This is a genomic window from Bradyrhizobium sp. UFLA03-84 (assembly GCF_002289535.1).
Taxonomy (GTDB): Bacteria; Pseudomonadota; Alphaproteobacteria; order Rhizobiales; family Xanthobacteraceae; genus Bradyrhizobium; species Bradyrhizobium viridifuturi.
The window spans coordinates 498316-543448 of the sequence record NZ_NSJY01000016.1 but is presented as its reverse complement, the minus strand read 5'-3'; the positions used below and the strand labels follow the sequence as shown (position 1 = coordinate 543448).

General features: G+C 60.2%; 35 protein-coding genes. 19 read left to right on the top strand and 16 right to left on the bottom strand.

The genetic code is table 11. The features are described 5' to 3' along the window. Window positions 1–960: LysR family transcriptional regulator (locus tag CK489_RS32555; RefSeq protein WP_210203132.1), on the top strand; the 960-nt coding region annotated here is incomplete at its 5' end. A 125-nt stretch (window positions 961–1085) separates the two neighbouring features. Here the strand turns inward: CK489_RS32555 and CK489_RS32550 are convergent. From CK489_RS32550 to CK489_RS32540, 3 genes are all read right to left on the bottom strand, one after another. Then, a complete protein-coding gene (locus CK489_RS32550; protein WP_095735183.1) occupies window positions 1086–1571 on the bottom strand; it encodes a lipocalin-like domain-containing protein in 486 nt (161 codons plus the stop codon). A gap of 222 nt (window positions 1572–1793) precedes the next feature. Beyond that, window positions 1794–3278, bottom strand: a complete 1485-nt coding sequence (locus tag CK489_RS32545; RefSeq protein WP_095735216.1) for an amidase — start codon at window positions 3276–3278, stop codon at window positions 1794–1796. A 93-nt stretch (window positions 3279–3371) separates the two neighbouring features. Beyond that, window positions 3372–4139: a helix-turn-helix domain-containing protein gene (locus CK489_RS32540; RefSeq protein WP_158226527.1), complete on the bottom strand. Its 768-nt coding sequence runs from the start codon at window positions 4137–4139 to the stop codon at window positions 3372–3374. Between the two features lie 652 nt (window positions 4140–4791). On the opposite strand from CK489_RS32540, the gene CK489_RS41535 reads away from it, so the two are divergent. Beyond that, window positions 4792–4965, top strand: a complete 174-nt coding sequence (locus CK489_RS41535; protein WP_157863303.1) for a hypothetical protein — start codon at window positions 4792–4794, stop codon at window positions 4963–4965. Window positions 4966–5572: 607 nt separating this feature from the next. Here the strand turns inward: CK489_RS41535 and CK489_RS32535 are convergent. From CK489_RS32535 to CK489_RS32525, 3 genes are read right to left on the bottom strand one after another with little or no spacing between them, the layout of a single operon-like run. After that, on the bottom strand, window positions 5573–8461 hold the full coding sequence (locus tag CK489_RS32535) for an NHLP bacteriocin export ABC transporter permease/ATPase subunit (RefSeq protein ID WP_095735181.1): 2889 nt from the start codon (window positions 8459–8461) through the stop codon (window positions 5573–5575). Next, the gene (locus CK489_RS32530; RefSeq protein ID WP_095735180.1) at window positions 8458–10659 is read right to left on the bottom strand and encodes an NHLP family bacteriocin export ABC transporter peptidase/permease/ATPase subunit; all 2202 of its coding nucleotides are present in this window, start codon (window positions 10657–10659) and stop codon (window positions 8458–8460) included. Before CK489_RS32530 ends, CK489_RS32535 begins: the two co-directional genes overlap by 4 nt. After that, window positions 10652–11962, bottom strand: coding sequence for an NHLP bacteriocin system secretion protein (locus tag CK489_RS32525; RefSeq protein ID WP_095735179.1), 1311 nt, complete (start codon window positions 11960–11962; stop codon window positions 10652–10654). The genes CK489_RS32530 and CK489_RS32525 overlap by 8 nt, the downstream gene beginning before the upstream one ends. 106 nt (window positions 11963–12068) lie before the next feature. Here CK489_RS32525 and CK489_RS32520 point away from each other — a divergent pair, with 106 nt between their 5' ends. The 3 genes from CK489_RS32520 (at window position 12069) to CK489_RS32510 (ending at window position 14463) form a co-directional block, all read left to right on the top strand. Beyond that, window positions 12069–12596 carry a hypothetical protein gene (locus CK489_RS32520; RefSeq protein WP_245350571.1) on the top strand — a complete coding sequence of 176 codons (528 nt, stop codon included), beginning with the start codon at window positions 12069–12071 and terminating at the stop codon, window positions 12594–12596. Window positions 12597–12802: 206 nt separating this feature from the next. Further along, window positions 12803–13033 (top strand): Blp family class II bacteriocin, encoded by a 231-nt coding sequence (locus CK489_RS32515; protein ID WP_143278281.1) that lies wholly within the window; start codon window positions 12803–12805, stop codon window positions 13031–13033. 953 nt (window positions 13034–13986) lie between these two features. Beyond that, a complete protein-coding gene (locus CK489_RS32510; RefSeq protein ID WP_095735177.1) occupies window positions 13987–14463 on the top strand; it encodes a Crp/Fnr family transcriptional regulator in 477 nt (158 codons plus the stop codon). 255 nt (window positions 14464–14718) lie between these two features. Here CK489_RS32510 and CK489_RS41085 read toward each other — a convergent pair whose 3' ends face one another. Then, window positions 14719–14916 (bottom strand): hypothetical protein, encoded by a 198-nt coding sequence (locus tag CK489_RS41085; protein ID WP_050421441.1) that lies wholly within the window; start codon window positions 14914–14916, stop codon window positions 14719–14721. Window positions 14917–15106: 190 nt separating this feature from the next. On the opposite strand from CK489_RS41085, the gene CK489_RS32500 reads away from it, so the two are divergent. The 12 genes from CK489_RS32500 (at window position 15107) to CK489_RS41935 (ending at window position 31563) form a co-directional block, all read left to right on the top strand. After that, complete coding sequence (locus CK489_RS32500) at window positions 15107–15466, top strand: hypothetical protein (RefSeq protein ID WP_095735175.1); 360 nt, start codon at window positions 15107–15109, stop codon at window positions 15464–15466. Between the two features lie 753 nt (window positions 15467–16219). Beyond that, window positions 16220–18286 (top strand): PQQ-dependent sugar dehydrogenase, encoded by a 2067-nt coding sequence (locus CK489_RS32495; RefSeq protein ID WP_198961072.1) that lies wholly within the window; start codon window positions 16220–16222, stop codon window positions 18284–18286. Continuing rightward, a complete protein-coding gene (locus CK489_RS32490) occupies window positions 18243–19181 on the top strand; it encodes an SMP-30/gluconolactonase/LRE family protein (RefSeq protein WP_198961071.1) in 939 nt (312 codons plus the stop codon). The genes CK489_RS32495 and CK489_RS32490 overlap by 44 nt, the downstream gene beginning before the upstream one ends. Window positions 19182–19452: 271 nt before the next feature. Next, window positions 19453–20439, top strand: a complete 987-nt coding sequence (locus CK489_RS32485) for an ABC transporter permease (RefSeq protein ID WP_095735172.1) — start codon at window positions 19453–19455, stop codon at window positions 20437–20439. A 58-nt stretch (window positions 20440–20497) separates the two neighbouring features. Beyond that, window positions 20498–21520 carry a sugar ABC transporter substrate-binding protein gene (locus CK489_RS32480; protein WP_095735171.1) on the top strand — a complete coding sequence of 341 codons (1023 nt, stop codon included), beginning with the start codon at window positions 20498–20500 and terminating at the stop codon, window positions 21518–21520. Window positions 21521–21635: 115 nt separating this feature from the next. Then, window positions 21636–23747: an ABC transporter permease gene (locus tag CK489_RS32475; protein WP_095735170.1), complete on the top strand. Its 2112-nt coding sequence runs from the start codon at window positions 21636–21638 to the stop codon at window positions 23745–23747. A gap of 3 nt (window positions 23748–23750) precedes the next feature. Continuing rightward, complete coding sequence (locus CK489_RS32470; protein WP_095735169.1) at window positions 23751–24869, top strand: SMP-30/gluconolactonase/LRE family protein; 1119 nt, start codon at window positions 23751–23753, stop codon at window positions 24867–24869. After that, window positions 24866–26407, top strand: coding sequence for a sugar ABC transporter ATP-binding protein (locus tag CK489_RS32465; protein WP_095735168.1), 1542 nt, complete (start codon window positions 24866–24868; stop codon window positions 26405–26407). The genes CK489_RS32470 and CK489_RS32465 overlap by 4 nt, the downstream gene beginning before the upstream one ends. 147 nt (window positions 26408–26554) lie before the next feature. After that, on the top strand, window positions 26555–27214 hold the full coding sequence (locus CK489_RS32460; RefSeq protein ID WP_245350570.1) for a GntR family transcriptional regulator: 660 nt from the start codon (window positions 26555–26557) through the stop codon (window positions 27212–27214). Window positions 27215–27322: 108 nt separating this feature from the next. Further along, window positions 27323–29002 (top strand): AMP-binding protein, encoded by a 1680-nt coding sequence (locus tag CK489_RS32455; RefSeq protein ID WP_095735166.1) that lies wholly within the window; start codon window positions 27323–27325, stop codon window positions 29000–29002. An 11-nt stretch (window positions 29003–29013) separates the two neighbouring features. Continuing rightward, a complete protein-coding gene (locus tag CK489_RS32450; RefSeq protein ID WP_095735165.1) occupies window positions 29014–30318 on the top strand; it encodes an acyl-CoA dehydrogenase family protein in 1305 nt (434 codons plus the stop codon). A 987-nt stretch (window positions 30319–31305) separates the two neighbouring features. Continuing rightward, window positions 31306–31563, top strand: coding sequence for a hypothetical protein (locus CK489_RS41935; protein WP_198961080.1), 258 nt, complete (start codon window positions 31306–31308; stop codon window positions 31561–31563). A gap of 1958 nt (window positions 31564–33521) precedes the next feature. On the opposite strand, the gene CK489_RS32435 is transcribed toward CK489_RS41935, so the two are convergent. From CK489_RS32435 to CK489_RS32420, 4 genes are all read right to left on the bottom strand, one after another. Continuing rightward, window positions 33522–33737, bottom strand: a complete 216-nt coding sequence (locus CK489_RS32435; RefSeq protein ID WP_143278278.1) for a hypothetical protein — start codon at window positions 33735–33737, stop codon at window positions 33522–33524. 1483 nt (window positions 33738–35220) lie between these two features. Further along, window positions 35221–35511 carry a hypothetical protein gene (locus CK489_RS32430; protein WP_095735162.1) on the bottom strand — a complete coding sequence of 97 codons (291 nt, stop codon included), beginning with the start codon at window positions 35509–35511 and terminating at the stop codon, window positions 35221–35223. A 155-nt stretch (window positions 35512–35666) separates the two neighbouring features. Then, window positions 35667–36356, bottom strand: a complete 690-nt coding sequence (locus tag CK489_RS32425; RefSeq protein WP_095735161.1) for a glutathione S-transferase family protein — start codon at window positions 36354–36356, stop codon at window positions 35667–35669. Window positions 36357–36381: 25 nt separating this feature from the next. Then, complete coding sequence (locus CK489_RS32420) at window positions 36382–36642, bottom strand: DUF1127 domain-containing protein (protein WP_095735160.1); 261 nt, start codon at window positions 36640–36642, stop codon at window positions 36382–36384. A 118-nt stretch (window positions 36643–36760) separates the two neighbouring features. On the opposite strand from CK489_RS32420, the gene CK489_RS32415 reads away from it, so the two are divergent. After that, window positions 36761–37687 (top strand): transcriptional regulator GcvA, encoded by a 927-nt coding sequence (locus CK489_RS32415; RefSeq protein WP_095735159.1) that lies wholly within the window; start codon window positions 36761–36763, stop codon window positions 37685–37687. Between the two features lie 84 nt (window positions 37688–37771). On the opposite strand, the gene CK489_RS32410 is transcribed toward CK489_RS32415, so the two are convergent. The 5 genes from CK489_RS32410 to CK489_RS32390 form a co-directional block, all read right to left on the bottom strand. Next, window positions 37772–38719, bottom strand: a complete 948-nt coding sequence (locus CK489_RS32410) for a 3-hydroxyacyl-CoA dehydrogenase (RefSeq protein WP_095735158.1) — start codon at window positions 38717–38719, stop codon at window positions 37772–37774. Between the two features lie 30 nt (window positions 38720–38749). Beyond that, on the bottom strand, window positions 38750–39658 hold the full coding sequence (locus CK489_RS32405) for an SMP-30/gluconolactonase/LRE family protein (protein ID WP_095735157.1): 909 nt from the start codon (window positions 39656–39658) through the stop codon (window positions 38750–38752). A 14-nt stretch (window positions 39659–39672) separates the two neighbouring features. After that, the gene (locus tag CK489_RS32400; protein WP_095735156.1) at window positions 39673–40725 is read right to left on the bottom strand and encodes an ABC transporter permease; all 1053 of its coding nucleotides are present in this window, start codon (window positions 40723–40725) and stop codon (window positions 39673–39675) included. Next, window positions 40725–42242, bottom strand: coding sequence for a sugar ABC transporter ATP-binding protein (locus CK489_RS32395; protein ID WP_095735155.1), 1518 nt, complete (start codon window positions 42240–42242; stop codon window positions 40725–40727). Before CK489_RS32395 ends, CK489_RS32400 begins: the two co-directional genes overlap by 1 nt. A gap of 77 nt (window positions 42243–42319) precedes the next feature. Further along, the gene (locus CK489_RS32390) at window positions 42320–43519 is read right to left on the bottom strand and encodes a substrate-binding domain-containing protein (protein WP_095735154.1); all 1200 of its coding nucleotides are present in this window, start codon (window positions 43517–43519) and stop codon (window positions 42320–42322) included. 452 nt (window positions 43520–43971) lie between these two features. On the opposite strand from CK489_RS32390, the gene CK489_RS32385 reads away from it, so the two are divergent. Beyond that, a complete protein-coding gene (locus CK489_RS32385; protein ID WP_095735153.1) occupies window positions 43972–44730 on the top strand; it encodes a FadR/GntR family transcriptional regulator in 759 nt (252 codons plus the stop codon). Window positions 44731–45133 lie beyond the last annotated feature (403 nt).

Below are 45133 nucleotides of genomic sequence, written 5' to 3'. Positions count from 1 at the left end.
AGAACGGAAATGGGTGATTTCATGCAGATGAGCGATCGCATCGGAAAACGAATGAAGCTGCACGACCTGCATGTGCTCATGGCGGTGGTGCAGGCCGGCAGCATGGGCAAGGCGGCGCTCATGCTCGGTACGACCCAGCCCAATATCTCGAGATCGATCGCGGAGCTTGAACATGCGTTCGGCGTCCGCTTGCTGGATCGCCATCGGCGCGGAATCGAGCCGACCGAGTGCGGGCGCGCGCTGCTCGATTGTGGCGCTGCCGTTTTCGACGAACTACGCCGCGGCGTGAATAGCATCGAATTTCTGGCCGATCCTACCGCTGGCGAGGTGCGGATTGGAAGCACGGCCTTTCTGGCGGCAAGTTTCGTTTCCGCTCTCATCGATCAGCTCTCCCGGCATCATCCGCGGATCAGATTCGAGCTCGTGACAGGCTACATTGAGGCACTGCACCGCGACCTGAGCGAGCGCAAAGTCGATCTGCTAATCGTGCGGAGCAGCGGCCAGCTCACCAACGAGCGGCTGCATTTCGAACCTCTTTTTGAAGATAGCTATGTCGTCACGGTGGGCGCAAAAAATGCATGGGCGCAGCGGCGAAATATCCGGCTCTCCGATCTCGCGGGCGAGCGATGGGTCCTACCACCCCGGGAGAGCGTGATCGGATCGATCATCACGCAGGCCTTTCGCGGCAGCGGTTTCGAGTATCCGCGCGCGACGGTGGTCACTGATTCCCCTCATATGCGGGTAAGTCTGCTTGAGACGGGGCGATTCATCACGGTCTTCCCGGCTTCCGCACTGACATTTCTCGCCAAGGATTCGGCGCTCAAGATCCTGTCCGTCGAACTGCCGGCGGCACGTCGACCAAACGGGATGATCACCGTAAAGGATCGCGCCCTCACTCCAGTTGCGCAGCTCGTCATCGACAGCGCCCGTGAGCTCGCGAAGCGAATGGCGGAACGGTGAAAACTAATGGCCCGTAGCAGACATTGAGCGACGTGCGGCGAAGGCCAATATGTGACCCAGAGCGGACATTCGATGTTGGTGGCTCGTAGAAATGGGCAGGGATTGACCTAAGTGCTCCATCGCTGTCATCGTTCGCGATCCCAAGTCAGGGTGCCGACGACTTTCTTGCCGACAATAACAGAGCTGACTTGTTCGGCCGTTCGGATGCTTAATCGGTCGCCATCCAGCTTGAAAAATCGCACCTGATCCTTCCCGGTGAGGAGCTCGTTGCCAGAGATGTCGACCTTGGTCGTTAATTTATCTCCGTCGATGGTGATTTTGCCAGTGTACAGAAGCAATGACTTGAGCAGCGCCGCACTCTCGTCGTTGTTCGTTGCGGGCTTGCGGTTTGCTCCGACAATAATGAAGACCGCGTATCCGTCCGACGTAAAAAGCGCCCTGCCTTTCGGGTTGGGACCAAATGGTTCGGTTGCGTCGCCACCGACAATTTGAATGGTCCATGAGGTCAGTTTCCAACTTCCGACCAGCAGCTTCGATGCGTCGTCCGCGTACACAAATTCAGATTGAAAATAGCAATGGAAGGCAACCAATAAGGCAATGAGACGCGCCATGCTGTTCTCCCATGAATAGCAAATAGGGCTGCGACGATAACCAAGGATAGCTTGAGCAATCAAAACTTACGAGCCTTCGGACGGTAGGCTCCTCGCCAGCCCGTCGAAGACGCCACGTCCGGTAATGGCTCTTAGCTGACCATCGCTCGGTGCCTTCCAACGTCCGCTTTCGGGAGGTGAGCCGACCTGGATCAGGCGGGCCGCCATGGTCGGCTTGTGACCCTAGCGGACATCACGCCATTTAACTGGTGGCACACAAAAGCCGCCAAATTCCCGCTCTATAAGGCCAGCAAATGCAATGCTGGTTTTGTCCTCCATTTGAGGGCCGATGATTTGCACGCCGATCGGAAGGCCTGATGCCGAATATCCAATGGGCGCGACTGTCGAAGGCAAGCCCGACAGGCTCGCGATCGTCAGCCAGGGATCCTGATCTTCGTAATGAATTTCCGTTCCGTCGACCTGAATGCGGCGCCCGCTTGGATCGGGCAGGTGATCGTGCGCGAACGCCGGTGTCGGCATGGTCGGGCACAGCACCAGGTCGAATGTCCGAAACAGCTCATGCCATCGCTTGCGCATGCCGGCGCGAATTTGGTCAGTAAGGACCCAGTCGCGGTGGCTTAGCACGGCGGCCCTTGCCCTGCGTATGCCAGGCTCGTCGATCTCGGGAGGCACGTGCGCAACCGTCATCTTGCACCGATTGTAGACCTCGGCAGGCCATTGCGCCGCTGCAAAGGAAAGGAAGAGTTTTGTGTAAGTCAGTGCTGTTTGCGTGAGGTCCGGTAGCCGCGCGGTTTCGATGGAAACGCTTGCGCCGACGCGCCGCAATCGATCGGCAATTCTATGCACGGCATCGGTGGTCTCACTGGAGGTGCGCACCAGAGGATGTTCGGTGACAACGAGGATCCTGAAATCCCTCAAGTTTTCATGCCGCGCGGCGGGCAACACTAGGCTGTACCCGGCGCTCTCATCCTCATCCGGCCCAGCCAAGATATCCATTGCGAGAGCGAGATCCGCCGGGCAACGCGCCATCGGACCGGCGACGGCGAGGTCTGGCTTCATCGCTACGGCTTCGGCGCCCGGCGGCACGTGACCGCGCAGCGGGATGATGCCGTGGGTCGGCTTGTGTCCATAGACCCCGCAGTAGTGCGCGGGTACCCGCAGCGATCCCCTAAGGTCGCTGCCGACCTCCAGCGGCACAAAGCCGGCGGCCAGGGCGGCCGCGGATCCGCCTGACGAACCACCGGGCGTGCGCGATAAATCCCAGGGATTGTTGGTAGTGCCGTATGCGGCATTGAAGCTCTGCCAATCCGATAGTGCCGTTGCAACGTTAGTCTTGCCGATCACGATCGCACCTGCGGCCTTGAGCCGCTGGACCGGGAGAGAGTCCTCAGCCGCGACACAATTCCGCGCCGGCGCAAATCCCCAGGTCGTCGGCAGGCCCGCGACATTGAAGGATTCCTTGACCGTCATCGGGATACCGAGCAACGGATGGTGATTACCCAATTTCAGCAGTTCGTCTGCGGCGTGTGCGGCTAGGCGCGCCCGTTCGAAGTCGCGCACCACGACGGCGTTGATGTACACATCGTCACGCTCAATCCGCTGGACCGCGTGATCGAGCAATTCGACTGCCGAAAGTTCGCGCCGCCTGAGCGCGTCAATCTGGAGAGTGGCGCTCCAGTAAGATGGGTCGCTATCAACGCGTTCCATGGATTGCCCTTCGCCCAGAGCCACGCTCCTACGCCGCGAATTCGTGCATTGCCGAAATCGATACGGGGATTCTGTCAGCCGCGATTGTAATTTTTAGTCATTGCCTGGAAGAAAGACGTTCTCCCAGTCGCCGCGCAAGCCGGTCGGCGAGATACCGGCGAACGTGTGAAATTCGCGGATGAAATGCGCCTGATCAAAATAGCCAAGGTCGTGAAGGATATCTGTCCACGATCGCTCTGGCGCGTTGCGCCGCGCGACGAGGACTTTGTCGAAGCGGATCAGCCGGCCGTACGCCTTCGGCGTGATCCCGACTTGATTGGCGAAACGCCGCTGGAACTGGCTTGCGCTCAAGCCCGAGCGCCGGACCAGATCGTCAATTCTGACCTGTCCACCCCTCGCTATCAGCAGGCTCGACGCGCGGCTGATCACCTCATCCGACCTAGAGCGACTGCTCAGTTTTGTGTCCAGCCAGCGTTCCGCCGCACGTACTCGGCCCGGAAAGTCTTTTGCGGCGCGGACGTTGTCAGCGAGGCCAACAGCTGAGCTGCCGAAAACATCTGCCGTTACCGGCGCTTCATTCACCAGGGATCGCATATCGATGCCAGTCAGCTGATTGAGGCCTGCTGGCTGGAACAGGATGGTAAAAACGTGAACTTGACCTGAAAGCGAGATATGCGCACGCGAACTGGTTTGCGGCCCAACCAGGAAGGCCTCTGGCAGGATCTTCGAGAGATTGCCGTTGACGCGTACCGAATACGGTTGGCCCAGATGAATATCGAGGATCTGATGCGGCCTGGCAGGCACCGGCCAGCTCAGGACCATGCTGCCGAGATTGAGGCGCCGTTCTTCAAACAGACGCACAGCACCTTGAAGGACGGAATGTGGGACTGCTCGTCTAATCTGCATTCGCAGCCTTCCTCCACGGGCAGGCTACGACTAGCTCATGAACTTGGCAATGCGTCTGCTTCCGGCGCATTGCGGACAACCCAGGTCCGAAAAACAGTTTCGGAGATTGAACCCTCAGCGGACACGGCACCTGCTACGAGGGAGCTCACAGCCGTGGAAGTGGAGTGCGAACCGCCGCCACGAACGAAAAGTGGACTATCTGGTGCGGTCGTCGCGCTACGGGGAACGAGGCGCCAGTAACATATTGATCCCGTTGGTGGGCCCGGCAGGACTTGAACCTGCAATCAGACCGTTCTGAGCGACGGACTAAACTGCCGGTTTCGTTGATTTTGCGGTGTTGGGATGATGTCCTAGCGCCTCAATCAGCTCATTTCTGGTACGAAATTGGTGCGGTTCTTCGGTCGGGTAGGGATAGCAGTGGGCGAGAAACGCGGCGACCCAATCCCGTATGGTTGTTCATAACGTCGGCCACTTGATTGCTGATGTTCGGAGCGGCAACCGCGCGCTTCCAAAGGGTGATGCGGATCACAGCGACCACTCCGATGACCTTGTATGCCTGTGATCACGGCTTGAGGGGGTGGCCCCTCCCGGAAACAGGAGAATGGCTATGAACAAATTCGACCATGAAATGTCGATGGAAGCCCTCGATCGTGTCGTCGGCGGTGCGGATGGTGATGGCAACGGTACCGGTACGGGTAACGGTGGTCACGGTCTCGTTCGCGGAATCAAGCAGGTCATCGGCGCGGTGGAGGGCATCGTCAAATCAATTTGGCCCTTCTGATCTTCGCTTGGAATCCGCGTTGTCACGCGATCGCCGATGGACAACGCGGCATATTAATCAAAGCTTGTTGCGCACCGATTGCGCAGCAAGCTGCCGCGGATCACGCTTTCCCGAATCCAGTCTGCCCGGTTTCGCTGCCCACTATGAATGCGAGCCCACGTCATAGGGAAGGTGATAGTAGGCTCGCAGGCCAGCTTCAGATCGAACAAACACTAGAACAGTGACGGGTATGCCCGAAGGATAGCTTCGAGGATGGCCATTTGCGAACCTCCAGACCGTTCGGCCACTCGGCCTCATCTGTGCAGTGAGGCAGCGTCCGCCCGTGGGGTGGAGACCCCTTTAGAGCAAAGGAGGGCTTAAGGAGCTGCCCACAGGCCGCGGCTGGTAGCTTGCGCTTGCCTTGGGCCTCGGCGTTGCTGGTTATCGAGGTATTTTGCGATCTCAGAGCTAGGTAATAGGCCATGTCGGCCTCGCCTGCTGCGACCATAGCGCCGGGGTCGGGACCACGTGAAGACATATCCGACATTCTCTGGGCTCGCAGCCGTCAGGGGATCGCACTGAATGCAGAGGCTGCGCTAAAGGAGAAGAGAAATAGATCGGCCCGCCGTTAGGCGACAAGCTGTCTCCGCGCGAACTCCGCGAATGGGCCAGTTCCGCTTGTCAGCTCGTCATAGCTGCCCGACTGCACAATCTTGCCACCGACCAACATCACGATTCGATCCGCGTGACGGATTGTGCTCAGCCGATGTGCAATAACAATCCGCGTGACGTTCAGCCGTTCCAGCGACGCGCCGACGATCGCCTGCGTCTGGTTGTCGAGCGCGCTCGTTGCCTCGTCAAAAAGCAGGATGCGCGGCGAACGTGCCAGCGCACGGGCAATGAGGACCCTCTGGCGCTGTCCGCCCGAGAGCGTATTGATGCCTTCCGCAACGAGCGTGTGCATACCCATCGGCATCTGCCGAATGTCGGCGTCGAGCGCCGCCAGCCGCGCAGCCTCCCAGGCCTTGTCCAGCGTCAGGTCGACGCCGCCGCAAATGTTTTCGTACAGAGTGCCTGTTGCCAGCTTTGTGTCTTGCAGCACAACCCCGAGCTGGCGTCGCACGTCATTGGTCTCCATCGTGTTCAGAGCCTTGCCGTCATAGAAGATCGTCCCGGCCTCCGGTCGTTCGAAGTCCAGCAGCAAGCGCAACAGCGATGATTTTCCGCTCCCTGAAGGACCGACAATCGCCACATACTCCCCCCTCGAAACGTGTAGGGTGATGCCGTCAAGGATGATCGGTCCACCCTCAATATAGCGAAAGGTGACGCCAGAGAACTCGATCTCACCTGTGAGCTCGCCCGCCGGCCGTCGATCTTCCGCGATCTCGGCAGCAGCGGAGAGAATCGGCTGCATCCTGGTGAGATGGGGGATGACTACCAGCGATTCGCTCATGCTCGAGGCAAAGTTGCCGATCGCCGCCGTGGTCTGGCCGAACGCGGCGAGGAAACCGAGAAAGGCGCCGAGATTGGTCAGGAGCTGACTATTGGTGCGCGAGGCGATCGCAAAAATGATCAATGTGGCCAGAAGAGGGAAGGTCGTCTCGAAGACGGTCAGAACGTTAGCCGCTCGCTGCGAGGCGATGAAGTACCGCTTCTGAGCGGCGAATTGTCCCGACCATCGCGCCAGCGCGCGACTTGCGGCGTTCGATACGCGAAGCTTGCTGACGCCAGCGATCAATTGTAGCACAAAGCCGCTGACCTTGCCTTGCAGATTGAAGTGCTTGCTTTCGTAGTAAGTTCGCACGGCGCTGGTTGCGACGATCCCGGCCGCCCGGAGCGCGATTAGCAGGAGCGCGATGCTGCCGAGCCGGAGGTCATAATAGAACATCAACCCAACGCTGAAAATCCCGAATAGGGCCGATGTAAAGCCTCGCAAGGTTCGTCCGGTCACGATCTGGCGCGTCGCTTCTATGCCCATCGAACGGTCGACCAAATCTCCCGTCGTGTAGTCGCGAAACAGCGACGCCGGTAACCTGAGCAGACGATCGATGAGGGCGGCCTGAAGCTTGTAGTCGAGCAGGCCTTCGAGTCGTATGGTGGCCAGTCCCTGCATGCCTTGCAGTCCCGCCATCGCAATCGCGGTGACGGAGAGCGCCGCCGCACAAACGACGAGCTGGTCGATCTCCGTGCGTGGGATTACGGAATTGACCAGCAGATTTGTTACCAGTGGCGGTATCAGCGAAAGCAACCCGATGGCGATGATCGCGAGGAACATGCGAACCACGCTGGCCGAGAGGCCTCCGCTCGCGAAGGACAGCAGATCACGATAGCGAAGCGGGTTAGCGGGCAGAGTTTTGTAGAAGCTGACCGCTTCCGGCGTGAGCGCGCTTGCAACCGAGCTATTGACCGGTCGCCGCCATCCCCGCTTCGGATCGATCATCGTGTAGCCACCGCGCCGGTCACGGATCAGGGCAACCGGGTCGCCTTCGGGTCCATGCCACCCTAGCAGGGGACCGGCATCGGACTTCCACCAGCGATCGCGCAACTGGACGCGACGAATTCGTAACCGCGATGCACGCGCGATTTGTAGAATGTCGGTGAAACTCTGGCCCACGGGATGCGCTCGGCTTGCGTGAGTGATGGAGCTCCCCAATGCGTCGGCGACGAGGCGGCAACTGTCGAGCAGGAGGTCGCCGGAATCCAGCTCGACCTGCGCGCGACCGGTTGGGGCCGTGACAACTTCGGACAGGCGCTCGAGGGCATCCAGCGCCCGAGCGCGGGTCAGCTCGGCTCGCCGGGCGAGTTGCTGCCGCTCGGACGACCTTTCATTTTGGAGCCAGCGCTCCAGACTGGCGACAATCACGACATGGAAGCGGTCGAGGGCTGGCCAGACCAGAGATAGATCAGGTGCAGTCGGCTCTGTGATGATCCTGGCGCCGCTCTCGCCGGCTTCCAGCGCAGTCTCCGCTATGAGCGGAATGAAGGGACTTCCGGCCTCAAGCTCGGGGACGATATCCAGTACCTTCACGCTTCCTGCTTCAATCCGGGCCCAGACGATGCTTCGCTTCGGGCCGCGGCAACGTTCGCCCGCACGCAGTTGTCTCGTTTCGCCACCGATCAATTCGGATGCGCCGTCCGATTGGGCCGAGCTGGCAACGAGCGAGGACAGCCGGGCGATCCAGCCGGACATGCGATCCATGGCGATCTCGTTTCGGGCGACTGTGGTGACTTCCGCGTCAGGGCCCCCGACTGCGACGATCTGCAGCCGTATCGCTGACCGTTCACAAGCCGTGTGCAGGTCCAATATCACTTCGCCAATTTCACACCTCAGCAGATGATGTCGGACGCCATCTGCCTCCACCGCGAAGATATCGATATGACCGGCACTCACCTCCAGCGCGCGATCGCGTTCGTTGAGGAGAACGGGATGCCGCGGGTCGATCGCCGTGCGGCGAGCGGGGGAGGCTGCAATTGGCCTCTCGTTCACAGGCTCATCTTTGGTGATGGGGTTACTCATTCGCTTGTCACGAGCCTTGCGTAGGCGCCCTGGAGCGTGACAAGTTGTTCGTGGGTGCCGCGTTCCACGATCCGGCCATGCTCCAGTACGATGATTTCGTCGCAATCGCGCACTGTGCTCAGGCGGTGCGCGATAATGATGCAAGTGCAGCCTCGTCGTCGCAGGTTGTCGTCGATGGCTTTTTCCGTGATCGGATCGAGGGCCGCCATTGCTTCGTCCAGGACGAGAATCGACGGATTGCAGACGAGCGCCCGGGCGATCTCGATACGTTGGCGTTGCCCTCCGCTGAAGTTGCCACCGCCCTCATTGATGTGGCAGTCGTAGTTTCCCGGACGCGTTGCCAAGTCGTGATGAATTAATGCATCCCTCGCGGCGGTGATCAAGTCGCGCTCATCCACCGTCGAATCCCAAAGGGTCAGATTGTCGCGCGCGGTCCCCTCGAACAGAAATATGTCCTGATCTACATAGGAGACGGAGTTTGCGAATTCCTGGGGTGGAAGGTCCGCCAGCCTCCATTGATCGAAGAGGATTTCTCCCGCCCACGGCTCGTACAGCCCGCAGATCAATTTGCCGAGCGTTGATTTTCCGCTACCGGAGACGCCCACAAGCGCCACGCGCGATCCCGCGGGGATCGCCAACGACAGGTCGGCCAGCAATGGCGGTTCCAGAACCGAATAACCGAAGCTGATGTTGCGAAGCTCGACCCTGCCAGCAAGCTTTGGTGGAATGCTATCGACGACGTTGCTGCGCGGCGCGGGCCGAAGTGGGTACTTGCGAATATCCTCGAGCCGTTCGAGCGCCCCCTTGATCGTCTGCAGGCCGCCGAAATAGTTAACAAGATTCTCGAATGGTTCCGAGAAGTTCGCCGCCAGGGATTGGAATGCAACCAGGCTGCCAAGTGTCAGCGAGCCTTCGATCACCCTCAAACCACCGAGCCCTAGGATCGCAGCGGTCATCAACCCGGAGAGCAGTGTCGGCATCGTGTCGAGGATGATGGCCGATGCACCGAGCTTCTGTTCAGCGTTCAGACTGTTGGCCTGAAGGCCCGCCCATTTGCCAAACGCGTCATCTTCCAGGCCGCTTGCCTTGATGGTTTCAATGGTGCGCACCAGGCCCACCGTGGCGCCCAGGAGCTTGCCCCGTTCGACCGCGAGCCGGTAGCTGAGCTCTTGCCGTCGCGCCCCAATCAGGCGAAGCAGCAGAAGGTTCAGGAAGGCGATCGCGATGCACAGCACCGTCAGGCTGACGTCATAGGCTGCCATCGCGCCGGCAAAGAGAAGCACCGACGTTAAGCTGAGTGCGTTCATCGCAATGCCGCCGGACAAGAGGCGCGCGATTTGATCGTTTGACGCGACGCGGCTAGCGACGTCCCCGGCGTGACGCTGGGTAAAGAATTCCAACGGCAGCGCCATCACACGCCAGAGGAAGCGGCTGGTCATGACAACAGAGAGCTTTGCCTGCAGCCGTAACGCCACCGACTGGCGAACAGCGACCATCACCCCGCGACAAGTCGCCGTTAACGCCATTCCGATCAGGAGTGGCATGAGCCAGCTATTGCTGTGCTGAATCAAGATGTTGTCGACAAAAATCTTGGAAAAGCCTGCGGCAAGGATGTTGGGAATGACAAGCACGATACTCACGATCACCAGCAGGACAACCGCTGCCCTTGAGTGACGCAACTCCCCCAGCAGCAGCCCGATCCCGTTGGGCTTGCTGCCGACCGTCTTGAACTCTTCGCCGCGCTCGAAGACCAGCACCACCCCGGTGAAGGCAAGATCGAGCTCGGCCATGCTGATGCGTCTGCGGCCGCTCGCGGGATCGTTGATATAGGCGTTCCTGCCCTTGATACCCTCCAGGACTACAAAATGATTGAAGTTCCAGTGGATGATACAGGGAGTCGGGAGCTGGACCAGCGCGGACGGCTCGACACTATATCCTCTTGCAACAAGGCCATAGCGCCGCGCCGCCCTGACAATATTGCTTGCCTTGCTGCCGTCGCGCGATACGCCGCAAGCGAGGCGGAGCTGCTCCAGGGGAATCCAGGCGCCGTGAGAGGCGAGAATGATCGCGAGCGCCGCGGCACCGCATTCGGCCGCTTCCATCTGCAGGACGACGGGGGTCCGCTTCACCTTCTTGCGCAGCAGCCCTGACAGGCGACTGTGCCGCGCGTTTGCCGACGCAGGAGAGGGCTTATCCATCAATTCCCGTGAGGTGCCTGATCAAGGGGATCACCAGGTCGAGCGGCCGTTGTCGCCGAGTTGTGATTTCGGCGCGCGCCAGCGTCCCGCTCGTCAAATGAGTGGCGGGCCCCTTCCCCACGGCCCAGCGATAACCCGTCGCGGTAGACTCATCTTCCTGAAGGGTCACCTCAGCGGCATATGGCGCGCCATTGTGAGAGAAGCGGGACACCAGGCTTTCATTGTGCAGTGCTGCGCTGATGCCTTGAGGAGTCATCGGGAAGTCAGAGACGCTCAAGACCGTACCCATCATCATGCCGAACTCTTCGCGCTTGACGGTGCTCGGTTCGAGATGAACCGCCATTCCCGGCTTGATCTGCTTGCCATGTTCAGCCGGGATATACACGACGGCCTGCAGCTTGCTGCCTTCGCTTTCGATTTGGACCACGGGCATCCCGACCGTGAGCACGGAGCCCGGAGAGATCTTCACTTCGAGGACGCGGCCTTCCATCGGACTGAGGACCTGCGTATTCTGGCTTAACTGCTCCGCGGCTGCATTCACTTGCCGGCGCGCTTCGTTCAGGGTGAATTCGGATTGCTGAACGTCGCGTTCGCGCTGTGTCTCCAGGTCTGTCTTCTGCGCCCTGAGTTTGAGAATCTCGTTCTGCGCGTCGAGGCGGCGTTGCTGCGCATCGCTCAGTTCCTGCCGCCGGTCCTCCAGAGCTCGTCGCGTTGTGTAACCCTTCGCGAGCAGCCCCTCGAGGTTCTTGACGTCGACCGACAGATAATCGACGCGCTGGCCGGTCGCCTTGATGACTTGTTCGAGTGCGGCTTCGAGTTTCTCGAAATTCTGGCTCTTGGCCGCGAGCTCGGCTGCGACCTTCGATTTGAGGTCGGTATATTCGCGCCGGCGCTCCCTGAATACTTCGACCGCCGCCTTGTGCTTCTGCTCAATGTCAGTCTGAACGATCTGGGCGATCGGCTGACCAAGATCGACGTGGTCGCCGACCGTGACGGCAACGGACTGCAGGCGGCCGGCCGCGGCCGAGACCGCGTCGACCACCTTGCCACCATTGCTGATCAGGATTCCTTCGCCAGAGACGCGGGTGGGCACGCGCCCGAAAATGCCCCACACGACCGCGGCCACCACCACAACGAGGAAAACGACCGTGATAATCCAGTCGGCGGGCCTAGTGATGACGACGAGTTGGTCAAGCTGTTCAGGAGAGGCCGCGCGGTCGAGTGCCGTCGCCCGAAATGCCCGTTGCGGCTCGGAGGTCGCACTCTTATTCTCCGGTTGTCCGAGCGTTTCCGAGGTCGACATATCAGCACGCAAAGGACTGAATTGATTGAATGAATATGTCGGCATCTTCGCATAGATCGGACGTGGTCACAACAATGGCCGGCGCGAAATCGGTGGCAAGTCTCGAATGCACACGCTGAGCGGCAGGGCAACGCGGTTTTTTGCAGCGCACGCGCGGCAGGCCGTGCTCGTGACGAGTGTGGCGCTGGCTCTGCTATGGTCCCCTGTGTCACGGGCCGGGGTCCTTTCCGAGAGCGATCGCAAGCAGGCGGAAAGCTTGAAGCCGTTGTTTGCGAGTCTGATGGCTGATCTCGTCGAGACCGCCAAGCGCCCGGACGTACCGAACGGGGACGTCGTCTGCGTCAACTCCACGATCCGCGAGCTGCTGCAGATTTCCGACGAACTCGCCAGTTACGAATATCTGATCACGATGGAGAAGGATTTGACCGACGTCGGTGACGACAGTTCGTTGCGGGGTGTCGTCAAGTTTGCGGTCGATAAGACTAACGTCATTCTGACCGGCGAGAGAAAGCGGCTGGTTCAGTTGTCCGAGCAATGCAATAAAAATCCGGTGGGGTCCGGAAAAGTTCAGGGGGCATTGAGGGTCATCGATACAACGACCGGCATCCTGAACTCCATTCGGGATCGCCTGTAAGGCGCCACGGGTTTGCTGACGCCGAATGCGGGATCTGCTGCAACGTTCGCCTCGCCCTTGAAACTCGCGCGGCTCAAATCAGCCGGCTTGATCGCAGTATGGTGCAGCTCAGTGACAATTCTCACGGAGACCTCCGGACAGCTGAGACATGCTGCACTCTGGTTGCGGGGTGGTCCCGCACCAAGAACACAGCAAGGAGGACTGAGATGACGCGTAGCACCAACGACAGTGCAGCGACTCGTGAGCTTTCCATCGACGAACTCGACGCGGTGGCCGGCGGCAAGTGGAGCTGGGGAGATTTCGCCAAGTCGCTGTTGGGCGGAGGAGTGACGGGCGGCATGGGTGGCGCCGCAGTTGGCGGCATCGGCGCCGTACCTGGTGCCATTGGCGGCGGTCTCCTCGGCGGGATCGGGTACTGCATCAGCCAGCTGTTTTGAGCATACCGTCCGACCAAAGCGAGACCCAGCGCGAGTCCACATCATGGGTTTCGCTTTGGCGGCGAGCATGATCGCAAGCGGCACAACAGATGAGAGAGCGTACCATGCAGAAGCCTCGGGAGTTGACGGTTGACGAACTCGATTCCGCCTGCGGTGGAAGCCGCGGCAATGGCGGAGCCGGTGGTTCGGCTGTTTCCGATTTCATAAATTGGCTTTTGAGCCAACTTCACATTCCCACCTCGCCGGGTGGACCCGTTCGGAGCTAGCTTCGACCTGGTTCGTGCCTTGGGCTACCGGAAAGGGTCAATAGATGCGAGGTCTCGGAAACGAGAACCTCGCATTACCTTTAGTGGCAGTGCGGCGTGCTGATCTGCTCCCTTCAGCGCCGTGCCTCAATCGGCAAGATCGTCGACGATTTCCCGTGGAAAGTGTGGATCTGCATCGCTTGTATGAACTGTGTGATCAAGATCACGGCGCAGTGCACGTTGACGCGGCAAGCTGCACCCGGATGACAGCGATCATCCGTTCACCTTAGACAGATGGAGACTTTGATGAGTGCATACCAGAATGAGCATCAGACGGTCCGTCCGCTGTCGGACGAGGAATTTGAATCCGTGACCGGCGGTTGCTTCGGAATCCCGGTTTCCGACGGTCATGGAGGGGTCATTTATGTTTCTCCGACGATCGGGCGTGGTCCATGGCTTCCGACTGGCACCGGACCTACCTTTCCTACGGGTGGTCCGTTCGGACCGTTTCCGGCGTGATCGGCCAGTAGTGCGCGTCAGAGCCGGCACTCTGAACGATGCCGGCTCCGATCGCGCACGAACCGACACAGCGAAGCTCCGCGATCGCGTCGGCTAGACGCGGGGCGCCAGGTCACCTGAACGAGCGGACCCTGTATTCACTCGGACCACCGGGCTTGCTGCCGCTGGGAGCGGCAGTATAGTGGCGCGATGGCTGTCAGCTCTCCCGAATTGAAAGCTTTCCTGCTCGCCACACCTTTCTTCGGAGGGCTGTCAGATACAAGCCTCGATCTGCTGATCTCAATGCTCGTCGAGCGCCGCTTTGACGTTGGCGCCACGATCGTAGCGGAAGGAGAGCCGGGGCGTTCAATGTTTATCGTTCACTCCGGCGAGCTCGTCGTGAGCAGGCTTGGGCACTCGGGGCGCTCCATTCGGATGGCAGGTCTTGAGGCCGGGGATTTTTTTGGCGAGATGACGCTCATCGAAATGCAAAATCGATCGGCCACCGTCTCCGCGCAAAGCCAAACGGTCTTGTACGAGCTCACGGCTCGAAGCCTCTACATGTATTGTAAGGCAGACATCCACGCGTATGTCCTCGTGATGCAAAATATCAGTCGCGAACTTTGTCGGAGGCTCCGCCGCGCCGATGATCGGATTGCCGAGCTGCTGGTGCATCAGGCAAAATAGCTCCGGGGCGTCAAAGATGGTGGATCTCGCGACGCAGCGGACGCATCTTGCCGAGACCATCGTAGTGAGAAGCCCGCTGGTTTTGGCCGGCGGGATTCTCCGATGCGCCCAGGCCGCCGGTTGCAGTTCACCGATCCGAGGCTGCTGGCGACGACAAAAGGACCAGGTCGTGCACCGAGACTGTCGAGACGGCCATTTCATCAAGCTGATTCACGGCAGCGCACGCCAAGGCGTCAGCAAAGGCGGGCGCTTCATTCAAATAGGCGGCTGGCCTGATGTCTTGTTGAAGCCGTCGAAGAAGGCGCCGTAAACCTGTCGATTTGTAAGCCCATCGCAATTTACATACGACGGATACACACCGGTTCCTGCCGGTCCATTCGGGCAGAACTGATAACCGTCCTGCAGACCGCCGCTGACAAGACCGAGTTCGGCGTCATTCAACTCGTCGATCATATTCGTACTCCCTTGCTGTGATGAACACCGCGTTCATCGAGTTGCGAGCATGACAGCTGAGATCCTCTTTCGCCGTGACTAAAGTCACGGTTCTTGGTCGTCGCAAGCTAGCGTTGAAGTGGCGCAAGAAGGCGGAGGTCTGGTGCGCTAAAGGGAGGTTTGATCGGACCGATAGGATAGGCCCTTCGTCATGACGCCGTCGGTCTGGTCGCGTTTGCTGGACATGGGCGAGGTGGAGCGGCTCCAAATGAGCGCCAGTGGTCAGCGTCGATTTTACGAATGTGACGCACGTCACAGCAACCGTCGCTTGGAGTTCGTATCCATCCTGCACCAGGTGGCAATGTCGCCGCCGGCAACAGGAGGAAAGCAGATGAAGTTGACGAGCATTCGTGAACTGTCAGCCGACGAACTGGGAGCCGTTTCGGGGGGTAAGCCGTCGAGCCCGGTCAGTGTTCCTGGAAATGCGTTCGACAAGTTGCTGTCGGCCATCGACAAGAATCTTGCGATGGTGAAGGATCTAAAACCGGGCGGCTACCTTCCGCCTGGCTAAGCCAGTGCCCCTGCATCTGTGAGTTCCGTGTCCAAATCCGGCCTCGGTGCTTGCTGCCCTTGGAAAACGCCGTCGGGAGTCATGCTCCTTGCGGCGATTTTCGCGCCACGACGTCGATCCGCTCCGGCGCGGACAACGCTGGTTACCCCTTGCCAATGAGGCAACCAAGGAACGCATTGCAGGCCTCACGAACTTCGTTGTTCTTGTTGATTTTCGATCGCTGTTACGTTCGAGACGCAGGGCGCAGGTCGGCAAACGGGGGCTCAAATGCCCTTTGGTGCGGTCGTCGGCGCTGCGGGCAATCAGAACTTAGTAAGATATTGATGTTGGTGGACCCGGCAGGAATCGAACCTGCAACCAGACCATTATCAGCGGCGGGGCCAACCCTGATCTCGTATAGGGCAGGGCTCTTATTCAGCGGTTGGGCCAAAGAGCACTTTCACCCGCGAAATGCACCTCAACTCGTTCTTGGCCCCGTAACCTATTGATATCAGATCAAATGCGAACGCGCTCCGAGCGCACCATTTGAACACCTGATCTGTTGCGGCCAAAACGATACCAAGACGTTGGATTCGTTGTGCTCCAAGCTCGGTAAGTGCAAATCCTGGAGCACGTTTGGAAAACACTGCGGCATCAGCACTACACATCCGCCATCCTCTTTGACGGGAGGGATGAAAGTCGGCTATCTCTGGACGCTCGCTTAAGTTGTCGAAATCTGCGTCTCGATTTTGAATTCTCAATTTGGGAATGAACATGCGATCCGGCTTCACTCGGAATGCCGGTCTAGTTCTGGCGCTCATCTTGGTTGCGACCGCGCCACTCTGGATCTCCGCTGCATCTTCTGAGCCGCTTAGAAAGAGCGGCTATGCCGTCGGCTCAGAGCAATGTGGAAGCGGATCATTGTCCTTTCCGCGCATCCAGATCGATATGAAGCGAGGATTTTGTGCGGGGCTTGTCGCGAGCGAAGACGACGGACTGCAGTTTCCACGATCAATCGTGCAGATACCAAGCCGTGAGCAATTTGTCATCGCCGATATGGGAGGCTGGGGACATACCGATGGCAGGCTACTACTGCTCGACCCACATGCCGCCGAAGGCAAGCGTATCAAGGAAGTGATTACCGGCCTCGAATACCCTTTCGGACTAGCGATAGGGCCGGACCAGAAGGTCTACGCGTCGACCGCCGAGACGATCTTTCGCTTTGATCCCTTGGCGAGCAATCCTCGCGGTACCGTTGAGGTGATCATACAGGGCTTGCCTGGCCGCCGAGTGACGCTGTCCGATGGCACAAAGGTGACTGAGAGCAGTCATCCAATGAAGCAGTTCATCTTCGACAGGCTCGGCCGTATCTTCCTAAATGTCGGCTCGCACAGTGACGATTGCATCACAAGGCCTCCAATCGCGAAGCCTTGTCCGGCCGGCGAGGGGTCCTCTCCGCTTGCGTCCGTCTGGATGTTTACGCCCCCGTCGGGGGGCATTTTCCCGGCACTCAAGCCGGCAGATCCCAACCCGCAGCGGGAGATCTACGCAGAGGGTTTGCGCAATTCGATGGCGCTTACCGTTCATCCGCGCTTCCCCGATCCTGGCTATGCCATCCTCCAGGGCGAGAACGGCCGTGACCTGCAGGATGTCTTCAAGCCGAACGAGGAGATCAACGCGCTTGAGAAGGGTAAGCATTATGGCTGGCCCTATTGCTACGATCTCTCAACCGCGAGCCCCGAATTCAAAGCGGTCCTGCAGGTCGGCCGCTACAAGAATCTCTGTAACAATGCCGCACTTTACAGGCAGCCCTATTCGCTGTTGCCGCCGCATGGGGCGCCGCTCGCGATGCTCTTTTATCACGGCAGCAAATTTCCTGAGCTCGAGGGCAAGCTTCTAATCGATCTTCATGGCTATCGCCCGACCGGAAATCGTCTCCTGATCTACGATGTCGACGACCATGGTTTCCCCAAGCTCAGCCCGTCGCCCGTTCGCTATCAGGTAAGTTGCGCCTCGGAACCTACGCGGGCCTTTCAGACCGACGACGGTCCGGTCAAAGCGGCGTCCTATGAGGAACTGATCTCGGGCTGGCACCGCGTCAACGGCGCGCGCCCTCGCGGTGCCCCGGTCGGTATGACCGTGGCCAGCGATGGCGCGATCTGGCTGGTTGAGGACAAGAACCAGACGATCATTCGGATCGATCGGGCCGATAGCGAACCGCCGGCTCCGCTACCTTGCGACATGCGTTCCCAGGCCCAGATCGACAAACTGGTTTCCTTCGTCAAGGCGGATGCACAGAAATCCGGCTATCTCACCTCGGTTCGAGCCAACTTGGTCGAAAAGCACTGCGTCGGCTGCCACACAGATTTTGGCCTCAAGCCCGGCCAGAGCGACCCCGAGAAGGATGAGGCTGTCCTGCGCTTCATGCTGGGGCAGGATGGCTGGATGTATCCTGGTGACCCGGATTCCGGAAAGTTGCGGATCCGGCTCCGCGGCATCGGGGCCGAGAAGCAGATGCCGCCGGGTGGCGAGAGGCTGCCAAAGACCGAGCCAGGCTATACGCGGGTGCTCAATTTTGCCGACTATATGGTCGGTAAGATGGTTCCCGGGACCCGCATGCGCATCAAGCAGGGCCGACCCGACCGCGAGTTCTTCAGCAAGGATGGCAAGGTGTGCGGCGAAATCCCGACCACCAAAGTCGTCGTGGTGACACAAAAGGACGCCAACGGTAAGCCTGGATTCAGTCGCTTCTATCGGCCGGCCGACCCCTTCCTCAATGGCGAATGCAGCGACGGCGATGGCTATTACATCCAGAGCAATTTCTTGGTGCCTCTGTTGTGAGATCTTGCTGGCGACCTGCGCAACAGCAGCCACAGAACCGCAGCTCTTCCAAAGCAATCGGGCTACGCCCGCCGGCGAATACACTTTCGGGATTGAGGGGCCGGCCGTCGACCGCGACGGCAACCTATTTGTCGTCAATATCGGCAGGCCCGGCACCATCGGCAAACTTGCTGCGGGCGCCGCGCAATCGGAAAAGTTCATCGATTTGCCCGAAGGCAGCGTCGGCAACGCAATCCGTTTCGATCGCGACGGCACAATGTTCATCGCTGACTACAAGAAGCACAACATCTTCGTGCTCAAGAGAGGCAGCCCCGAGCCACAGGTCTGGTTTCACTCGGACCAGATGAACCAGCCCAATGACATCACTGTCGCAAGCGACGGTACGATCTATGCCAGCGACCCGAATTGGAAAGGGCATCGCGGTCAGATATGGCGCATTGCGCGAGCCGCCGATGGATCATCGGAGGGTGAGGTAATGACCGCGCCCCGCGCCATGGGTACCACCAACGGCATCGACCTCAGTCCCGATGGAAAACGGCTCTATGTGAGCGAGTCCAATTCCGGCGAGGTCTGGTCATACGCGATCGGTAAGGACGGCTTGACCGATGCGAAACTGATCAAGACATTCGAGCCCGACACGGTTGATGGCCTCCGCACTGATGTCGCCGGCAAGATCTTCGTTGCCCGCATTCTGAAAGGTGCGATCGCCATCCTGAAGCCGAATGGCTCGGTCGAAAGGCAAGTTGGCCTCGGCGGTAAGGAGCCGACCAACCTCGCGTTCGGCGGCAGCGACGGCAAGACCGTCTTTGTCACCCAACGGCAAGGTGGCTACATCGAAACGTTCCGCACCGATCAGGAGGGCCGTGAGCACTGCCTTCAGCAAGGCCGTTGTTAGCCGTGAACAGGTGCCGTCCTTGGACAGATCGAGAGTGGCTAAATGTATCCAATCTATCCAAGTAGGCTCCATTCACCTGGGTTCGCGCACGGATGCAGTCACATTTTGATCGTGATGCTTATTGAATAACATTATGTAATTTATAGAATTATTCAGGTGATGGTCGCTCTGTGAGAACTCTCGGCTGCAGATCATCTGGATACTAAGATTGACTCTTGGATACATTCTGGTCAATTTCCTCCCATAACAAAATCAACCTTGGGAGGACCCGGTGACCGGCAGTTCGGGCGTGCGCGGGCAGAAATTGACACAGACGACAGCCGTGCTGGTGATGTGCGCGGTCCTCATCGTCGTGTTCTCGATTTTCCTGAAGGGCTTCCTGACTCTCGGCAATTTGTTCGCGCTGGCGCGCAACATCTCCATCCTCGGTATCCTCGCGCTTGGCATGGCAGTCGTTGTGATCGGGCGTGGACTCGATCTGTCGCAAGTTGCCTCCTTCGCCGCATCCACTGCGATTGCGATCATTCTGATGAATTCGGGCTACGCGACGCCGATCGCACTTTTGATCGGTTTCGTGATGGCCATCGCCATCGGCGTCCTGAATGGGTTTCTCATCTCGGTGATCGAGATGCCGCCGCTGCTCACGACTCTGGCGTCCAGCCTTGCGGTGCTCGGGATCGTCCGCACCACCGCGGTGCAGCACTACGTCGTCTATCTTTCTAAGGGGCACGACGAATTCTTGCGGCTCGGCGGAAACATCTGGGGCGGAGTCCCGATCTCGATCCTGATCTTCGCGGCTACCGCAGTCGTCGTGCATCTGTTCCTGTCGCGCACCGTGATCGGACGCTTCGTCTATGCTCACGGCGACAATCCAGACGCCGCGCGCCAGACCGGTCTGCCAACCCGTCCGCTGACCATGATCGAATACGCACTGTGCGCTGCGATCGGCTATATCGGCGGTGTCGTGATGGTTGCGCAGACGGCGCTGATGCATCTCCAGGTCGCGGAATCGACCATCATTTTCGACGTCATCATGGTTGTCGTGCTCGGCGGAGTCAGTCTCGTCGGCGGCCGCGGCAACGTGATGAGCGTCATCGCCGGAACGCTGCTGATCGGCGTGCTGCTGAACGGCATGACCATCATGGATATGGACGTGCAAACCCAGAACATCGTCAAGGGAATCGTGCTGCTGATCGCGATCCTGCTCGATTCCCGGCTGCATCCGCGCGACGAGGAGACGTCGAAGCAGGGCGACTGAAGCTCTGCATCGTCAACGGGCCGCAATAATCGGCCGACACAAAAGGGGAGGAAGAAACATGACGAGAGCAGTGCACAGAAGGGCGTTCGCCGGCATCGGGCTGGCGGCGTCGGTGGTTATCGCCGCGCTGGTGGCGGCGCCATCGCAAGCGGCCGGACCACGCGATCAGTTGCGTGAGAAGTTTGACAAGGCGCTCAAGGGCAAAACGGTTGCCTGGTCGCCCGTCTGGATGGGCGTTCTGGAATCCGAATGGACGCGCGTGATGAAGGATCGCTTCGACGATTACGGCATCAAGCTCATTACGCGTGACGCGAACATGAAGTCCGACATCCAGCTGCAAACCGTCAGCGACTACATCAACGAAAAACCCGACGTGCTTGTGGTCCAAAATCCGAACGTCACGCTGCTCGCCAAGGAGCTCAAGCGTGCTATGGACGCCGGCATCTATGTCGTGCAGGTCAACATGGCGTCGAACACCCTGAGCGACGCCTATGTTGGCGTCGATGCCAAGGATCTCGGCACGAAGATCGCTCGCGAAGTGATCAACCAGTGCGGCGGTGGCAAAGGCTCGGGTGAAATCGCGATCCTTGAGGGCGAGGCGACCGCGGCCTATTCGCTCGACATGAAAAACGGCGCCATGGAGGTGTTCAAGACCGATCCGTCGATCAAGGTCGTGTCGTCGCAGCCGACCAGTTGGGACGCCAACAAGGCCGGTGACATCACGACCACCGTGCTGCAGCAACATCCCAAGCTGTGCGGGATTCTCAGCGTGTGGGGACCGCAGACTGCGGGCGCGGCGCAGGCGATCAAGGCGGCCAACATGGGCGACAAGGTAAAGGTGTTCGTCGCCAGCGATGGACAGCCCGCGGATTGCGATCTGCTGGAGCAGGGCGCCTTCTCCGCGAACCTGTCGTATCGCGCCGACGTGCAAGGGCAGACCATCGCCGATGCGGTGATCGCGCTCTTGCAGAGTGGCGACAAGCCAGGCACGAAGAACGTCGCCTATTACACGACCCCCGCCTGGGTGAAGTCGAAGGACGATCGGATGTACTGCTTCAGCATCCCGAAGGGCGCGAAGTAAGCCGTACCGGCGCCCGCGCCCATTGCGGCGCGGGCAGACTGGAGTTGCCGATCCCCATTCCCTGCGTTGTCCCGCCGTTCGGCCGCGCCCGCGCCGAACCCGCCGGAGTCTGTTGATGAAAAGCCTGCAACGAGCCTGGCATCGCCATTCGCCCCAGTTGTTCCTGGGCGAGCTGCTTGAGAAGCGGTGGATGGAGCCGATCATTCCGTTCACGCTCACGATCACGGTGTTCCTGGCCTTCGCGGTGATGATCCCGCGTTACCTGACGGCGGGCAGCCTTCAGGAGCTGATGCGGAATTTCGCGGAGCAGGGGATGATCGCCGTCGCGATGGCCTTCTCCGTGCTGTCGGGCGGCATAGATCTGTCGGTCGGCGCGGTGTTCGCGATGTCGAACTTCCTTGCGCTCTATCTGTACCTTATTGTCGGGTTGCCGCTGCCGGTGATGATCGTGCTGGTCATCCTGTTCGGCGCGGCGATGGGCGCAATCAACGGTGGCCTGATCGCCTACGGCAAGACCCGGCCATTTCTCACGACCCTGGTCGTTCTCATCATCGTCCGTGCGGCCTACAACAAGGTGACGGTCGCGTTCACGAACGAGCTCGCAAGCATCGATAGCGGGTCCAGCACGTGGGATTTCATGGGATCCGGCAGAGTGCTCGGCATTCCCATCAACATGCTGGTGTTGATCTTCCTTGCTGTCGGAACGCATTTCTTTCTCACTCGTGTCAAGCCCGGCGTCCACATCATGGCGGTCGGGTCGAGCCGGAAGGCGGCCCGCCATGCCGGCGTCAACGTCAAGCGCGTGCTGTTCTCGGCCTATGTGATGTCAGGATCGGTCGCGGCACTGGCAGGCATCCTCTATGCCGCGCGTCAGAGCAGCTCGGGCACGGACACCGGCGTCGGCTGGGAGATCAATGCGCTGGCTGCGGTGGTTCTTGGCGGCATCAGCCTTGCCGGCGGTCGCGGCACCATCGCGCGCGCCGTCATGGGCGCGGCGATCATCTTCATGCTTACCAGCGGCATGGTGCGGCTCGGCATCTCCGGCAACCTGACGACCGCCATCATCGGCATCATCCTGCTGCTCGCAGTGGGTTTCAACGTGAAGTGGGTCAAGAACAAGGGAAAGGTGCTGCAAAAGGTCTATGTCACGCCAAGCTGGGTCGATTTCGAGCCGCCGCCGTCGGTCGAACGCGGCAGCGGCACACCGTTCGCGGAGAATGACCGGCTGAAGAACGCCGAGGCGATCGCGCTCAACATGATCGAGGGCCCGGAGGACGTCATCCTTGACCGCAAGGACAATCTCTACACCGTCAACCGCAACGGTTCGATCATCCGCTTCCTCGCGCCCGACTATGCCGTGCGCGAAGAATTCGCACGCATCGGCGGCCGGCCGCTCGGGCTGGCGTTCGATCGAGATCAGAACCTCCTTGTCTGCATCGCCGGCATGGGCGTGTACGGCGTGAAGCCCGATCGTTCGGTCTTCAAAGTCACCGACCGCACGACGCGCACGCGTACACGCCTCAAGGACGACTCCCGGCTCTATCTGGCTGACGATCTCGACGTCGCGCCGGACGGCAAAATATACTTCAGCGAGGCCTCGACCCGCTACGAACTGACCGACTGGGCGCTCGACGGCTTTGAGGGGCGCGGCAACGGCCGGCTGATCTGCCACGATCCAAAAACAGGAATCACCAAGACCGTCCTCAAGAACCTTACGTTCCCCAACGGCATCTGCATCTCCCATGACGGGCAGTCGGTACTGTGGGCCAGCACCTGGCTGTGCCAGATCAACCGCTACTGGATTGCCGGGCCGAAAGCGGGCACCAGCGAAATCTTGATCGACAACCTTCCGGGCTATTGCGACAACATTAACCGCGCATCCGATGGCAAGTACTGGCTCGCCTTCGTCGGCCTGCGTACGCCGGTCTATGACCTTGCGATGCGCAATCCCGTTTTTCGTACCCGCATGGTCAAGCAGATCCCTCCGGATGAATGGCTGTGCCCGGGCATAAATTACGGCTGCGTGGTCAAGTTCGACGACGACGGCGTGGTGACGGAATCGCTCTGGGATCCAGGCGGGCTTTCGCATCCGACCATCACCTCGGTCCGCGAGCACAAGGGCCATCTCTATATCGGCGGTCTCGAGAACAACCGCATCGGCCGTATCCGCCTCGAGGGCGCCGACCCCACCTGGGAAGCGCACGTGTCCTATTGGGGAAGGGCCTGAGCCATGTCTCTGCTTGGCGATCTCGTCGATCGCGTGCTGTTTCCGAACCGGGAACTTCACGTCATTCCGGTGCTCGACGGCGCGTTCTCGCCGAACCAGCGGCTCGATCAAGCCCGCCAACTCGGCGATGAAATCGAGCGGCCGGACGACATCGCGCTCGGGCAGGACGGCGCGCTCTACGTTTCGACCGGCAACAGTATCCTGCGTTGCACGGGAGCCGATTTCGGCACGCGCGCCGTGTTCGTGACGCTTGACGGTCCCGTCGGCGGACTCGCGTCCGCGCCGGATGGCAGGCTTCTGGCTTGCGTCTCTGGTGCGGGTCTGGTGGCGCTTTCACCAGCTGGCCGGATCGTTGCGAAACTCGAGAGCGTCGGCGGTGAGAAGATTTCCTGTCCATTGTCGGTCGCGGTCGCCCCGGACGGGGCTATTTATCTGACCGACGGTTCGCGCACCAACCGGCCTGGCGATTGGTTGACTGATCTGATGCAGAACCGCGCCCCCTCGGGCCGTCTCATCGTTTGCGATGCCTCGCTCGGTCGAGCGAGCGTGCGTGCAGACAAGCTTGCATGGCCGCTCGGCTTGGTCGTTTCTAGCGACGGCAGCGAGGTGTGGGTCGCCGAATCCTGGGCGCATCGTCTGACCGCCTTTTCACGCTCCGGCGGCGATAAGCGCGTGATCGTCAAGAACTATACCGGTTATCCAGCGCGTCTCGGGCCGGGCGCGGACGGGGAGATCTGGATGGCCTTCCTCGCGCTGCGCACGCAACTGACCGAATTTGTTCTGCGCGAACGGGCATTCTGCGAGGAGATGATGCGGACGGTACCATCTGAGCTTTGGATCGGACCGGCGCTGGACGGCCGCCTCAATCCGCGCGAACCGACCCAGATCGGCCGCATCAAGAAGCTCGGCATTCAGAAGCCATGGGCGCCACCGCGCTCGTATGGCCTCGTTGCGCGGCTGGACGCCAAGGGCACGGCAACGGAGACGTTACACAGCCGCGTCGATGGTCGGGTCCACGGAATAACCGCCGTCCGCGCGTTGGGCTCCCGTGTGCTGGCGGTATCCAAGGGACGCGATTGCCTGGTTGAACTGCCGCGTGGCCGCGGCGCACAAGAAGGATGAGCGCCATGCTGGCGGAACCGCAGGCAAAAACCCCACTGCTCCAGGTCGTCAATGGCAGCAAGATCTATGGCGGTCTGCATGCGATCGATGGCGTCAATTTCGATCTGCGGCCTGGTGAAATCCACGCGCTGCTGGGCGAGAATGGGGCGGGAAAGTCGACGCTCTGCAAGGCGATCGCAGGCGCAATCGTGCTGACTTCCGGCGACTATATGATCCAGGGACGCAATGTCTCGTTCGCCTCGCCAAAGGAGGCGCTCGAGGGGGGCGTCGCGATGGTCTACCAGGAATCCAGTCTGGTGCCTTCGATGACGGTGGCGCAGAACCTCGAACTCGGCATGGAGAAGTGGGTCACGGTTTACAGCAAGATCAACATCGCAGCGACCCAGTCACTGCAATCGATGAACTTCAACGTCGACCCACTGGTGCTTGTCGAGAACCTCGGAACGGCCAAGCGGCAAATGGTCGAGATCGTGCGTGCGGTGCGCCACAATGCCCGGGTCTTTATCTTCGATGAACCAACTGCGTCGCTTACGCCCGAAGAGACGCAGCATCTGTTTCATCTTCTCAACACCCTGAAAGAGAAGGGCGCCGGGATTATTTTCATTTCGCACGCGCTCGAAGAGGCGCTCAACATCGCAGATCGCATCACCGTGCTCCGGGACGGCAAGCTGGTCGCCACGATGCCCGCGAAGGACGTTACGCGTGACTCCCTGGTGCGGATGATGGTTGGCCGCGAGGAGACGGCGGCGCAGTACGCGACCCACGGCGCCGATCCGGACGCCCCGAAACCCCATGCGCTGCGCGGCGAGAAGGTGCTTTCGGTCGAGAACGTGACGATGGGGAGCATCGTCAAGAACATGTCTTTCTCGGTGTTCAACGGAGAAGTCGTCGGCATTTTCGGCCTGGTCGGCGCCGGGCGGTCGGAGATTGCACAGATCGTCAGCGGTGCGCGCAAGCGCAATTTCCTGCGCGGCGGGATGATCTATCTGCGGGACAGACCGGTTCGCTATAGGGTGCCGCGGCAGGCGGTGCGCGACGGAATCGCCTATATTACCGAGGATCGCAAGGTCGACGGATTCTTTGAAACCATGACGGTAGATCAGAACATCTATCTTGGTTTTCTGTCGTCGCCGCGTATCAAGCGATTCCTCTACTCTACACGCGAGATGAAGCGGATTGCCGACCAATGGATCTCGGCACTCTCGATCTCGGCGTTGAAGCGAACGCTGAAGATCGTGGAATATTCCGGCGGCAATCAGCAGAAGGTCGTGGTGGGAAAGTCCCTGGCGCAGGAGCCGACAGTGGTCATCTTCGACGAGCCGACGCGAGGGGTGGACGTCAGCGCCATTCCGCAAATCCACCAGGCAATTCGCAAGCTGGCGGGTGAAAATAAGGCGGTCGTCGTGATCTCCTCCTATCTGCCGGAGATTCTGGCGATCTCGGATCGGATTCTGGTCGCACGCGGTGGGCGTATCGTTGAGGAAATGGCACGAGCTGATGCGACCGAAGACAAGATCATGTACGCAGCCATTCATTGATAAGGAGAGCCTTTCATGAGTGCCTATCAGCGGCCTCCCCATTGGAAGGACGCGGCGCGCGACGCCAATGAAGATGATGCGGATGGCGGTCGACTGATGAGCGAGCGGATCGCAAGCGAGATCCGCAGCGCGGTGTTGAGCGGCGAGATGCGGCCGGGCACCCGCATCCGGCAGGAACTTCTCGCGGCGCATTTCGGAGCAAGCCGCATTCCCGTGCGCGAGGCGCTGAAGCAGCTCGAGAACGAGGGGCTGGTGGTGATGGCGCCGAACCGTGGCGCCTGGATTGCGGATGTCGATTCGGAGGAATCGATCGAGATCTACAAGATCCGCGAAGCGGTCGAACCGCTTGCCATCGGGGAAAGCGTTCCGAACCTGACCGACGAGGACATTGAGACGCTTGACCGCATCGTGCGCGAACTCGAGCAGGTGACGACGCTCGAGGAATACATCCAGTTGGACCGGGAGTTTCATCTACGAACTTATTCGCGCGCGCGGATGCCGCAATTGCTGGCGATGGTCGAGCGCTTCTGGAACAGCACGCAGCACTTTCGGCGGCAATTCGTCAGCGAGACCTATGCGAAGGATGGGTTTCCGTTCTCTGACCCCCAGCATGTTCTGATCATGGATGCGATCCGGGCACGCGACGTCGATGCCGCGCAGGTTTTGGTGCGTCTCCACATCCGGCGGACGCGCGTTGTCATTCAAGCCAAGGAGAGTGGGGCGGCGCAACCGCCCCTTGCGAACCGGGCCACATTGCGGCACGCGCGTCTCGGCTCGGTCTATCGCGGAAAAAAGTCCAATGACTAGGTTCAGGAATGCCGGCGTTGTCGGCGGCAGGACAATGATGGCTGCCGGCATTCATAACCGCAGGGTCGGACGCGGCGGGCACTGTCACGACGGCGGCAGGTCATGAGAATGAGTGCTGACTTCGATTCTGCATTGCGTGTGCACGCTTACGAAGAAGCCGCAGGTCAGCTGCGGGCACGTCTCGGACAAACGACCGACGCCTCTCCCGATCACAGAAGGCTGACGGCGCTCGATCTGTTTCGGGCCGCGCCGCGCGAGGCGGCAGCACTGTTCTATTTCGATGCGACGCAGAGCTATGCCGATATCGACGGGTTGAGCGACCGTCTCGCTGGCGTTTTCGCGCGCAAGGGGGTTGGCCGCGGCGACCGGGTTGCCGTCATTCTTCAGAACGTACCCCAGTTCGTGATCGTCAGCGTGGCGGCATGGAAAGTCGGAGCCATCGTCGTCAGCCTCAATCCGATGTACAGGACGCCGGAGCTTCGGAAGCTGTTCAAGGACTGCGAACCCAAGGCGGTGATCTGTCACGATGATCAATGGGACAATGTTGTCCCGGCCGCTGATTCTGTCGATCCCGAACTGGTGCTGTGGACCTCCGCACGTGAATTCCAGATGCGGAACGACGCCCGGGTGCTGCCGGACCCGGGTGCGCCGCCGCCGGCCCAGGCGCTGACCATGGTCTGCGCCGAAGACGCACCCGCGCCGCCGGCGCCTGTCCTGACCCCCAACGACATCGGCTTGCTGCTCTACACGTCCGGAACCACGGGCGTTCCCAAGGGCGCGATGCTCACGCATCGCAACCTGGTGACGACGGCGCTGGTCTGCCGCGATCATTTCGACCTGAACAGCACGTCGCGGATCTTCGGCGTCGCGCCGCTATTCCACATAACCGGCTTCGAGATCCAGATGGTTGCGGCCTTCGCTGCGCGTGCGGCGATGGTGCTGACCTATCGCTTCCAGCCGCAGGTCGCTCTCGATGCCTTCCTCGAATGGCGGCCGACATTCATTATCGGTGCCATCACGGCATACATCGCGTTGATGAATCAGGCCGACGCGACGAGCCGGCATTTCGAGAGCCTTATCCATATCTATTCCGGCGGCGCGCCGATTGCTCCATCGGTGATCGACGCCTTTGCGGAGCGGTTTGGACGGGCGATCCGCAGTTCGTATGGAATGACTGAGCTGACCTCTGCAAGTCATCTTGCACCCAACGAAGGTCCAATTCCCGTCGATCCCGCGTCGGGCGCGCTGTCCATCGGCAGGCCAACGTCCGCGGTCGATGCGATCGTCGTCGACGACGAGCGTCACCCGCTCGGACCGGGCGAACATGGCGAAGTGGTTGTGCGTGGGTCCGGTGTGATGGCTGGCTACTGGAGAAAACCGGCGGAAACCGATGAGGTGCTGACGAATGGTTGGCTCCACAGCGGCGACGTCGGCTTCTTTGACGAGAACGGCTGGTTCTATCTCGTGGACCGCAAGAAGGACATGATCTCAGCCTCCGGGTTCAAGGTTTGGCCGCGTGAGGTGGAAGACGTGATCTACGGCTTTCCAGGGGTGCGCGAGGCGGCCGTGGTCGGTGCTGCCGATCCCTATCGCGGCGAGACGGTGGTGGCTTTCGTCTCCGCGCGGCCCGGTGCCGCAATCGACGTGGCCGCGCTCTCGGGCTTTTGCCGCGCACGATTGGCGGCCTACAAATGCCCTGTCGACATTCGCGTGCTGGACGATTTGCCGAAGACGGAATCCGGCAAGATTACCCGAAACACACTCCGGGACAGCCTGCGCAGCCAGTAAGGAGGACTCAGGTGGATATTACGCAAAGCGAACGCAGCCGAGAACTGGCCGAGCGTATCCAGCGCTTCATGATGGAGCACGTCTATCCGAATGAGCGCCGATATTACCAGGAGGCGGAGCGGCTGGGGCCCTGGGCCGTGCACCCGGTCGTGGAGGAACTGAAGCCGCTCGCGCAACAGGCCGGCTTGTGGAACCTGTTTCTGCCGGCTCACGAGGACGGGCTGACAAACCTTGAATATGCGCCGCTGTGCGAGATCATGGGACGTTCTCATCTGGCTCCGGAGGTCTTCAATTGCAGCGCACCGGACACCGGAAATATGGAGACGATCCTGCGCTACGGTACGGAGGCGCAGAAGGAGCACTGGCTGAAGCCGTTGCTCGCGGGCGAGATCCGTTCTTCGTTTGCGATGACGGAGCCCGACGTTGCCTCATCCGATGCGACGAATGTCGCCAGTCTGATCGTGCGTGACGGCGACCATTATGTGATCAACGGTCGCAAGTGGTATACGACCGGTGCCACCGATCCGCGATGCAAGATCATTATCTTCATGGGGCAGACGGACCCAGCGCACCCGGACCGTCACAAGCGCCAATCGATGATTCTTGTGCCGAAAGATACACCGGGCGTGCATGTCGTCCGTTCGCTACCGGTGCTCGGATTTTACGGCGTACCGGATCGCGCATCCGAGGTGATGTTCACCAATGTTCGCGTTCCGGCCGCCAACATGCTGCTTGGCGAAGGACGTGGATTTGAGATCGCGCAGGGACGGCTAGGACCCGGACGCATCCATCATTGCATGCGGTTGATTGGCCTTTCCGAGCGTGTGCTCGAGCGCATGTGCCGGAGAGCGCTGAAACGTGTTGCTTTCGGTAAGCCTCTAGCCGAGCAAACGGTGACGCTTGAGCGCCTGGCCGAAGCCCGCATGAAGATCGAGCAGGCGCGGCTGCTGACTCTCAGGGCGGCCTATATGATGGATACAGTCGGCAACAAGGCCGCGCGGCAGGAAATCGCGATGATCAAGGTCGTCGCGCCAAGCATGGCACAGACGATCGTTGACTGGGCAATACAAGTGTTCGGTGGAGGTGGAACCAATAACGACCACTTCCTGTCGGCCGCGCTCGCTACGACCCGTTTGCTGCGACTGGCCGATGGCCCCGACGAGGTCCACCGTAACCAAATAGGCAAGCTTGAGCTTCACCGTTGGCTCAATTCTGATCCGGCGCGGACCGGCGGCGCGGCCGATCCCATGTCCCCAGATGAATCTGAATCATGGTCCGAAGGAGGGTTGTGGCCGCGTCCAAAACAGCTCTCGTAGATGGGGTCCGGAAGGTGAGGGCTTGCCGACCTCGTATCGAACTCTCGGGCCTGCCGACGCTTTCGGCAAGCTGGGCAGTGAAAACAGCATCCCGATCGGACAGCGGTTATCTGAATTGCAGGAACCGTTCATTTTCGCGACCGGTTATGGGCAAACCGCGCCGATACCTGATGAACTAGCCTGGGCGCCCGTCGTGCGGAAGCCCTACACTCGGGAAGGTGTCGAAGCCACTCTCGGAAAGTTGCCCCGAAAGTGGTAACTTTTTTCAGAGCTTCGGCCAGACCGAATATGCCCACGATTGAGTCAGAATCAGCCCCCAGTATCCGTAGGTCCGAGTCAAGTTTGGGTCAGAAGGCGACATCGCGTGGGAGGCCCCAGCTCTACTAGGAACTGAGGGCGGCTGCTTCAGCGAGTGCAAGGCGGGCGACACCATGACATGCGGATCTCCGACGAACGGCGGATGACTTAATGATCGCGTCATTGACGCCGAGATCGCGGCAGATGCGCCCGTAAAATTATAGTGTTGTTGGAGTTCGCTGGTTGCCGGCCCCCGCACGCTCACTGCGACGAGCGGGAGGGCACTGCTGGATTCAGTTTAAGCGCGCGACTGTCTACGGACCACAGACTACTCAGGAAGAGTATCGCGACAAACAATATCGCAAATGAATCCGTAACTACCTGCGAAGACATTCGATGACCTCTATGCCGTCCCGATAGCCACGAGCATCAAGCAAACATAGACCGCCGTGATAGCCAAACCGAATATCCGCGCTTCCCTGCGGCCATCCATCGCTCAACTCCGTTATCTGTCGCCGAATAAACCCGGTGAGCGTTGCGCCGTTCCAATTAAATCGGGAACAAGTGGCAATTCTGTCTGTTGGGTTTAAACAGGCTTAAGCGGCCTGATGTTTTTGGAGGACGGCTATTGCTGTTGCAGTCATTACTGCGTTCGCTGCGCCGACCTTTGCTGCTGAAGCATTCTATGCGGTGCAGGACGCCAAGACCAAAAAATGCACCATCACCGAGACGAAGCCGACATCGACTGAGACGACTGTGGTTAGCGGCGACACCGCGAAACTCGATGCGATGCGTGTCATGAACAAGACGCTCAAACCCCTCTACGATACGCTCAGCGACGGTCAGAAAAAAAACTGCGGATCAGTTGTTTTGGAGTCCAATGGGCATGATGTGATCGATCGAACATTGGGCAAGAACCGCTATGCGCCACGAGAGGTAGCTTTTTAGCGCCCTCAGTTTGCTGACCCAGATCCCATCCGTCGCAGGCCCAGTTTCGCTCGCTGGCTTCGGCAGCTTCGCTGCCGCGGCAGCCTCGTAGAGATCTAGGGTGGGAAGGATCCGATCCAAATCGCTCAAGTTCACGAGTTGCTCGCAGGAGCAATCGTCGAGGGCAATCAGCGCATCGATTAAACTTGAAGTCGGGTCTGCAGCCGCTTTGAGATTATCCGCTACAAGCTGTTTACGCGGAGCTCCGTCGATCAGCGTTTTGCGCGTATTGTATTCGGTAGCGGTTTCGGTGATATTTTGGCGACGCACTCAGCGCACGGAGCCGCTGCGTTCAACTCTTGGATAAGACGCGTACGGAATCTGTGCGCTTGACACGGACACGATATCCGTAGAGCTGGATTAGCCTCTCATGGAGGCTTTCCCAATGGAAACCGAACTAGGTATTACCAGCAGTATTGGTAGCAACGCGACCGCAGACATAAAAGAGGCCGCAGATTGCTGCGGCCTTTTTTTCCGATTGTCACCTCCAATGGCGGTAATGATGGCGCCAACCGTAGTGATGACCTCGGTACCAGCCATAGTGATGACCGCGACCCCAACCATAGTGATGGCCCCGACCACCGTGGTGGCCCCATCCATGTCCGTGTCCGTGGCCGCCCTTGACTTGGATGACTTCGCCGGCGGCGCCGGCCATTGCGTGTGCCGTTGCCACCGGCATGGCCGATGCCGACAGCATTGGCGTCAGCGAAAGAGCACAACCAAATGCGATTGCTAAGAGCTTCTTCATCTTAGATCTGTCCTCCCTTTTTATAACCCAGAGATTATCAGTCGACTGTCGAAATGCTCGCTGAACGATGCATTCACCTGTGGTTCATGATTCCGTTTCGCAGCACCTTCCGCTCTCGCGGGAGCGTCGATCGGTTAGCAATATCCGTGGAACGCCATGCGGGTCGCGCGGTTGGTTGGCGGGGCTCATTCTGGAGGACGAAATGAAGCGCACAATTATCGCACTTTCTGCAGCCTGCCTTATCGCTTCGAGCACCGCCGTGTTCGCCCAAGGCGTCTCGAGTAAGTCTCCGGGACATGAGATGCAGGAGAGGGGTTCCAAGAAGGGTAGCCCCGGAGCCTCAGGCTATTCGCCTGGCCAGGAAATGCAGGCGAAGGGTTCAAAAGCTGGCAGCCCCGGCGCCTCGGGATATGCGCCTGGCCAGACGACAGGGTCCAGCACTGGTATGAATCCTGCCGGTTCGACCCGGTCAAAGTAACGATTTGCGGGTCGTCTCAGTCACAGGCGGGGGCGGCCCGCGCTATAAGCGAAGTTCGCGTTAACTCTGGACGGATGGGAAGTTGGCAAAGGCGAACACTCCGCTAGGTGTCACTAGCCCCGAGACAGCGCGAGCGTATTTCCCTGCGGCTGATCAACCGCTCACTCGCTGCAAGAAATCCACTTAGCGTTAAGTTCTCGGTTGAGGTCTTCCTGTGTGCTCCACTCGCGTCGGGCTGTTCCACACTCCGATCAATATCGTCGGAGCTGTTGCACGCGCCCCCCATGCCTGCGCCGCACTGGCGTCCCGCGCGGGTCTTTCGTCCACGCCAATTGCGGATGGTTTTCGCAGATCCAGTCCAAACCGCCGCAGATCACATAATCGAGGCTGATCATGCGGCTCGCAGGAGCTTGTAGCGCCGATAGGCGTCGATGGCATTGTTAGCTAAGATTAGCGAGCGGTGCTCGACGGTCCGCGCCGCGACTATGATGGCGATAACGACTGCGCATTCCAACCCCGACACTTTCGATGAGGTAAGGCGATCGAGCAACTTTCTTTGTTGTCTCTTGGCAGAGGCGCTGGGTATGGGAGGGCGAGGCACACTCGGCTGCTCCATCAAACGTTCGGCAAAAGGTGGCAACAAAGGGCATGTGCCTGCAAATTGCATGATCGGGTCACGCCAACGCGCCCGCCTCACATACCAGGTTTGTCGTTGTGGGTGCGCGCGTCTTGCGCGAGACGCTGCTCAATTATCCGTACTCCGGTCTGGTAAGCTTTGATTAGACGGCGTGCGTTCTCAATAGCTTGATATGCCGCATCAGGGATGACCAGCCCGTCGCCAATTACATTGTCCTTTATTTGCCGAATGCGGTCCTCGGCGAGTGCGATTTGGCTCTTGTAATGGGCCATCGCCTCCCTGAGAGCGTCACTCATAATTCGGATTCAACCAGTCGCTCCGCAAGTTCGCCCGATTTAGCTTGAGCCAGTCGCCACCTTGCCGACGACGACCGGCATCGGGACCGGTCGTCCCGTGCTGAGGGAGAGAGCCGGACCAGATTGAGCGTAGCACGGACCGTTGCTTCTACGATCGGGAAAAAGCGGCAATTGCCTGGATGAATGGAACCGTGGTGTGCTAGGCGTTAACCATCGGGTCACGTCCCGATTTTTGACGCATAGGAAAAACTTCCCGCCCCCGGCCTCGAAGCCGGGGGACTTTTCTTGGAAGGAAACAAGCGATGGGGCACGTTCGCTGACCTTCAAATCAATTGCGGTCGCGCTCGAACAGGCACAGATTTGCTGCTCATGACGTCCTTGGCCTCAGCTTGAGCCCACTCGCTGGGGCCGTTTCTTTGGACGTTAGGTTTTGGAGCGTAAGCTGGCGGCTGAGTGCAGTCGTCGGCACCTTGAGCGTCAACTCCAGATGCGCTCGCCGCATTTGCACTCCATGAGCCGAACTGTCGTCCCGGCAACAGGATCAAGGAAGCTACGGACCAACTGGGGAATCTCTGAGCAGGATGGGCAACGGCGCAACCAGTCGGCCATCTTGAGCGGTGTCTGTTGCTGATCTCGATTAGTCTGCTGGTCCACTGCTTTTCCTCAAGTTCACTAGTGCGAACTCATAAGTTACAAAGTGAACACTTGTTCCTGGAACGCAGCGCAGAAACCGAGAAATGGAATGGAACCTTTGCCGACTTGGTCGCCGCCAAGTGCTGTCCGTTAGGATGCTCGCTACCGGGGGATGAGGACACCTGTAAAACCGCGGGAAAAAGCGGCAAGCTTAACCCAAGTTAGTGTTGGAACCTGTCGAAGCAATCACTCTCAGGTTGCCTATCCCCTTCTCGCCCCGGAGTAGGCGAGCCGGCCCCAGCATCGGCCATCAGGCCCCCAACGTGCTGGGGCCGATTTCATGGAACGGCAAAGCAATTGCCGGCTTAGAATCAAGTCTGGTGCTGACCTGCAAGCGGCACCCGACGATCCACAGTGTAGGAAGCAGGCCCCAGCGCGTCCCCTCTCGCTGGGGCCGTTTTTCGTTCCGGGAACAGGTGGCAGCCGGAGCCGTTGAAAGATCATAGTGGAGGAATGGGATACGACCGGCCTCAGTTCTCTCCCTGGGCACTGAGGCCACTTTGCGCCGTAAGGCCGAAAGAAGGGGGCTATCATGTACGGACAGGATCATGGGGACGCAGCGGATTGCGGATTTCTCGTCTATGCCGGCGTGTCGCTGATAGTCCTTACCGTCAACGTCGGCTGGCTGTTGGTCAGCTAAATCGCCGAACCTCGGCGTAGGGAAATCCGGTCAACGAGATCCGTGCAGGCATGACCTTCGGTTTTCCACTTTCCTTCTTCGAAGGTCACGCCGCGCATTAGTCGTCGCCGATGCTACCCCCATAGGTTATTTGGGATCCGGGCTCTCAGGACGGGCGCGCCAGTCGCGCCCAACCGTCTGGTGATCCTGGTCCGGCGCGGTCTGACCGGCGTGATCGCTGTCGCCCCCTTGGGCCTTCCAGTCGCGTCCGATTTTGACGTCCTCCGCGCGGCTGCGATCCTGCTCCCGGGATTGCTCCGTCTGCTGGGGCGGCTGTGCCTCCTGGACAGTAGTGGACTGCGCTTGGGCGCCGGCTCCGCTGAATACGAAGGCCAGCGCAAAGGCGGATAATGCAGCAAGCGATGTAGAACTCTTCATGGTGTTTCCCTTCCTCGTCAGAACTGTGCACTAACTCGCCGGAAAGCGCATTGTTCGTAAACGAGCACATATTTCCACGCCGAGGCAGCAATCGTGAAATGCGAACCGTTGCGAGGCTTGGACGGCGGAGCCGTCTGTCGGGAGCTCACTGACGGTCAATACTTAGGCCGGTGCGAAGTCGCCCATTCGCGAGCGTGTTCGATCGGCAGGCGCTGCACACTGGCGCGCACCTTTTGCGTTGCCGGCAGATTGTCCATGCGTTCCCGCCAGCGACAGAACGCCGGGAACTTTGGATACATCGCTTGCCCATCGGCGGTCAGGCTGAAAGCGAATGTGCTCGGCAACAGGTAGAAATCCGCAATCGAAAGTTCGTCTCCTAGGAGGAAGTTCTTACCATGGGCAAGCTGGCGTTCGACCACCGTCAGCCCTGTTTCGACCTTGGGCAGCGCATGCGCCACGACTTTCTCGTCAGAGGCGATACCGAGCTCCGGGAATACCAGACGCTCATGCGTCACGTGGTAGATCATGTAAGGGTAATAGTAGGAGTTGACTGCGCTGATCCACTGGCTCATGCGCGCCCGTGCTTTGATATCCTTTGGCGTCAGCGCAACGCCGTCAAAGGCCTCGTCGACATAGGCGGCAATGGCGCTCGTTTCATAGATCGTGAGATCGCCATGGCTAAGGATTGGCACGCGGTTGAACGGGTGCAGCGCCAGGTGATCGGGCATGCCCATGACTGGCTCGAGGTCGTGGAATTGGTACGGCACGTCTTTGTGGGTCAGGATCAGGCGGACGATATTGACAAAAGTGCTGCGTGGAAAACCGTAAACGATCGGTTCGGTCATTCGTTTCTCCTTTTGCGCATGTCGATCAGGGCAAGAACCAGCCCCAGAACGACTTTGTGGCCTCGCGCAGCGCCTCTTCTCGGGTCAGCCCGAGATCCCTAAGCAGATGGGGGTCATCCGCAATCTCGCGCAGCGCCTTGCGTTCGTATTGCTGGTCGAGCCAGCTCCACCATCCGTGCCGGTCAACGGGTAGGGAGGGGCGTGAGCTGGATTGATGATGTGAGATGCTCGAATTGGCCACCTGCACGGGCGGGTTCGAAGGGGCGTCGGCTAGCAGGGTGGACATGGACGGCTCCAAATAGCTTGAATTGCGTCACTGGAGCTGTTCAATAGTGCTGCGGGGCGCGTCCCCGCAAAGCATCGTTTCTCGTGCCTGCCCTAGTTTTTCTCATGAAGTCGGTACGATGCGTGCACGCCTGCCTCCTCTCAACGCCCTGAAGGCCTTCGAGGCCGCCGCGCGCCATGAGAGTTTTACGCGCGCGGCAGAAGAGCTTTGTGTGACCCAAGGCGCAGTGAGTCATCAGGTGAAAGCGCTGGAGACGGAGCTTGCGTTAAAGCTGTTTAATCGCGAGCGGCAGCGTTTGATCATCACCGAGGCCGGGCGTGATTATCTTACGGTGGTGCGCGACGCGCTCGACCGCATCGCCATCGGCACCGAGCGGTTGTTGCAGCGGCAGAACGCCGGTGTGCTCACGGTCTCGACTTCCCCAGACTTCGCCGCCAAATGGTTGGTGCATCGCCTCGGGCATTTTGCCGAGGCGCATAGCGGCATTGACCTGCGTGTCTCTGCCACGTTGCATCACGTCGATTTCGCGCGCGAGGAAGTAGATCTCGCGGTGCGCCACGGCGACGGCAACTGGCCGGGGCTGGAGGCGGTGCGGCTGAGCTCGGAACAGCTGTTTCCCGTGTGCAGCCCGAAGCTGTTTTCGGGCAAGCGACGCTTGAACAAACCCGCTGACATCCTGAAGTTTCCGCTGATCCACATGGACAGCCGTGCGGACTGGAACAACTGGCTGCAGGAGGCAGGTCTCGACGAAATCAGGGTTACACATGGTCCGCTACTGAACCGCGCCAGCATGGTGATCGACGCCGCAATCAACGGGCAGGGCATCGCGCTCGCCCGTACCACGCTGGCAGCATGGGACCTCCTTAGCGGCCATTTGGCGCGGCCCTTTCCGCTATCGCTGCCACTGTCGAAGACCTACTGGATCGTCTGTCCGAAGGCGACCGCGAACCAGCCGAAGATCGTGACGTTTCGCGACTGGTTGCTCTCGGAAGCCGAAAGCGACCTAACGCGGCTGAAGAAGCTCGAGACGACCAAGCGACGGTGATGTTCTGGCTCGTGATGGACTGGCCGATCTGCGCTCGATCCTGAAACAGGCGAGGAGAACCGGGCCCGGCTAGCAGAGTTACTATCATCCGGTAGCCGGATTAGCCATCCGTCTCTTGAAGTCGACCAGCTTCGCGAGGAAATTGTCGCGCCATCGCTGCCTCGCCGGAATGTCCCCGGCTGACGTTTGCTTGCGCAGCGTGCGTTCGATCGTTGTGACCAGCGCGTCAGGCCAGGGGCGCGGATCTGCCTGCTCCTTGGCGAGACCGTGATACATGGGGCCGAGGTTGCGGCAGTATTCCGCGATCCCTGTCTTGGCATTGAGGTCGATGGTCTGAAACGGCCCCATGAAGCACCAGCGCAGACCGAGCCCATCTGAAATGGCACGGTCGACCTCGTCAGCGTCCACGATCCCGTCCTCCACCAAGCGGAAGGCCTCGGCGAGCAACGCGCTTTGCAGACGGTTGACCACGAAGCCGCTGATCTCGCGGCTCAGCTGGATCGGGGACTGGCCGATGCGAAGCATCTGCGCTCGGGCGCGCTCTACAGTGCCCGGCGTCGTCCAAGGCGACGGCACGATCTCCACCAGCGGGATGAGGTGGGGCGGATTGATTGGATGGACGACGAGGCAGCGCCCGCGCGTTGCCATCTTCTCGGTGAAAGCCGAAGCGGGGAGGCCGGAAGTGGAGCTCGCGAGGACGACCTGCGGTTCGGCAAGCGAGTCGAGCGTCCTGTAGAGTTCGACTTTGATGGGAAGCCGCTCGGGTACGCTTTCCTGAACGTAGTCGACGCCGGTGAGTGCGTCTTCGATGCTCTTCGCCGGCCTGACTCGCGCGGCGATCGTCTCAGCCGAGCCGGGCGGCACGAGACCCTGCGTCTCGAGGCCGACTAACGCGGTCCGCACGACGTCAGGGACGCGCGCGGCGGAGGCGGGATCGGCGTCATAGATAGCCACCTCGAAACCGGCTCTCGCAAACACGAGAGTCCAGGAGGAGCCGACGACGCCGGCTCCGATCAATGCAATCCGTGTCATGAATCGATACCTCTTGGGAGGTCTTGCCGCTCAGGGCATCTGCGCGCCGCGCGTGTTCACATGAATGGCGTAAAGCGAGGTGTGGCCGCAGATGTAGAGGCGGTTGCGCTTCGGTCCACCGAAGCACACGTTGGCACATTTCTCCGGCACCGGGATCCTTCCGATGATGTCGCCACCCGGCGTCACACACCGCACACCGTCGCCGGAGCTGGTCCACACGTTGCCATCGACGTCCACGCGAAAGCCGTCTGGAATGCCCGGGGCGATTTCGGCGAGAACGCGGCTGTTGAGGAGCCGGCCGTCCTCCGCGACATCAAATGCCCGGATGTGATGAGGCCAGTCGGGGTTTGGCCAGAAGCCGGAGTCCGCTACATAAAGCATCTTCTCGTCCGGCGAGAATGCAAGTCCGTTCGGTCGCTTGAAATCGTCGACCACAATGCGCAGGCTGCCGTCGCGTGGATCGAAACGGTAGACGTTGCAGCTGCCGATCTCACTTTCGGCCTTGCTGCCCTCATACTCGGCGCTGATGCCGTAGGTGGGGTCGGTGAACCATACTGTGCCGTCAGACTTCACCACGACATCGTTGGGGGAGTTGAGGCGCTTGCCTTCATAGCGATCGGCCAGCACCGTGATGGTGCCGTCATATTCGGTACGCGTCACTCGGCGTCCGCGATGCTCGCAGGTCACGAGCCTCCCTTCGCGGTCGCGGGTATTGCCATTGGAGAAGTTGGAGTCGCTGCGGAAAACCGACACCTCTCCGGTCTCCTCGTCATAGCGCAGCATCCGATTGCTCGGCAGATCGCTGAACAGGAGGCTGCGCTGATCGGCAAAATAGACCGGTCCTTCGGCCCAGCGCAGGCCGGTATGCAGCTTCTCCAGAAAAACGATTGGTATGGTGTACTGCGCGAAGCGCTTGTCGTAGACCTCGAACGGATCCATGGGCGTCCTCCCTATCAGGGCTTGAGTGAACGGGCGGTCGTGGCGGCGCGCTGACGCCGTCGCGCGGCGTAGACAGACAGGCCGACCGCCACGATCAGAATCCCGCCGTTGAAGAAGTACTGGACGTAGAACGGTGCTCCGAGCTGCTGGACCCCCGAGAAGGAGAAGGCCAACACCAGCACCGACAGAATCGTCCCGATCACGTTCACGCGCCCAAGCTTGATCGACGTCGCTCCTAGTAGTGTCGCCGCAAAGGCGGGCAGCAGGTATTCCGGACCAACGCTCGGCGTACCGGTCTGCAGAATGCTGGCGAGCACGATGCCGGCAAGGCCGCTGAGCAGGCCGGATATGACGAAGGCGCCGATGACATGTCGACGCACGTTGATGCCTGTGAGCTCGGCGGCCCTGACATTGGCTCCGATCACGTAGAGATTGCGGCCGACGGGGAGGTGCTCCGTCACGACCCATAGCGCGGCTGAGATAACTGCGACATAGACCGCCGGCAACGGCACGCCATGAACGATCTGAGTAAGATTGGTGAAACTGACCGGCAGATTCAAACCGCTGATCTGCTCGCCGTTGGAATAGAAATTGGTCACGCCGAAGAGCAGCGTCCCTGTTCCCATGGTCGCAATGAAAGAATCGATGTGGAAGACGCTGACTAGGAGTCCATTGCTGAGGCCAACGATGATCGACAGCAGAAGGATCAATACCGCAGCTTCCGGCCAACCCAAGCCCTGGTTGACCTGCAAGCCGACGGCCAACACTTGCGCCATGCCGAGGTGGTAGCCGATGGACAGATCGAATTGCTTGGTGGCCAGCGGCACCATTTCCGCGAGCGCCAGCATTGCCGTTACCGATTGGCTGACCAGGATGGTATTGATGTTGATGGCGCTGAAGAAGCTCGACGGCCTCAGCGCGCCGAACACGAGCATGATCAGGACGAAGACAAAAAGGAGGCCGTAGGTGGCTACCAGATTGGACAGGCCGCCTGCCGGCGCTGCCTGTCGCGTTGGTGAAGCCGCGCTGCGCTGGAATGTAGTCTCCGACATATCGTTCTCCGCCATCAATGCACCTGCTCGCTCCGACCTCCCGCCATGGAAGAGCGGGTGAGAAGCCCCTCCAGCGTCAGCGTCGAGCCGGTCAACTCGGACGTGATCTTGCCGCGTCCCATGACCAGCGCCCGATCGCAAAGGGCGGCGACCTCCTCGAAGTCGGATGAGATGACGAGTACAGCGGTGCCATCGTCTGCGATGTTGCGCAGCGTGCTGTGGATGATGCCTTTGGCACCGATGTCCACCCCGGCCGTCGGTTCCTCCATGATGTAAAGCTTCGCACCGGTCGCCAGCCAGCGGCCCACGAAAATCTTCTGCTGGTTGCCGCCGCTCAGCCAGTCAATGAGGGCGGCAGCGTTGCGCGGGCGAACGTCGAAGCGCTCAAGTGTGTCCCGCACCGCTTGCAATTCCGATTTGGCATCGATGGGTCGGAACAGCGTCCCCGATACCGCCTGAATGTTGGGGAAGAGATTCTCGCGCACCGACATGGCGCCGAGCGTGCTTTCGCTGAGGCGGTTGCCGGCGAGCAAGGCGATGCCCTTGCTGATCCGCGCGCTGATTGGCAGGTCGACGGGGATAACATCTGTCCCCAGCCGAATCGTGCCGGCGGTGTGAGGATGGGCGCCAAAGATCGCACGACCGATGATCTCGTGCCCAGCGCCGCGCAGTCCCACAAGGCCGACGATCTCGCCTTTGCCAACCGTGAACGACAGTGGCCCCTGATTGCCGGCGCACAGGTTTTCGACGGTGAGGAGTGGCGTCGCTTCGCGCTGCCCGGTGGCGGCGACATGGTAGATCTGGAGGTCGCGGCCGAGCATGTCGCGCACGATCGCCTCGGTCGTCAGTCCCTCGATCGAGCTTGAACTCACGTGGCGGCCGTCGCGCAACACCGTGACGCGGTCGACCAGACCGAATAGCTCGTTGAGCCGGTGACTGACATACAGGATGCTCGTGCCCGATGCTCGTAGACGCCTGAGCACCTCAAAGAGGTGCAATGCATCGGGGGCCGGAAGCGACGCAGTGGGTTCGTCGAGTACGACGATTTTTGCATTGCGAGAAAGGGCGCGCACGATGCCGAGAATGGCTTTGCCGGCAGCGCTTAGCGATCCGACGGGAGCGCGCGGATCCGGAGGATCAATGGCCATGCTGGCATAGATGCGCGCGGTCTGCCGCCAGACTTCATTCCATGAGATGAGGCCGCCGCGGCGCGGAAAGCCGGTCACCAGCGCCACGTTTTCCCCGATGCTGAGCTCATCCACCAAACCGAGGTCCTGGTGGACGAAGGCGATCGGCACTGGCTCGAGGTAAGGATCGAGACTGCGGCCATCGACGAAGATCTCGCCGCCATCGGATGGATAGAGACCTGCGAGGATCTTGATCAACGTCGATTTGCCGGCCCCGTTCTCGCCGACCAAGGCGTGGATCTCGCCGCGGCCGATCGTCAGGTCGACGCCATCAAGAGCGAGCGTGCTCAGAAAACGCTTGGTGACGCCCCGGATCGCGATCGCGGGCTGCGCATCGGTTGCCATGGTGCCTTAGCCTGAAAATGCCTTGAGGGTTCGGGTGGAGAGCGGAGCATGCTGCTCCGTCTCCACCGCAGCCACCATCATTTGCACGCGGTGCTGCTGCCCTTCCAGATGTTGATGTAATGGCAGGCGAAGTTGTTGCTCGGCACGAACTCATTGTTCTTGCCGCCCTCGCTGTCCACGTTGTCCTTTACGATCAGGAACACAGGCTGCACGAAGTGCGCCGGCTCTTGCCCGGCCATGGCGTGAACCACGGCGTCGACCGCCATGTATCCGAACAGGGAGCTAGGCTCGGGCACGCTCGCTACTTCGAAGCCGCCCTTGCGGATCATGTCGTAGGCGGAGGGCGGCGCGTCCGCACCCACGAGTTTGATCTTGTCGGTGGAAGCACCCGCAGCCCTGAGGGCGGCCGCAACGTTAGTGTAATAGCCGTCACAGCACGTGGTCATCCACCAGCTGTCGCCGTACCGCGCAAGCAGGCCGGACACCGCCGCGTTCATGCGTGCCGAGGCATCGCCGAGCGGCATGTTGATGGTCTCCAGCATTTTGCAGTCCGAGCAGTTGGCAATGGGCGTTGTCGTCGCCTTGGCCTTGAAGCGGGCGATGGCGTAGCTGTTGTCCACCATGTGGATGTTGTGGCCTTTGCCTGCGGACATGGCGATCACGTAAGCCGCTTCTGTCTGGCCGATCTCCGCCGGATTAGAGACGATGTTGTGATAGAGCCCAAGCTCGGGGCTGGGGCCTGGAAAGGCGGTGGCGTGGATGCCGATCACAGGGATGTGCCGCGCAACCGCGTCCTTGATCGGCTTCTGCAACGCATTGGCGTCTGCCGGAGTGACGATCGCAGTCGGGTTCGCGGCGAGGGCCTGCTGCATGGCGGACAATGTGCCGCTCACGGTGCCCTGGCCGTTGAAGGTCATGACCTTCCATCCGAGCGCCTTGGCGCCTTCTTCCACGCCTTTGCCCCACAGCACGTGCGGCGTATAGGACTGATCCGGCGAGACGTAGGCGATGGTGAAGTTGCCTGAGGGTGCCTTCGGACCGCTGGTCGGTCCCTTCCATTCGGTCTGCGGCTTGGTGCGCTCGGCGACGATCGCTTTCGCCTCATCGACGGAGAGCTTCTCCTGAATGACCGGCTCAGGCCAGGCCGGGAACGGCTCTGCGCGGGTTTCGGCGAGAGCGGATCCAGCGGCGATGACTGGCGGTACGAGGGCCGCGCTGAGCACGGCCAGCCGCGCCAATTTAGATCCCAGCCTATGCTTGGACAGTCGCTTGCGCATGTCTTCCTCCCGATTTGCTTCTTGTTTGGTTGGTTATGCGAGCTGTCGACTGCAGCGCGGGATTGGACGCGCGAAGGGAGCGCGACTGCGTCGGAATTGCGAGGCTGTTGGTGATGACGGCGCGCAAGCGCCAAGCAGAGCTCGAACGGCTGCGCCCGGTGCGCCGCGTCGAGCCGACACGATGAGGCAGCCATTTGCCAGGCCGATCTGACCAAGCGCGCCCATCCGGCCAGTGCCGGCGCGTCTCGATCTGGATCGGCCGTCCTTGCTGCGCTCCGGGTTCAGAGCCTGCATGGACATCTCTTCCCTGCTTCTGCTTTTAGTTGTTCATAATATCTGATATTATGACGTATCTCGAGTCAAGGCAGTTTTGGGAGGTTCCATGCTCGCTGCATTCGTGAGGCTGCGATGGGTTGGCATGCGAGTGGTCGCATGAGCGACGCGGTTTGAAGATGGCGACACGGTCAGGTCAGGACGAACTGACGCCGGACGCGACGACTCTCATCAAGCCGGTGAGCCGCGCAACGCTGCCGCAGGAAATCGTAAAAGCGCTTACCGATCTGATCATGAAGCGGGTGTGGAAGCCCGGCGACCTGATCCCTTCCGAAAAAGAGCTGGCGATCCGCTTCCAGGTCGGACGATCGACCATCCGCGAGGCGGTGAAGAGTCTTGTCGTTCTCGGCGTATTGGAGGCGCGAGCGGGGGAAGGCTCGTTCGTGCGCGAGCCGACCTCGGAGCTTCTCTCCGGCGCATTCCGCTGGGGTGTGCTCCTGAGTGAGGGCAATCTCGACGACTTCGTCGACGTACGCGCTCATATTGAGGTGGAATGTGCTCGTCGTGCCGCCGCTAACCGCACCGATGAGTTATTGGAGCAGCTGCGCAGCTGTATTGACGAGATGGGCGCCGAGCCCATGGATCATGGCGCCTTCATGGAGGCGGACACACGATTCCATCTGGCCATTGCGCGGGCCGCCAGCAATCCGATCTTCGAGAACATTGGATCGACGATTCAATCAATCGTGCGGATCTGGTATCCGAGGACGTATTACATCCCAGAAACAAAAGGGAGGACAGTTTCGGAGCATCGAGCAATTGCCGACGCGATCGCCGTCGGTGATAGCGATGGAGCCGGGAATGCCATGCGCGCTCATCTCATGGCCGCCAGCCAACGCTTGCGCAGGACATTTACTAATCATCGGGATGAACACTAGGGACAAGCTGGCTCGACCGTGCGGTTTCTCGCACTGCACGGAGGCGATCTAGTCAGCCAAGCGTCGAATGGCGACAATTCGCCAACGAGCCCCGTCGAACCACTTCTCCGCCACGCTACGGGCCGAGTCCTCGTTGAGCGCTTTGAGGTCAGTCTTGAGGCTCTTTTCGCCGTCGGCGAGTTGAATTCGAAACATTGCCATTTGCGACACCTTGGTACGGGGTCAGGAGAGTGGCGCCCTTATGGTTAATCGAAGGTTAATGGGGCGGCCTACGGGCGACTTCCAATGACGTCAGATTTGTCGGTCGGTCCGGGACCCTCCGTCGCCGCTCACTGGCGCGATGCGCGTCAGACGCCATCGGAGATCGGCACCATTTCGAGCCGGCCAAGATTGACAGGTATCG

What these genes read in the sequence shown, in the direction of transcription:
- CK489_RS32550 (WP_095735183.1), bottom strand. Translation starts at nt 1,571, where the DNA reads ATGGCGCGTCTCATTGCCTTATTGGTTGCCTTCCATTGCTATTTTCAA.
- CK489_RS32545 (WP_095735216.1), bottom strand. Translation starts at nt 3,278, where the DNA reads ATGGAACGCGTTGATAGCGACCCATCTTACTGGAGCGCCACTCTCCAG.
- CK489_RS41535 (WP_157863303.1), top strand. Translation starts at nt 4,792, where the DNA reads ATGAACAAATTCGACCATGAAATGTCGATGGAAGCCCTCGATCGTGTC.
- CK489_RS32535 (WP_095735181.1), bottom strand. Translation starts at nt 8,461, where the DNA reads ATGAGTAACCCCATCACCAAAGATGAGCCTGTGAACGAGAGGCCAATT.
- CK489_RS32530 (WP_095735180.1), bottom strand. Translation starts at nt 10,659, where the DNA reads ATGGATAAGCCCTCTCCTGCGTCGGCAAACGCGCGGCACAGTCGCCTG.
- CK489_RS32525 (WP_095735179.1), bottom strand. Translation starts at nt 11,962, where the DNA reads ATGTCGACCTCGGAAACGCTCGGACAACCGGAGAATAAGAGTGCGACC.
- CK489_RS32520 (WP_245350571.1), top strand. Translation starts at nt 12,069, where the DNA reads ATGCACACGCTGAGCGGCAGGGCAACGCGGTTTTTTGCAGCGCACGCG.
- CK489_RS32515 (WP_143278281.1), top strand. Translation starts at nt 12,803, where the DNA reads ATGACGCGTAGCACCAACGACAGTGCAGCGACTCGTGAGCTTTCCATC.
- CK489_RS32510 (WP_095735177.1), top strand. Translation starts at nt 13,987, where the DNA reads ATGGCTGTCAGCTCTCCCGAATTGAAAGCTTTCCTGCTCGCCACACCT.
- CK489_RS41085 (WP_050421441.1), bottom strand. Translation starts at nt 14,916, where the DNA reads ATGATCGACGAGTTGAATGACGCCGAACTCGGTCTTGTCAGCGGCGGT.
- CK489_RS32500 (WP_095735175.1), top strand. Translation starts at nt 15,107, where the DNA reads ATGACGCCGTCGGTCTGGTCGCGTTTGCTGGACATGGGCGAGGTGGAG.
- CK489_RS32495 (WP_198961072.1), top strand. Translation starts at nt 16,220, where the DNA reads ATGCGATCCGGCTTCACTCGGAATGCCGGTCTAGTTCTGGCGCTCATC.
- CK489_RS32490 (WP_198961071.1), top strand. Translation starts at nt 18,243, where the DNA reads ATGGCTATTACATCCAGAGCAATTTCTTGGTGCCTCTGTTGTGAGATC.
- CK489_RS32480 (WP_095735171.1), top strand. Translation starts at nt 20,498, where the DNA reads ATGACGAGAGCAGTGCACAGAAGGGCGTTCGCCGGCATCGGGCTGGCG.
- CK489_RS32475 (WP_095735170.1), top strand. Translation starts at nt 21,636, where the DNA reads ATGAAAAGCCTGCAACGAGCCTGGCATCGCCATTCGCCCCAGTTGTTC.
- CK489_RS32470 (WP_095735169.1), top strand. Translation starts at nt 23,751, where the DNA reads ATGTCTCTGCTTGGCGATCTCGTCGATCGCGTGCTGTTTCCGAACCGG.
- CK489_RS32465 (WP_095735168.1), top strand. Translation starts at nt 24,866, where the DNA reads ATGAGCGCCATGCTGGCGGAACCGCAGGCAAAAACCCCACTGCTCCAG.
- CK489_RS32460 (WP_245350570.1), top strand. Translation starts at nt 26,555, where the DNA reads ATGCGGCCGGGCACCCGCATCCGGCAGGAACTTCTCGCGGCGCATTTC.
- CK489_RS32455 (WP_095735166.1), top strand. Translation starts at nt 27,323, where the DNA reads ATGAGTGCTGACTTCGATTCTGCATTGCGTGTGCACGCTTACGAAGAA.
- CK489_RS32435 (WP_143278278.1), bottom strand. Translation starts at nt 33,737, where the DNA reads ATGGCCCATTACAAGAGCCAAATCGCACTCGCCGAGGACCGCATTCGG.
- CK489_RS32430 (WP_095735162.1), bottom strand. Translation starts at nt 35,511, where the DNA reads ATGAAGAGTTCTACATCGCTTGCTGCATTATCCGCCTTTGCGCTGGCC.
- CK489_RS32425 (WP_095735161.1), bottom strand. Translation starts at nt 36,356, where the DNA reads ATGACCGAACCGATCGTTTACGGTTTTCCACGCAGCACTTTTGTCAAT.
- CK489_RS32420 (WP_095735160.1), bottom strand. Translation starts at nt 36,642, where the DNA reads ATGTCCACCCTGCTAGCCGACGCCCCTTCGAACCCGCCCGTGCAGGTG.
- CK489_RS32415 (WP_095735159.1), top strand. Translation starts at nt 36,761, where the DNA reads ATGCGTGCACGCCTGCCTCCTCTCAACGCCCTGAAGGCCTTCGAGGCC.
- CK489_RS32410 (WP_095735158.1), bottom strand. Translation starts at nt 38,719, where the DNA reads ATGACACGGATTGCATTGATCGGAGCCGGCGTCGTCGGCTCCTCCTGG.
- CK489_RS32405 (WP_095735157.1), bottom strand. Translation starts at nt 39,658, where the DNA reads ATGGATCCGTTCGAGGTCTACGACAAGCGCTTCGCGCAGTACACCATA.
- CK489_RS32400 (WP_095735156.1), bottom strand. Translation starts at nt 40,725, where the DNA reads ATGGCGGAGAACGATATGTCGGAGACTACATTCCAGCGCAGCGCGGCT.
- CK489_RS32395 (WP_095735155.1), bottom strand. Translation starts at nt 42,242, where the DNA reads ATGGCAACCGATGCGCAGCCCGCGATCGCGATCCGGGGCGTCACCAAG.
- CK489_RS32390 (WP_095735154.1), bottom strand. Translation starts at nt 43,519, where the DNA reads ATGCGCAAGCGACTGTCCAAGCATAGGCTGGGATCTAAATTGGCGCGG.
- CK489_RS32385 (WP_095735153.1), top strand. Translation starts at nt 43,972, where the DNA reads ATGGCGACACGGTCAGGTCAGGACGAACTGACGCCGGACGCGACGACT.